The organism is Mycoplana azooxidifex (assembly GCF_014196765.1).
GTDB lineage: Bacteria > Pseudomonadota > Alphaproteobacteria > Rhizobiales > Rhizobiaceae > Mycoplana > Mycoplana azooxidifex.
The window spans coordinates 1-55823 of the sequence record NZ_JACIEE010000009.1 but is presented as its reverse complement, the minus strand read 5'-3'; the positions used below and the strand labels follow the sequence as shown (position 1 = coordinate 55823).

The 55823-nt window shown below is 65.3% G+C and carries 55 protein-coding genes and 1 pseudogene; 28 read left to right on the top strand and 28 right to left on the bottom strand.

All coding sequences use genetic code 11. From position 1 onward, the window contains the following. Positions 1–69: 69 nt before the first annotated feature. From GGQ64_RS20585 to GGQ64_RS28215, 6 genes and pseudogenes are all read left to right on the top strand, one after another. Positions 70–969 carry an extensin-like domain-containing protein gene (locus GGQ64_RS20585; RefSeq protein WP_343059528.1) on the top strand — a complete coding sequence of 300 codons (900 nt, stop codon included), beginning with the start codon at positions 70–72 and terminating at the stop codon, positions 967–969. Between the two features lie 136 nt (positions 970–1105). Continuing rightward, on the top strand, positions 1106–1615 hold the full coding sequence (locus GGQ64_RS20580) for a DUF1993 domain-containing protein (protein ID WP_183807216.1): 510 nt from the start codon (positions 1106–1108) through the stop codon (positions 1613–1615). Between the two features lie 250 nt (positions 1616–1865). After that, positions 1866–4133 (top strand): TonB-dependent hemoglobin/transferrin/lactoferrin family receptor, encoded by a 2268-nt coding sequence (locus GGQ64_RS20575; protein ID WP_183807215.1) that lies wholly within the window; start codon positions 1866–1868, stop codon positions 4131–4133. Positions 4134–4285: 152 nt separating this feature from the next. Beyond that, positions 4286–4486 (top strand): hypothetical protein, encoded by a 201-nt coding sequence (locus GGQ64_RS20570; RefSeq protein WP_183807214.1) that lies wholly within the window; start codon positions 4286–4288, stop codon positions 4484–4486. Positions 4487–4597: 111 nt separating this feature from the next. Beyond that, a pseudogene (locus GGQ64_RS28220) lies at positions 4598–4852 on the top strand (Fic family protein); the annotation flags it as partial. A 64-nt stretch (positions 4853–4916) separates the two neighbouring features. Next, positions 4917–5078, top strand: coding sequence for a hypothetical protein (locus GGQ64_RS28215; RefSeq protein WP_343059537.1), 162 nt, complete (start codon positions 4917–4919; stop codon positions 5076–5078). A gap of 60 nt (positions 5079–5138) precedes the next feature. Here the strand turns inward: GGQ64_RS28215 and GGQ64_RS20560 are convergent, their stop codons facing one another. Further along, positions 5139–6818 (bottom strand): formate--tetrahydrofolate ligase, encoded by a 1680-nt coding sequence (locus tag GGQ64_RS20560; protein WP_183807213.1) that lies wholly within the window; start codon positions 6816–6818, stop codon positions 5139–5141. A 242-nt stretch (positions 6819–7060) separates the two neighbouring features. Between GGQ64_RS20560 and GGQ64_RS20555 the strand changes: the two genes are divergently transcribed. After that, positions 7061–7522, top strand: a complete 462-nt coding sequence (locus tag GGQ64_RS20555) for an Lrp/AsnC ligand binding domain-containing protein (protein ID WP_183807212.1) — start codon at positions 7061–7063, stop codon at positions 7520–7522. Between the two features lie 78 nt (positions 7523–7600). Here GGQ64_RS20555 and GGQ64_RS20550 read toward each other — a convergent pair whose 3' ends face one another. The 9 genes from GGQ64_RS20550 to GGQ64_RS20510 form a co-directional block, all read right to left on the bottom strand. Continuing rightward, positions 7601–8758: a DUF2333 family protein gene (locus GGQ64_RS20550; protein WP_183807211.1), complete on the bottom strand. Its 1158-nt coding sequence runs from the start codon at positions 8756–8758 to the stop codon at positions 7601–7603. Continuing rightward, positions 8751–10052 carry a DUF6638 family protein gene (locus GGQ64_RS20545; protein ID WP_183807210.1) on the bottom strand — a complete coding sequence of 434 codons (1302 nt, stop codon included), beginning with the start codon at positions 10050–10052 and terminating at the stop codon, positions 8751–8753. The genes GGQ64_RS20550 and GGQ64_RS20545 overlap by 8 nt, the downstream gene beginning before the upstream one ends. 15 nt (positions 10053–10067) lie before the next feature. Further along, complete coding sequence (locus tag GGQ64_RS20540) at positions 10068–10490, bottom strand: helix-turn-helix domain-containing protein (RefSeq protein WP_183807209.1); 423 nt, start codon at positions 10488–10490, stop codon at positions 10068–10070. 2 nt (positions 10491–10492) lie between these two features. Then, on the bottom strand, positions 10493–10750 hold the full coding sequence (locus GGQ64_RS20535; protein WP_343059527.1) for a type II toxin-antitoxin system RelE family toxin: 258 nt from the start codon (positions 10748–10750) through the stop codon (positions 10493–10495). Between the two features lie 64 nt (positions 10751–10814). Beyond that, positions 10815–12725: an AAA family ATPase gene (locus GGQ64_RS20530; protein WP_183807207.1), complete on the bottom strand. Its 1911-nt coding sequence runs from the start codon at positions 12723–12725 to the stop codon at positions 10815–10817. A gap of 4 nt (positions 12726–12729) precedes the next feature. Further along, positions 12730–13875 carry a hypothetical protein gene (locus tag GGQ64_RS20525; RefSeq protein WP_183807206.1) on the bottom strand — a complete coding sequence of 382 codons (1146 nt, stop codon included), beginning with the start codon at positions 13873–13875 and terminating at the stop codon, positions 12730–12732. A gap of 163 nt (positions 13876–14038) precedes the next feature. Beyond that, positions 14039–15127, bottom strand: a complete 1089-nt coding sequence (locus tag GGQ64_RS20520; protein ID WP_183807205.1) for a coiled-coil domain-containing protein — start codon at positions 15125–15127, stop codon at positions 14039–14041. A 204-nt stretch (positions 15128–15331) separates the two neighbouring features. Next, positions 15332–15709, bottom strand: coding sequence for a c-type cytochrome (locus GGQ64_RS20515; protein WP_183807204.1), 378 nt, complete (start codon positions 15707–15709; stop codon positions 15332–15334). Positions 15710–15789: 80 nt separating this feature from the next. Further along, complete coding sequence (locus tag GGQ64_RS20510; RefSeq protein WP_183807203.1) at positions 15790–16377, bottom strand: thymidine kinase; 588 nt, start codon at positions 16375–16377, stop codon at positions 15790–15792. A gap of 227 nt (positions 16378–16604) precedes the next feature. On the opposite strand from GGQ64_RS20510, the gene GGQ64_RS20505 reads away from it, so the two are divergent. The 6 genes from GGQ64_RS20505 to aptA all read left to right on the top strand — a co-directional run bounded on the left by GGQ64_RS20505 (position 16605) and on the right by aptA (position 22537). Beyond that, positions 16605–17561: a choline ABC transporter substrate-binding protein gene (locus GGQ64_RS20505; protein WP_183807202.1), complete on the top strand. Its 957-nt coding sequence runs from the start codon at positions 16605–16607 to the stop codon at positions 17559–17561. Between the two features lie 197 nt (positions 17562–17758). Next, entirely contained in the window at positions 17759–18631 is an 873-nt protein-coding gene (choW, locus tag GGQ64_RS20500; protein ID WP_183807201.1) for a choline ABC transporter permease subunit, read from the top strand. Further along, the gene (gene choV, locus GGQ64_RS20495; protein WP_183807200.1) at positions 18628–19671 is read left to right on the top strand and encodes a choline ABC transporter ATP-binding protein; all 1044 of its coding nucleotides are present in this window, start codon (positions 18628–18630) and stop codon (positions 19669–19671) included. The genes choW and choV overlap by 4 nt, the downstream gene beginning before the upstream one ends. A gap of 135 nt (positions 19672–19806) precedes the next feature. Next, complete coding sequence (locus GGQ64_RS20490) at positions 19807–20580, top strand: HugZ family pyridoxamine 5'-phosphate oxidase (protein ID WP_183807199.1); 774 nt, start codon at positions 19807–19809, stop codon at positions 20578–20580. A gap of 130 nt (positions 20581–20710) precedes the next feature. Beyond that, positions 20711–21046 carry an ArsR/SmtB family transcription factor gene (locus GGQ64_RS20485; protein WP_183807198.1) on the top strand — a complete coding sequence of 112 codons (336 nt, stop codon included), beginning with the start codon at positions 20711–20713 and terminating at the stop codon, positions 21044–21046. 165 nt (positions 21047–21211) lie between these two features. Continuing rightward, complete coding sequence (gene aptA / locus GGQ64_RS20480) at positions 21212–22537, top strand: omega-aminotransferase AptA (RefSeq protein WP_183807197.1); 1326 nt, start codon at positions 21212–21214, stop codon at positions 22535–22537. Between the two features lie 66 nt (positions 22538–22603). On the opposite strand, the gene GGQ64_RS20475 is transcribed toward aptA, so the two are convergent. The 3 genes from GGQ64_RS20475 to GGQ64_RS20465 all read right to left on the bottom strand — a co-directional run bounded on the left by GGQ64_RS20475 (position 22604) and on the right by GGQ64_RS20465 (position 23704). Continuing rightward, positions 22604–22816 carry a hypothetical protein gene (locus tag GGQ64_RS20475; RefSeq protein ID WP_183807196.1) on the bottom strand — a complete coding sequence of 71 codons (213 nt, stop codon included), beginning with the start codon at positions 22814–22816 and terminating at the stop codon, positions 22604–22606. 157 nt (positions 22817–22973) lie between these two features. Next, on the bottom strand, positions 22974–23384 hold the full coding sequence (locus GGQ64_RS20470) for an SRPBCC family protein (RefSeq protein WP_183807195.1): 411 nt from the start codon (positions 23382–23384) through the stop codon (positions 22974–22976). Continuing rightward, positions 23381–23704: an ArsR/SmtB family transcription factor gene (locus GGQ64_RS20465; RefSeq protein WP_183807194.1), complete on the bottom strand. Its 324-nt coding sequence runs from the start codon at positions 23702–23704 to the stop codon at positions 23381–23383. The genes GGQ64_RS20470 and GGQ64_RS20465 overlap by 4 nt, the downstream gene beginning before the upstream one ends. Before the next feature lie 195 nt (positions 23705–23899). Between GGQ64_RS20465 and GGQ64_RS20460 the strand changes: the two genes are divergently transcribed. The 5 genes from GGQ64_RS20460 (at position 23900) to GGQ64_RS20440 (ending at position 27203) form a co-directional block, all read left to right on the top strand. Continuing rightward, a complete protein-coding gene (locus GGQ64_RS20460; protein WP_183807193.1) occupies positions 23900–24769 on the top strand; it encodes an aldose 1-epimerase family protein in 870 nt (289 codons plus the stop codon). Positions 24770–24855: 86 nt separating this feature from the next. Beyond that, positions 24856–26565: an adenine deaminase gene (ade, locus tag GGQ64_RS20455; protein WP_183807192.1), complete on the top strand. Its 1710-nt coding sequence runs from the start codon at positions 24856–24858 to the stop codon at positions 26563–26565. A 5-nt stretch (positions 26566–26570) separates the two neighbouring features. After that, positions 26571–26816: a DUF4160 domain-containing protein gene (locus tag GGQ64_RS20450; RefSeq protein ID WP_183807191.1), complete on the top strand. Its 246-nt coding sequence runs from the start codon at positions 26571–26573 to the stop codon at positions 26814–26816. Then, the gene (locus GGQ64_RS20445; RefSeq protein ID WP_183807190.1) at positions 26797–27042 is read left to right on the top strand and encodes a DUF2442 domain-containing protein; all 246 of its coding nucleotides are present in this window, start codon (positions 26797–26799) and stop codon (positions 27040–27042) included. Before GGQ64_RS20450 ends, GGQ64_RS20445 begins: the two co-directional genes overlap by 20 nt. A gap of 5 nt (positions 27043–27047) precedes the next feature. Continuing rightward, complete coding sequence (locus tag GGQ64_RS20440) at positions 27048–27203, top strand: hypothetical protein (RefSeq protein WP_183807189.1); 156 nt, start codon at positions 27048–27050, stop codon at positions 27201–27203. Between the two features lie 49 nt (positions 27204–27252). On the opposite strand, the gene bglA is transcribed toward GGQ64_RS20440, so the two are convergent. Continuing rightward, positions 27253–28896 (bottom strand): beta-galactosidase BglA, encoded by a 1644-nt coding sequence (gene bglA, locus GGQ64_RS20435; protein ID WP_183807188.1) that lies wholly within the window; start codon positions 28894–28896, stop codon positions 27253–27255. Positions 28897–29232: 336 nt separating this feature from the next. Between bglA and GGQ64_RS20430 the strand changes: the two genes are divergently transcribed. Next, on the top strand, positions 29233–30240 hold the full coding sequence (locus GGQ64_RS20430; RefSeq protein ID WP_183807187.1) for an Ldh family oxidoreductase: 1008 nt from the start codon (positions 29233–29235) through the stop codon (positions 30238–30240). A gap of 13 nt (positions 30241–30253) precedes the next feature. Next, positions 30254–31165, top strand: a complete 912-nt coding sequence (locus tag GGQ64_RS20425) for a sugar kinase (protein ID WP_183807186.1) — start codon at positions 30254–30256, stop codon at positions 31163–31165. A gap of 38 nt (positions 31166–31203) precedes the next feature. On the opposite strand, the gene GGQ64_RS20420 is transcribed toward GGQ64_RS20425, so the two are convergent. From GGQ64_RS20420 to GGQ64_RS20405, 4 genes are all read right to left on the bottom strand, one after another. Beyond that, positions 31204–31983 (bottom strand): nucleoside/nucleotide kinase family protein, encoded by a 780-nt coding sequence (locus GGQ64_RS20420; protein ID WP_183807185.1) that lies wholly within the window; start codon positions 31981–31983, stop codon positions 31204–31206. Between the two features lie 248 nt (positions 31984–32231). Continuing rightward, positions 32232–33662, bottom strand: coding sequence for a ribosome biogenesis GTPase Der (der, locus tag GGQ64_RS20415; RefSeq protein WP_183807184.1), 1431 nt, complete (start codon positions 33660–33662; stop codon positions 32232–32234). A gap of 41 nt (positions 33663–33703) precedes the next feature. Next, positions 33704–34375 (bottom strand): tetratricopeptide repeat protein, encoded by a 672-nt coding sequence (locus tag GGQ64_RS20410; RefSeq protein ID WP_183807183.1) that lies wholly within the window; start codon positions 34373–34375, stop codon positions 33704–33706. 119 nt (positions 34376–34494) lie between these two features. Further along, the gene (locus GGQ64_RS20405; protein ID WP_183807182.1) at positions 34495–35079 is read right to left on the bottom strand and encodes an NnrU family protein; all 585 of its coding nucleotides are present in this window, start codon (positions 35077–35079) and stop codon (positions 34495–34497) included. A 140-nt stretch (positions 35080–35219) separates the two neighbouring features. On the opposite strand from GGQ64_RS20405, the gene GGQ64_RS20400 reads away from it, so the two are divergent. Continuing rightward, on the top strand, positions 35220–36233 hold the full coding sequence (locus GGQ64_RS20400; protein WP_183807181.1) for a polysaccharide deacetylase family protein: 1014 nt from the start codon (positions 35220–35222) through the stop codon (positions 36231–36233). 16 nt (positions 36234–36249) lie between these two features. On the opposite strand, the gene sbmA is transcribed toward GGQ64_RS20400, so the two are convergent. From sbmA to GGQ64_RS20380, 4 genes are all read right to left on the bottom strand, one after another. Then, complete coding sequence (gene sbmA / locus GGQ64_RS20395) at positions 36250–37515, bottom strand: peptide antibiotic transporter SbmA (RefSeq protein WP_183807180.1); 1266 nt, start codon at positions 37513–37515, stop codon at positions 36250–36252. Positions 37516–37610: 95 nt separating this feature from the next. Beyond that, positions 37611–38804, bottom strand: coding sequence for a YbfB/YjiJ family MFS transporter (locus GGQ64_RS20390; protein WP_183807179.1), 1194 nt, complete (start codon positions 38802–38804; stop codon positions 37611–37613). Between the two features lie 94 nt (positions 38805–38898). Beyond that, positions 38899–39648 carry a type I methionyl aminopeptidase gene (gene map / locus GGQ64_RS20385; protein ID WP_183807178.1) on the bottom strand — a complete coding sequence of 250 codons (750 nt, stop codon included), beginning with the start codon at positions 39646–39648 and terminating at the stop codon, positions 38899–38901. A 54-nt stretch (positions 39649–39702) separates the two neighbouring features. After that, positions 39703–40749 carry an LLM class flavin-dependent oxidoreductase gene (locus GGQ64_RS20380; protein WP_183807177.1) on the bottom strand — a complete coding sequence of 349 codons (1047 nt, stop codon included), beginning with the start codon at positions 40747–40749 and terminating at the stop codon, positions 39703–39705. A 280-nt stretch (positions 40750–41029) separates the two neighbouring features. Here GGQ64_RS20380 and GGQ64_RS20375 point away from each other — a divergent pair, with 280 nt between their 5' ends. Beyond that, complete coding sequence (locus GGQ64_RS20375) at positions 41030–41854, top strand: glycosyltransferase family 2 protein (RefSeq protein WP_183807176.1); 825 nt, start codon at positions 41030–41032, stop codon at positions 41852–41854. A gap of 27 nt (positions 41855–41881) precedes the next feature. On the opposite strand, the gene GGQ64_RS20370 is transcribed toward GGQ64_RS20375, so the two are convergent. The 5 genes from GGQ64_RS20370 to glpK all read right to left on the bottom strand — a co-directional run bounded on the left by GGQ64_RS20370 (position 41882) and on the right by glpK (position 45990). Then, on the bottom strand, positions 41882–42301 hold the full coding sequence (locus GGQ64_RS20370) for a PIN domain-containing protein (RefSeq protein WP_183807175.1): 420 nt from the start codon (positions 42299–42301) through the stop codon (positions 41882–41884). Then, positions 42301–42552 (bottom strand): type II toxin-antitoxin system Phd/YefM family antitoxin, encoded by a 252-nt coding sequence (locus tag GGQ64_RS20365; RefSeq protein WP_183807174.1) that lies wholly within the window; start codon positions 42550–42552, stop codon positions 42301–42303. The genes GGQ64_RS20370 and GGQ64_RS20365 overlap by 1 nt, the downstream gene beginning before the upstream one ends. A gap of 61 nt (positions 42553–42613) precedes the next feature. Continuing rightward, positions 42614–43873, bottom strand: coding sequence for a sigma-70 family RNA polymerase sigma factor (locus GGQ64_RS20360; protein ID WP_183807173.1), 1260 nt, complete (start codon positions 43871–43873; stop codon positions 42614–42616). Beyond that, complete coding sequence (locus GGQ64_RS20355) at positions 43870–44250, bottom strand: YciI family protein (protein WP_183807172.1); 381 nt, start codon at positions 44248–44250, stop codon at positions 43870–43872. The genes GGQ64_RS20360 and GGQ64_RS20355 overlap by 4 nt, the downstream gene beginning before the upstream one ends. Positions 44251–44496: 246 nt before the next feature. Then, complete coding sequence (gene glpK, locus GGQ64_RS20350) at positions 44497–45990, bottom strand: glycerol kinase GlpK (protein ID WP_183807171.1); 1494 nt, start codon at positions 45988–45990, stop codon at positions 44497–44499. Between the two features lie 222 nt (positions 45991–46212). Here glpK and GGQ64_RS20345 point away from each other — a divergent pair, with 222 nt between their 5' ends. From GGQ64_RS20345 to xdhB, 3 genes are all read left to right on the top strand, one after another. After that, entirely contained in the window at positions 46213–46986 is a 774-nt protein-coding gene (locus tag GGQ64_RS20345) for a 3-hydroxybutyrate dehydrogenase (protein ID WP_183807170.1), read from the top strand. A 23-nt stretch (positions 46987–47009) separates the two neighbouring features. Beyond that, positions 47010–48482, top strand: coding sequence for a xanthine dehydrogenase small subunit (gene xdhA, locus GGQ64_RS20340; RefSeq protein WP_183807169.1), 1473 nt, complete (start codon positions 47010–47012; stop codon positions 48480–48482). 637 nt (positions 48483–49119) lie between these two features. Further along, positions 49120–51456: a xanthine dehydrogenase molybdopterin binding subunit gene (xdhB, locus tag GGQ64_RS20335; protein WP_183807168.1), complete on the top strand. Its 2337-nt coding sequence runs from the start codon at positions 49120–49122 to the stop codon at positions 51454–51456. 209 nt (positions 51457–51665) lie between these two features. Here the strand turns inward: xdhB and GGQ64_RS20330 are convergent, their stop codons facing one another. Beyond that, positions 51666–51878, bottom strand: a complete 213-nt coding sequence (locus tag GGQ64_RS20330; RefSeq protein ID WP_183807167.1) for a hypothetical protein — start codon at positions 51876–51878, stop codon at positions 51666–51668. Between the two features lie 102 nt (positions 51879–51980). Between GGQ64_RS20330 and GGQ64_RS20325 the strand changes: the two genes are divergently transcribed. The 3 genes from GGQ64_RS20325 (at position 51981) to guaD (ending at position 55513) form a co-directional block, all read left to right on the top strand. Then, positions 51981–52877, top strand: a complete 897-nt coding sequence (locus tag GGQ64_RS20325) for a LysR substrate-binding domain-containing protein (RefSeq protein ID WP_183807166.1) — start codon at positions 51981–51983, stop codon at positions 52875–52877. Positions 52878–52967: 90 nt separating this feature from the next. Beyond that, positions 52968–54209: a urate hydroxylase PuuD gene (gene puuD / locus GGQ64_RS20320; protein ID WP_183807165.1), complete on the top strand. Its 1242-nt coding sequence runs from the start codon at positions 52968–52970 to the stop codon at positions 54207–54209. Next, entirely contained in the window at positions 54206–55513 is a 1308-nt protein-coding gene (gene guaD, locus GGQ64_RS20315; protein ID WP_183807164.1) for a guanine deaminase, read from the top strand. Before puuD ends, guaD begins: the two co-directional genes overlap by 4 nt. Positions 55514–55823 lie beyond the last annotated feature (310 nt).

Below are 55823 nucleotides of genomic sequence, written 5' to 3'. Positions count from 1 at the left end.
TGGTGACCCGGGCCTTCCGAGCTGGCACGGAGACACGGTTCTTCCCCTTGCGAAACCGAACGGGCTTCCGTGCGTTACCTTCCGACCGTGTCCACGGAAAAGGAGTACGCCGCCATCCGCCCGCGATCCTTCGCCATTCTGGCCGTAAGCCTCCTGGCCCTCACCGGGGCCTCCCTTCCCGCCAAGGGGCCGATGCCCGTTGCCCGGCCCTCCGCCGATGGCGAAACACGAACGGAAAAGCACGGTCCCCCGGCCCCGACCGCCGCGGAGCGCAAGGACGCGCCGGCATCGAAGGAGACCGAAGACACGAGGGAGGACGCCCGGACGAAAGAAAAGGACGGTGATGGCAAGGCGCCTGAAGCCGGAAAGCCCGAGGCAACGAAGAAGCCGCCGCCGCCACTGGTCCGCGAGGACGATGCGACCCTTGCGGCCTGCATCGGCGCGCTGAAGGCGGGCGGCGCCATAGTCGAGGAAATCCCGGCGATCGGGCCGGAGAACGGCTGCGGCATTGCCCGCCCCATCGTGCTCAAGCGGCTCTCGGGCGACATCGGCATCACGCCTGAGGCGACGCTTCGCTGCGAGACCGCGCTGCAACTGCAGCGCTGGACCAGCGGCGCGCTCATCCCCGCGATAACGGCGGGTATGCCCGACAAGAAACTCACCGGCCTCGAGCAGGCCTCCGGCTATGTCTGCCGCAACCGCAACGGCGCTGCGAACGGCAAGGTCTCCGAGCATGCCTACGGCAATGCCGTCGACATCGCCGCCTTCATCTTCTCCGACGGCAGCCGCATGGACATCGCCCCGCGCGAGAAGGACTCGACGATCGAAGGCGCGCTCCAGCGCGCCGCGGTCGCCACGGCCTGCCTCTATTTCACGACCGTTCTCGATCCGGGCAGCGACGCCGCGCACGAGACGCACCTGCATCTCGACGTCATCAAGCGCAAGGGCGGCTATCGCTATTGCTGGTAGAGTAGAGGCGGCGGCAGATTCTTTTCGGCCGACGCGGGCCGCGGGCTCAAAACCGGCCGACGCCTGCCCTATCTTAGCGGCATCATTCCCGGCCAGATCGCCGGCCAACTGACAAGCAACTGACAAGGATGCCCGCATGCCCGTCTCCATCTACCGCCTCTCCGTTCCCGTCTTCGTCCGGGGCCTCAAGGTGCTTTCCACGCTGCTCGAAGAGGCCGAAGCCCATGCCGCGGCCAACGGGATCGCCCTCGAGGTGCTGGTCAATGCGCGGCTGGCCCCGGACATGCTGCCGCTGTCGGGACAGATCCAGCGCGTGAGCGATACCGCCAAGAACGCGCTCGGACGCCTGAGCGGCAAGGGTGCGCCGAGCTTTCCCGACACGGAGACGACCATGGCCGAACTGAAGGCGCGGCTGGAAAAGACGATCGCCTATCTGCAATCCGTGCCGGAAGCCGAGCTGAAGGGCAGCGAGACCCGCGAAGTGAAGCTCAATGTCGGCAAGCTCGGCGTGACGTTTTCCGGCGAGGACTATCTCCTGGAATTCGCCCTGCCGAACTTCTTCTTCCACGTCACCACCGCCTACGACATCCTGCGCCATAACGGCGTGGAAATCGGCAAGACCGACTATCTCGGCCCCTACGGCTGAAACACCCCCTTCCAGCGCCAGAAAGTCCGGGCAACGGTGGCCGTCAACAGCGGTGGCCCGACGCCTGCGGTGTGCGCTGACGTACACAAAAACTTGATTAACATATTCATTTTCAAACTTGACTCATTTAATCCAGATTAAATAGGCATTCCCCCAGGGCACCCTTCCAAGGGATTCCGCAAGAGAGAAAACCGACGCAGCCGCCCCGTGGCCTGCGATGGATTTCTGCATGCATTTTCAGGGGGATATAATGAAATCACTGACACCGCTCGCAACGCGACTTCTGGCGACGACCGCCATCGCGATGGCACTTGGCACGGCCGTTCCATCGCAGGCCCAGGAGGCGACATCCGTCCAGGCCGAACAACCGACGACGCTCGGGACCATCACCGTCGAGGGCGTCGGCGAGACGGCGACCACCTCCCCCCTGACCCGAACGACGGACCGTGCGACGCTCGAGGACCGCATGGTCACCGATTTCCAGGATTTCGCCCGCCGCATCGATGCCGGCGTCAACTTCAACACCCAGAACAACAGCATCAACATCCGCGGCCTGCAAAACGACCGCGTGCTGACCACGCTCGACGGCATCCGCGTGCCGTGGCTGACCGACCCGCGCGATTCGGCGCAGGGCGGGCTGAACGGCTTCGACTTCGACAGCCTGTCGGCGATCGACATCACCAAGGGCACCGATTCCTCCCGCTTCGGATCCGGCGCGCTCGGCGGCGTGGTGCAGTTGCGCACCCTCGATCCCGAGGACCTGATCAAGGAAGGCAGGAACTTCGGCGCGATCGCCAAGTCGACCTACGACAGCGCCGACGACAGCGTCGGCGGCAATGCCGCGGTCGCGACCCGCTTCGACAACACCTGGCTGCTCCTGCAGGGCGGCTACAAGCGCGGCCACGAGACCGACACCCGCGGCGACGTCGGCGGCTACGGCACCACCCGCACCGAAGCCAACCCGATGGACTTCGACCAGAAAAACGCGCTCGCCAAGATCCACCAGTATATCGACGGCGGCCACCGCTTCGGCCTGACCGGCGAGATCTTCAACCGCGACGAAGACAGCGACAACATGCGCGGCTCGACCTCGAGCTACGAACCCGGCACGCTGAAGTCCGGCGAGGAGATCGAACGCAAGCGCGTTTCCGCCTCCTACGACTTCATCTCGCCGGACGGCAGCGACTGGCTCGATCAGGCCAGCGTCGTCACCTACTGGCAGCGGCAGCGGCTGAACAACACGACGAACGGCTTCCGCCTGCGCGACACCCGCGCCGACATCTTCGATGGCGATCCCTTCTATTATGGCTATCCGACCGGCGACTACTACCGCGACAACATCCTGGAGCAGACCACCTACGGCATCAACGGCGATGCGGCAAAGGCCGTGCAACTCGGCGGCATCGAGCACGGCTTCCGCTTCGGCGCCGAACTCTATGGCCAGAAGACACACCAGTATTCCTCGGGCGTCGACAATTGCCCGGACGTCGACTGGAGCACGATCCCGCAGCCCTTCGGCCCACAGTCGTGCCGGATGCTGCACTCCAACGCCTCGGACATGCCCGACGTCGACAGCGTCTTCTTCGGCGCCTATCTCGAGGACGACATCAAGCTGATCGACAACCGCCTGACCATCACCCCCGGCCTGCGCTTCGACTGGTATCGCCATTCGCCCAAGTCGACCGCCGAATTCGAGCGCAGCCCGAACTTCGACACGGACTACCTGAACGGCACCAGCGATGCCCGCTTCTCGCCGAAGCTGCGCGCCGCCTGGCAGGCCAATCCCGAGCTGGAACTCTTCGCTCAGTGGTCGCAGGGTTTTCGCGCACCGAGCGCCACCGAACTCTACCAGAACTACGGCGCGCCCGGCTCGTACGCCCGCATCGGCAATCCGGACCTGGAGGCGGAGACGAGCAACGGCTTCGAGATCGGCGCCAACTATGCCTCCGAGGCCTACACGGTCTCGGCGACCGTCTTCAACAACTACTACCGCAACTTCATCGACGAGGTGCAGATCGCCCCGCCCGGCGGCGAATATCCTGTCGGCGGCATCACCGGCTATGAGAACCGCGACCGCGTCCGCATCTATGGTGTCGAATTCGCCGGCGAATGGCGCTTCACCGACAATTGGCGGACCTGGGGATCGCTCGCCTGGACGCACGGCAAGGACACCGACACCGACGAATACATCAACTCGGTCGCCCCGCTGCGCGCCATCGTCGGGCTCGGCTATGCAACGGAGAGCTGGGGATCGGACGTGTCGCTGACGGCTGCTGCCGCCCGCGACAAGGTCAGCGGTTCCGGCTTCGAGGCGCCGGGATACGGCGTCGTCGACGCCACCGCGTGGTGGCAGCCGAAACAGCTCGACGGCTTCCGCGTCCAGGCCGGCGTCTTCAACATCTTCGACAGGAAGTACTGGAACGCCATCGACGTCCCGGACGGCACGACGACAGACACCCGCGGCTTCTACAGCGAGGCCGGCCGCTCCTTCCGCGTCTCCCTGACCAAGACCTTCTGAACCTCCAGCCGGCCCTCTCCCGCCGACGCAAAGCGCGCCGCAGTTCCCTCGGGAACTGCGGCGCTCGCATGCCGTACATCAGTCCGTGTCGGCAGATCTGCAGTGAGGAATTCCTTTGCCGGTCTCCATGAGCTCGTGATAGCCTTTATTTCATGAGCACGATCAAAACGCCCAAGCGAACCCGCAGCGCCACAACTGGCCGCCTGACACAGGCGCGGGCCGAAAAGATCAGTGCGGTCGAAGGCCTGGTGCTCAGCCCGCGCATGCGCAAGCTTCTTGCCCAGACCAAGGATCAACCCGCGGAGGAACGCCGCAAGGCGATCCGTGCTCAGTTCGCCCGTAAGTCCGTCTAGGCGTTGGTCTATACTGCCGAAACCGATCCCCTCTGCTATCCAGGCACGACCGTGCTCCGGAACAAGTTGGCCCTCACGGACCAGGACGAGCTCGACGAGTACGAGACCGCCATGTTTATCGTGCGCTCCGAGGAACACTGGCCGGAGGGCGATCTGGACGTCGCCCACTACCTTTCGCTCCACCATCACCTGTTCCAGGACGTCTACGACTGGGCCGGAGAGCTCCGCAGTATCCGGATCGGCAAAGGCGGTAACTGGTTCTGCTACCCGGAGCACATTCAGGCGCAGTTGAAGCACGTCTTTCAGCTGTTGGCCAACGCCGACGCCTTCAAAGGCCTTGCGCTGGGCGACTTCGCGGCCCACGCCGCGCACCTGCTGGCCGAGATCAACGCGATCCACCCCTTCCGCGAAGGCAACGGGCGGACCCCAGTTGACCTTCCTTGCCCTCCTGGCCGAGCATGTCGGCCTCCCGTTCAATGCCGAGGTGCTCGACCGCGAGCGAGTCACAGGCGCCATGATCGAGAGCTTTGCGGGCTCGGAGATGCCGCTCACAAACCTGATCCTCGACATCATCATCGAACCCTCATCCTGACCTTGGCGTGCCAAGAATTGCGCGCGCGGCGCTCCTGACCCGGTCGGCCCCCAGCGCCTCCTAGAACAGTCCCTCGATGTAGCCCGCCTCGTTGAGGAAGATCCGCTCCGAGGAGGGAACGCTCGGCAGGCCGGGCATGGTCATGATCTCGCCGGTGACGACGACGACGAAGCCGGCGCCGGCCGACAGCCGCACCTCGCGCACCGGCACCGTGTGCCCTTCCGGCGCGCCGCGCAGGTTGGGGTCGGTGGAGAAGGAGTACTGCGTCTTGGCCATGCACACCGGCAGGTGCCCGTAACCCTGCGCCTCCCAGGCATGCAACTGGTCGCGCACCGACTTGTCGGCGATCACCTCGCCCGCGTGATAGATGTCCTTCGCGACCGTCTCGATCTTGTGGAACAGCGACATGTCGTCGGGATAGAGCGGTGCGAACTGTGAATGGCCGGATTCGGCAAGCTCGGCCACCTTGTGCGCCAGCTCCTCGATCCCCGCGGATCCTTTGGCCCAGTGCTCGCACAGCACGGCCTCAGCGCCGAGGGTGGCCACATAGTCCTTGATCGCCTGGATCTCGCCTTCGGTGTCGGAGGCGAAATGATTGATCGCCACGATCACCGGCACGCCGAACTTCTTCACGTTCTGCACGTGGCGGCCGAGATTGGCGCAGCCCTTGTGGACGGCCGCGATATTCTCGGAGCCGAGGTCTTCCTTCTTCACCCCGCCGTTCATCTTCATCGCCCGCGCCGTCGCCACGACCACCGCCGCATCCGGCTTCAGCCCGGCCTTGCGGCATTTGATGTCGAAGAACTTCTCCGCTCCGAGGTCGGCGCCGAAGCCTGCCTCGGTCACCACGTAGTCGGCGAGCTTCAACGCCGTCTTCGTCGCCACGACCGAGTTGCAGCCATGGGCGATGTTGGCGAAGGGGCCGCCATGCACGAAGGCCGGATTATTCTCCAGCGTCTGCACGAGGTTCGGCTGCATCGCGTCCTTCAGCAGCACCGTCATCGCCCCGTCCGCCTTGATGTCGCGGGCGAACACCGGACTCTTGTCGCGGCGATAGCCAATGATGATGCTGCCGAGCCGCTTTTCGAGGTCTTTCAGGTCGGTCGCAAGGCAGAGGATCGCCATCACCTCCGAGGCCACCGTGATGTCGAAGCCGGCCTGGCGGGGATAGCCGTTGCGCACCCCGCCGAGCGAACAGACGATCTCGCGCAGCGCCCGGTCGTTCATGTCCATCACCCGGCGCCAGGTGATGCGGCGGGTATCCATGTCCTGCTCGTTGCCCCAGTAGATGTGGTTGTCGATCAGCGCGGCGAGAAGATTGTGGGCGGTGGTGATCGCGTGGAAATCGCCGGTGAAGTGGAGGTTTATGTCCTCCATCGGCACGACCTGCGCATAACCGCCGCCGGCCGCCCCGCCCTTGACGCCGAAACAGGGACCGAGCGACGCCTCGCGGATGCAGACGATCGCCTGCTTGCCGATCCGGTTCAGCCCGTCGACAAGCCCGACCGTTGTCGTCGTCTTGCCCTCGCCCGCCGGTGTCGGATTGATCGCCGTCACCAGGATCAGTTTTCCGTCCTTCCTGTCCTTCTGCCTGGCGATGAAGGCAGCACTGATCTTGGCCTTGTCGTGCCCGTAGGGAATGAGGTCCTCGACGGGAATGCCAAGGCGTGCGCCGATCTCCTGGATCGGCTTCTTGTCGGCAGCCCTTGCGATCTCGATATCGGATTTCACCGCGCTCATGCTTACCCCCTTGTCGTGCGTCTTTGTCGTGCGTCTTTTTGCCCCGCCTCGGAAGGCGGACCCGCCTGTTCCCATGGTCATAGCGCCAATCGGCGCGGTGGCAAACGGCCGAACGGTGCATCTTCCCCGATTGGCGTAGCCTTGGCCCTTGCGATTTCCGGCAAAATGTGGCGAGAGGATCACCAGAATTCTGGCAGTCTTCGCCGCGATCACGAACAGATCGGCGAGAAAGGTAGAGAAAGATGAAGGAACTCGACCGCCTGGACCGAAAGATTCTCCGCGCGCTGCAGCAGGAGGGCCGCCTGTCGAACATCGAGCTTGCGGAAAAGGTCAACCTCTCGCCCACCGCAACCGCCGAGCGCGTCAAGCGCCTGACGCGGGACGGCTTTATCATGGGCTACATGGCGATCCTTTCGCCCGAGCGCCTGGGGCGCAACCTGCTGGTCTTCGTGCAGGTCAAGCTCGACCGCACCACGCCGGACGTCTTCGACACCTTCGCCGAAGCCGTCCGCCAGAGCGACAACGTGATGGAATGCCACATGGTCGCCGGAGGCTTCGATTATCTCGTCAAGGCCCGCGTCGCCGGCATGGAAGCCTACCGCGCCTTCCTCTCCGACGTCTTCCTGTCGCTCCCCGGCGTGCGCGAGACGCACACTTACGCAGTGATGGAGGAGGTCAAGAGCACGGGGTGGCTTCCGGTTTGAGGCAGTAGCAGTGGAGCGAACTGGCAGCTTGCCAATGCCGCAAGGTCTCTGCCTACTGCCTACTGCCTCGCGGCGCCCTTAGCGCGCCAGAATATCCCGCATCTCCACCAGATTCGACCGCACCCGCAAGATGTAGAAGCCCATCGTCGCCAGGTGCGTCGGCATGATCCAGCCGTCCTCGCGGCCGTTGGAGATGATCACCGGCTGGATGTTCAGCGCCGAACGCAACTGCCGCAGCGTCTCGGTCCAGATCTGCGTCAGGCCTCGCTGGGCGATCACGCTGTCGAAGTCGGCGCCGGCGGCGGAAAGCACCCCGTAATATCCGTAGAGCTGTCCGAAGGCGAACCAGAAGCGGTCGTCGGCGCGCACGTCGAACCAGCCGCCATTGTGGAACTCGGAGCGTTCGCGGATGATGGCGGATGTGTTGCCGATGTCGTTGGCGACGCGGTCGAGGAACTCGACGAGATTGTCCGAGCGGGCATCGAAGGTCGCCTCGCAAGATGCCAGGGAGGTGTTGAACTTCTGCAGGTCGCGCATGGCCGCGCGGTAGAAGCTCGGCGTCGGCGTCTTGGGACCGAACGGGCTCCAGCCGAAATACCAGGTCTCCTCGTCGAACTGGATGTTGCCGCGCGCAGCCTGCAGGTCGTTGTTCACGCCCGAGGTGCCGCGCACGCGGCCGAGCGAATCCACCAGTTCGACGGTCGTGCGGCGGATCGCCTGATTGATGCCGCGCTGGAACGAGGCCTTGTTGTCGAGCCAGGGCGTGTCGTCCCAGTCCATGCCGAACAGACCCAGCTTGTAGAGCAGCATCGACGAGATCCAGGCGTTCTGGTTGACGTTGAAGTCGATCAGGTCGGCCGAAACCTCGACGATCGCGGAGCGCTCACAGGCGTTCGGCGTTGCCGCCTGGCCCGTCGCTCCCTGCCCCGTCGTGGTCTGACCGGTCGCGGCCTTGACCGGCAGGCCGGCGTCGTTCTTGCGCGCCGGAAGGTTGTAGGCGTTGACGTAGTCGATGTCGAAGTTGGTCCAGACCTGCGTCTGCCAGATGAAGTAGCCGTAGAGTGCTACGAGCCCGATGAGGACGATGCCGATCGGTCCCTTGATCAGCCAGCCGCGCTGCCGGTACCAGTTGGCCGCGGCGACGAAGGGCCAGAGCAGCCATGAAATGGCAAGCCCAATTCCCCTGCCGATGGCAGAAAAGACGCGCTGGAAGAACGCGACGATCGGGTCAAGCATTGCGTTTGTCCTCTCCAATTCCGTAAAGCCGCAACCGGAAGGCGGCCTTGTCCTGCAAATAGGTACGTTCCAGCGTTTCGACCACGAATTCCCTGAATTTTTCAGAGAGTTTCTCGTAGGATGCATAAAATCCCTGCTTGTCGAAGACGAAGCGCGAGACGAAATCGAAGGGCGTCAGTTGGGTGATCAGCTGGTTCACCAGCCAGCGGTCGGGATTCTCGGGCGCTGCCCGCACCAGCAGGAACCGCGCCCAGGGCGTGATCTCTTTCATCCGGATCTCGCCCGTCGTCGAAATCGTCCGCAGCGCCTCCTGCAGGAAGGGATAGACGCCGTCCTCGGCGATCAGCGCGGCATTACGGTGCATCCAGGTTTGCATCCAGACGCGGTCCGCCTTGGCGAGGTCTGCGCGGGGATCGACGCGGTTGACCAGGTTCAGGATCGCCATGTCCGCACGGTGCTGCAGCAGGCCCGACGCCTCGACCCAGGAGGCCCGCGGCAGCTCGAGCCGCTTCGTCGAGGCCAGGAACTCGAAGATGCGCTGATGGTCGTCGAGCGCAATGTAGCTGACCTGCCAGGGACGCGAGCGCCGGAAGCCCGGAACCGACGGATCGCAGATCACCGTCGTCTGCTTGCCGTCGAGGAAGACGAAGACGCCGCCGAAATGATTGGCCCAGAAGGCCTCGTGGCGGAACACCAACTGGTCGGGCACGAGCGCGTTCTGGCGGATGTCGCCGGTCTGATTGGACAGCTCGACCATGCGGTTCAGCATCGCATCGTCCGCCCAGGCGTTCGGCACCGTCTTCAGCCGGTCGACGAGCGCCCTGAGTTCCGCCGCCTTGCCGAGCACGTCCTCCGCCGACAGCACGCGGAACCGCACCTCGTTGATCGACAGCAGGTCGTCGATGTCGCCCACCACAGAAACGCTGTCCTCGATCTCGCCATAGAGCGCGTCGCGGATCGTCACCGCGTTGATGGCCCGCGCATTGGCGGCGAAGAACTCGTGCATCAGGGCGGCGGTATTGGAAAAGCTCGTATGCACCACCGGCAGTTCCACCTGGTCAGGGGTCAGGATGATGAAGCGGCGGTTGACCCGGTTCGGGTCGAGATAATCGCGGTCGCCGAGTTCGTCGGCGATCTCCGGTGAGAACCCGGTCATGTCGATGCCGAACCGCGCCAGGTTCGTCCGCGGCAGCCCGAAGGCGGCCAGCGCCTTGTTGTAGCGCTCGACCAGATGCGGCTCGGACACATCGAGCAGCCGCCCGTAGATCAGCTCGGCTTCGAGGAGACGTTTCATGGGGTCAGGCTCTCGTCACGTACCGGCTCTGGCATCGGCATCGTCGTCGCCCCACGCCACCAAATCGTCGAGATCGACCTTCAACGCTCTCGCGATCTTCTTCAGCGACGAAATGCTACCCTCCTTCTTCCGCGATTCGATCTCCGACAGATAGGTGGCGCTGATGCCGGCCGCCGCGGCGAGATCCTTGGCCGAAAGCCCGCGAACGTCGCGCCAAACCCGGATCGGGCTCTCGCCGTCGATCATGCGGTTGACGAACTCGGCTGAGATGAATTCTTCCTCGCCTCTCGCCAGACGCTCCTCGAACGCCTTGATGGCGAGACCGTCCTCGAAATCCTCAAGCCGCTCCGCAAGCTTCAAGAGGGTCTCGTACTCGCTGAGGGTGATGACCACCATTTCATCGCCATTGGGCGTCTTGAACGAAACTGTCCCGTTCATCTTCATATCCCTTCATAGGCTTCGCCGCGCGCTGCGATCCTGACGACATCGACGATCAATCCGTCCTCCCGGAAGATCACCCTCCAGTCTCCGACGCGCAACCGGTAGTAGTTCAGCCCTTGCAGCTTCTTCACGTTGTTCGTCAGCGACGTCGGATCCGTGGCATACTGTTCGATCTTGGTACGTATACGACGGGCATCATTCTTGGAAATGCGTGCCAGCTTCCATCGCGCCTGCGCGCTATAGACGACCTGCCTCACTATAAGCCTCTCCTGGCGCCGCAGCAACGACATTCGCTATCAGCGAATTTTACCCGATTTCCTCCTACCAACGCCCCTCCGCCTTCATCGCCTCGATCTCGCCAACCGCCTGTTCACGCAGGCGTTCGCGGCGAATGATGTCGGCGACGGCGGCGGCGTCGGATTTGTCGGCGTAGCGGAATTCGCTGTCGGCGTAGCGGTTGATCTCCTGCAGTACCATCTCCATCGTGATCGGGCCGCGCAGTTCCTCGATCATGCTCTTCTTCTCGTCGTAGGACCTGTGCATGAAGGCTTCCGGCGTCGCGAACCAGTCGTCCGGCAGGTCGACGTCCATTGCCCGCATCTTGATCGCGTCGGTGACGTTCTTGATCGCCCGGCCGGTGAAGCGCGGCTCGGCTTCCTTGATCATGTGCAGGTAGGTGCCGACATCCGCGAGCGTCGCCATCTGGCCGTGCGCCTTCTCGTAGCGCTCCCACACCGCCAAAAGCCCGTCCTCCTGCGGCAGCGCGTGCTGGCCGTAGGATGCGGTCACCGCCTTCTTGATCTCCTGCCCCGAAAGCAGCGCATGCTCGCCGAGCGGGATCGCATGGTTCTTGCCGACCAGCAGCGCGAAGATGTCGACATAGTCGGCGCGCGACTGCGGCCCGTCGACCAGCCAGCGGGCACCGGCCCGCTGGCGCAGCGCGTCGTCGACGTTCTCCGGATAGTTGGAGAACATGCCGAAGGTACAGTTGCCGCGCACCACCGTCGAGGCGCCGGCGAAGCTCTCCATCAGCACCGCCGTCACCTCGTGCTGGCCGGCGGACGCCCGGTCGTCGGAGCGCTTGGCGGCCACCTGGTCGACGTCGTCGATCGTGCCGAAGCCGATCGCCCGCGGATTCACCACGTTGTCGACGAATTCCTTGCAGTTCTGGCCCGACTTGCCCTGATAGGAGGAGATCTGGTCGACGCCGAAGTTCTCGTAGTGGAAGGGATAGCCCGCCACCCGGCAATAGTCGTCGAGCAGGCCCGCCAGCATCTGGATCAGCATGGTCTTGCCGGTGCCGGGCATGCCGTCGCCGATGAAGGTGAACAGGAACCCGCCGAGCTCGACGAACGGATTCATCTGCCGCTCGAAGTCATAGGCCATCAGCATCCTGGCGAGCCGCAGCGCCTGGTACTTGGCGATGTGGTTTCCGACAATGTCGGAAGGCTTCTTGAAGCTCATCGACAAGGGCTTGCGCTTCTGCCCAGGCGCCACGTCGAAGCCGTTGATGGTGAAATCGTCCTGTTCGATGCGGATATGCGCGGTCTCGAAGCTGGAAAGCCCGGTAAAGCGGGCCTTTCGCCCGATCAGCCCCTCCAGCGCGACGCGGGCGAACGCCCGTGCGCGGGCGACGAGCGCCGTGTCGTCGGCGGCCCCGGCAACCGCCCGGTCGAGCCCGGCTATGAGGCTCTTGGCCGCATCCTGCGCTGTGTCGAACAGGTAGTCCGGCTCGTCGGTATCCTCCGCCGGCTCCCCCTCCCCGGCAAGCATGGCCCCCAGATAGGCAGCAAGGGTGAAGGCAGCGACATAGGCCGAGGCCGACAGCAGCGCCTTGAAGCGCGTCGCCTCCTCGCCTGAAAGCGGCGCCGTCGCATTGCGCGCCTGCAACTGCTCCAGTTCCGTCTGCCTTGCGAAGACGTCGGCCACCGCAAGAGCGATCTCGATGCCCCGGCGGGTCCGATAGAGCAGCTGGTGCTGTGCCGGCGACAGCAGCGGATCGCCCGGGCGAACGGCGGCGATGGTCTTTGCGAGCTCGACCTCGCGCGTCCGCCGCATCCCGCCGGTCGAGACGGTGGAAACGAAACGCCGCCCGCTCCCGGCGATCGGCGCGCCGGTCGGGCCGCCTTCCGCCTCCAGGATCACGAGCCGCGTGACCATGCCCTGCGCCACCGCCCGGTGCTTCTCGATATCGCTTTCGGGGATCATCGTCAGTCCGGCGTTCAGGCTCATGGCGTCATACCTCGCTGATCACGTTCCCGGAAATCACATGCACCTTGTAATCGCCGAAGATCGCCGCCGCCTCGCCGGCGGCATAGAGCGCCTGGTAGGCGTCGTGCGGCACCAGCGCGTGCTTTTCGAAGGCGCTGACGCCCATGCGCGTGGCCTCGAGATTGCCGGTGTCGATATGGAACTCCTCCTGCGCCGGCGTTGAGCTCCAGAACCCCTTGCTTGCCGGGCGCTCCGCCTGCGAGAACACCTCCTGGATCGTCCAGGTCAAAAGCCAGGCGTTCTCCACCTTGCGCACCTTCGACAGGATGTCGCGGACCTTCTCGTTGTTCTCGGTGATGTCGGCGGAATAGAACGGCCCGAGCACGATGCGGCGCAACTGCTTGGGATGCAGCATCTCGAAATCTTGGTCGAGATTGGTGGCAATCGTCACCGGCGACAGCGAATAGGCGCTGTTCTTCAGCGCGAAGTCGTCGAAGCGGCTGGCAAGCTCCGGATTGAGCAGCCCGCCCACCGGCAGGTCGATCTCGACGTCCGGATTGAGCTTGCCGTCCTTCGTCACCAGGAGATTGACGATCTCCTCCGACGAATCCTCGATCGTCGCCATGTAGACCATCGGCAGCGTGCTGTTGCCGTCGAAGGCGCCCCAACTGACGACGTAGTAGGGTCGCATCGTCTTCGGGTTGACGGCGACGCGGATCGTCTCGGGCAGGATGAAGGGCGAGAAGATCTCGCCCTTGCCGATCTGCTGCAGGTACATCCGCTCGGCCATGCGGATCTGCAGCTCGGTCGGAAACACCTTGTTGCGCAGGATGAAGTCGGCCATCTCGCCGCGCAGCGCATCCGCGCTCGGGATCTCCGAAAGCCGCTTCTCCGCACCCTTGCGGTCGTTTTCGAGTTCGAGCACGTTCTGGTAGACGGGAAATCCGCTCTCGGCCCGCGAGATGCGGAACTGGTCGACGAAGCCGATCCGGTTCTCCCAGCAGGCGAACGACGCCTTCAGCCGCGACAGGTACGGCACGATCGCCTCGCCGATCACGCCATGCTGGTAGAGCGGCGAATTGCGGTCGCCGAGAAAGATCTCGAGCCCGCCGAGCGCGGAGCGGATAGCGTTGAAATACTGCGCCACGGCGCTGTCGGCTGCGACTTTCATGGGTGTCTCCCCCTCTTCTCCCCAGCGGGGAGAAGGTGGCGCGAAACGCCGGATGAAGGGGCGCCACACCCGCGACGCCGGCAGGAAGCCCCCCTCATCGCCTCGCTTCGCTCGGCACTTCTCCCCGCTGGGGAGAAGAGGAGGAGAGCGCGGGCCATCGCTATCACGCCTTCACGTAGTTCGAGGCGTTGTGCTTGTCCATGACCTCCTGGAAGCGTCGGGCGAAAGCGTCGTCGGCGAGCTTCTTGCGGCGCTGGATGTCCTGGGTGGAGAGCATGTTCTTCTCGTGCATCTCGAGCAGGTCGCCGATGTGCTTCTGCGCGGCAGCACCAATGCCGGCCATCGTCTCCTCGGCTGCGGTATCAACCTTGCTGCCGAGCGTATTGATGCGGTGGGCCACGTCCTGCTGGGCTGCCGTCTTCAGCGAATCCTCCAGCGCCTTGTAAAGCACGATGCGCTGCTCGGTATCGATGGTCAGCTTGTTGATCAGCGTGTTCTGCGCGGCGATCTGGTTGTTGAGCGAATCCACGAAGGTCTGGAACATCGAGGTGTAGCGCTCCAGCGTCTGGCTCTCGGCCAGAAGCTCCTGCTCCTTGGCCTGCTTCTCGTTGTACTCGGTCGCGAGCGCCGAACGCTCGCCTTCCAGCTGCGTGCGCGTCTTCTGGTCGGTGGAGGCTGAGATCCTGTTTTCGATGTCGAGCAGTTGCGGGTTCAGCTCCTCGATCCGCTTCTGCGTGGTCTCCAAGTTCGCCATCGTCTGCTTGCGCCGTTCGATCACCTGGATCAGGCTCGCCTCGGACGTCTTGTAGCGGCCGTCGAGGACCGCCTTCTGGTCCTTCAGAATGCCGACGATCGTGTCGGACTTGGCAAGCAACTCCTGCAGGTTTCCGGAAAGCGACATGTTGCGCACGCGATCGGTGCGCATGCGCTGCATCTTCTGCTTGGAGAAGATGCCGATGAATTTCTCGTAGCCCGTGTAGCTCTTCATGCTCTCGAATTCGGTGCCGAAGACGTTGGTGGCGTCCTCCAGCCCGATGATCAGGTCGGCGATGTTGGCTTCCATCACCTTCTGCTGGGAAAGCACGTCCTGCAGCCGCGCGTTCTCGATGTCGAAATTGGTGTCGCCGAGCTTGGTGTCCGCCTTGGCGAACTCCTCCAGCACGATGCCGGTCTGATCCAGCTTGCTGCGCATCTGTTCGACCGTCTCGCGGGTTCGCGCGATCTCGGTGTCGAAATTCTGAAGTGTGGCCATGCCTGCTCCCCTCTGTCCAAGGCGAATGCCCCGTCCCCGGCACGACTGCCGGCCGATCTGCCCGGCCGCAAACGGCAAAGGCCGCCGGTTGCGGCACCCGACATGATGTGGGAAGCCAGCCCCGGGCTGCAAGCCCTGAAAGATAAGTATTTTTTCTCAGATACCGGCCGGACGTTGCACTATCCGGCCAGCCGCGCGGCAGGATTATTCCGCCGCAGGTGGCGCCTTCAGGTAGGCGATCACGTTGGCCACGTCCTCCGGCTTCTTCAGCCCGGCAAACGCCATCGAGGTTCCCTTCACCACCGCGCGCGGAGCGGCCAGGTATTCGGTCAGCAGGGCCTCGTCCCAGGTCTTCCCCTCCCCGAAGGCGATCATCGCCTTGGAGTAACGGAAGCCCTCGATGCTCGCGACCGGGCGGCCGACGACATCCTTGAGCGACGGGCCGACCTTGTTGGTCGGATCGACGCTGTGACAGGCCGCGCACTTCTTGAATACGGTCGCTCCGGCGGCCGCGTCACCGTCGGCATGTGCCGCGGTTGCAGCCGCGATGAGACAGCTCGTCGCGATGATTGCCAGCTTCATGTGGTTCCTTTCTCTGGATGGGTCGACTGCGATGGGAGACAGCAGCGACAGGGACTGAAACGCACGACGGCCGGCTGCAATCAGTCGGCCATCATGATGTCCTCCCAATGCCGCCGGCAATAGGAGATGTATTTGTCATTTCCGCCCACTTCAACCTGCGCGCCCTCCTTGGCAACCTTGCCGTCCGCATCGAGGCGGGCCACCATCGTCGCCTTGCGACCGCAATGGCAGATGGTGCGCACCTCGCGCAGCTCGTCTGCGATCGCAAGCAGGGCGTAGGATCCGGGAAAGAGCCTGCCCTGGAAATCGGTCCGCAGGCCATAGGCCATGACCGGAATGTGGAGGCGATCGGCGATCCGCGCAAGCTGCCACACCTGGCTCTCGCTCAGGAACTGCGCCTCGTCGACGAAGACGCAGGCGATCTGCCCGGTGCCGTCCGCCTGCAGGGCGGCCACCTTCGCCTCCAGATCGTCGGAGGCGTCGAAGGCGATCGCGTCCGACTGCAGCCCGATGCGCGAGGAGATCCGCCCGCGGCCGGCACGGTCGTCATGCGAGGCGATGAAGATCGCCGTGCGCATGCCGCGCTCCCGGTAGTTGTAGGAGGCCTGCAGCAGCATCGTCGACTTGCCGGCGTTCATCGTCGCGTAGTGGAAATAGAGTTTTGCCATGATTTCACATCTTCTGGCCCGGGAGGCCGGGAATTTCCAGCAGGGAGAGGGCTGAAATCACAGAATTCCGCGCGCTCCGTCCTGAGCGACATTCTCTCGCCGGATTGCGAAACGGCATGAAATAATCTAGGCGGCCGATATGCCTGCCGCTGCGGTAAAGTGCTTGAATTATGACGTTTTTGATGCTTGGCTTAAAGCATCAGAACAAGAACGGGGAGCATGACATCATGAAAATCGCATCGACACTGAAGACCACGGCGCTGGCCGCGGTCTCCCTCATCGCGCTGGGCGCTGCCGGCGCGCTCGCCGCCGAGGCGGAAAGCTGCGGCAAGGTTCGCTTCTCCGACGTCGGCTGGACCGACATCACGGCGACCACGGCAACGGCCTCGACCATCCTCAAGGGCCTCGGCTACGAGACGGAAACGACCGTGCTGTCGGTTCCGGTCACCTACCAGTCGCTGAAGAACAAGGACATCGACGTCTTCCTCGGCAACTGGATGCCGACGATGGAAGCCGACATCAAGCCATTCCGCGAGGACGGCTCGGTCGAAACCGTGCGTGAAAACCTCGAGGGCGCGAAGTACACGCTTGCCACCAATGCCAAGGGTGCCGAGCTCGGCATCAAGGACTTCAAGGACATCGCAACGCAGAAGGAAGCCCTCGACGGCAAGATCTACGGCATCGAGCCCGGCAACGACGGCAACCGCCTGATCATCGACATGGTCGACAAGGGCACCTTCGAGCTGAAGGGTTTCGAGGTGGTGGAGAGCTCCGAGCAGGGCATGCTCGCCGAAGTGGCCCGCGCCGAGCAGGACGGCGCGCCGATCGTCTTCCTCGGCTGGGAACCCCATCCGATGAACGCCAACTTCAAGCTGACCTACCTTTCCGGCGGCGACGACGTCTTCGGGCCCGACTTCGGCGGCGCCACCGTCTACACCAACGTTCGCCAGGGCTACGTGACCGAATGCCCGAACGTCGGCAAGCTCCTGCAGAACCTGAAGTTCTCGCTGGAGATGGAAAACCAGGTGATGGGCAAGATCCTCAACGACGGGGCCGTTCCCGAAGCCGCCGCGAGCGAATGGCTGAAGGCCAACCCCGCGGCCATCGAGCCCTGGCTTTCAGGCGTCACCACCAAGGACGGCGCGGACGGGCTGGCCGCCGTCAAGGCCTCGCTCGGCCTCTGACAAGGACGAAAGGGCGGGAGGCAACTTCCGCCTTTCTTGAAAGCGACAGTGCGATATGCTTCTGCGGCAAGTGCGCCGCAGGTTAACCAGTCACTGTTCCGGATGCCTCCGCGCCCCCTTGCGACCGCCGTCTCGGCAAGCGCATGGCGGGCGCGGCATGGCGTTTCCTCAACCCCTCGGAAGGCAGGTGCGAACCCGTGGATTGGCTGACGACCTTCAAACTGCCCATCGGGCCCTGGGCCAAGGCGGCCGTCAACGGGCTGACCTCGTCCGGCAAGGACTTCTTCGACCTCCTCAAGGTCGTGCTGCAGGCGGGCATCGATGCCATCCTGTTTCTCCTGCAGGGACCGTTCTCGAGCGACGAGGGCAAATTCGCCTATGCCTTGGTCATGATCGCCCTCATCACTCTGCTCTCCTGGTATCTGCGCCGGTCAGTGGGCGTGGCGGTCTTCACGCTGCTGGGCCTTCTCCTGATCGTCAACCAGGGCTACTGGCGGGAGACGACGGAGACGCTGGCACTGGTGCTCGCAGCCACCTCCGTCAGCATGGCCGTCGGCATCCCGCTCGGCATCGCCGCCGCGCGTCGCCCATGGTTCTACGCCTTCCTGCGTCCGGTGCTCGACCTGATGCAGACGATCCCGACCTTCGTCTACCTGATCCCGGCACTGATCCTCTTCGGCCTCGGCATGGTTCCGGGCCTCATCGCCACCGTCATCTTCGCCATTCCCGCGCCCATCCGGCTGACGCGGCTCGGCATCATCTCGACTCCAGACTCGCTCGTGGAAGCCGCGCAGGCCTTCGGGGCGACGCCGGCGCAGGTGCTGCGCAAGGTGGAGCTCCCCTTCGCCACGCCGCAGATCATGGCCGGCCTGACGCAGACGATCATGCTGTCGCTGTCGATGGTCGTCATCGCCGCCCTCGTCGGCGCCAAGGGCCTCGGCGTTCCCGTCGTGCGCGCGCTCAACACCGTCAACGTTTCCATGGGCTTCGAGGCCGGGCTCTGCATCGTGGTTCTCGCCATCATTCTCGACCGCCTGTTCCGCTCGTCCGATGAAGGAGAAGGCGCATGACCGAGGCCGTCGTCTTTCACAACGTCGACATCATCTTCGGCGAGAAGCCGGAACGCGCCATCGCCATGGTCGACGCCGGCAGGACCCGCGACGAGATCGGCAAGGAGACCGGGCTGGTGATGGGCGTGGCCGGCGCTTCGCTGGCCATCCACGAGGGCGAGATCCTGGTGTTGATGGGGCTTTCGGGCTCCGGCAAGTCGACGCTGCTGCGCGCCGTCAACGGACTGGCGCCGGTCGTGCGCGGCGAGGTGCAGGTCCAGACCGCCGGCGACCGGCTCAATCCCTACGCCTGCTCGCCCAAGGCCCTGCGCGAATTCCGCATGCACACCGTCTCCATGGTGTTCCAGCAGTTCGCGCTCCTGCCCTGGCGCACCGTTGCCGACAATGTCGGCTTCGGGCTGGAACTGGCCGGCATGCCGGAGGCCGAGCGGAAGGCGCGCGTCGAGGAACAGCTCGAACTCGTCAACCTGACGCAGTGGTCTGGCCGCAAGGTCAACGAACTCTCCGGCGGCATGCAGCAGCGCGTCGGCCTCGCCCGCGCCTTTGCCACCGGCGCCCCGATCCTCCTGATGGACGAGCCCTTCTCCGCCCTCGACCCGCTGATCCGCACGCGCTTGCAGGACGAACTGCTGGAGTTCCAGCGGCGCCTGAAGAAGACCATCATCTTCGTCAGCCACGACCTCGACGAGGCGTTCCGCATCGGCAATCGCATCGCCATCATGGAAGGCGGCCGCATCATCCAGTGCGGCACCCCGCAGGACATCGTCAAGAACCCGGCCAACCAGTACGTCGCCGACTTCGTGCAGAACATGAACCCGATCAACATGCTGATGGCGCGCGACGTCATGCAGCCGGGACTCGGCGGACCGGCGGTAGGCGTGACGGCGACGGCCAAGCCCGAAACCCCGCTGGTCGACATCCTCGACGCCATGTCCCGGCAGCCGGGCAATATCGGCGTGGTGGAGAATGGCGCGATCGTCGGCATGATCAACGCCCAGAACGTGGTGGAGAGCCTGACGCGCCATCGCCGCCGCGAATGACGGCAAGGCTGCCCCTGCGGGCTGCCCCGTTCGCCGCCCCCTGCCACGGCCATGGTGACGCAGGGGCCCGCCCGGCTTGACTTTGTCCCGCCCCTCGGCTGCAAAGTCGATGACACATCAAGGCGAGGACAGGCCATGACCGGCACGAACGACGACCGACCGAAGGTCCTGCGCGAAACCGACGACGAAGCCCGCAGGCTCGCTCGCGTGCTGTTGCGCTCGGCCCGCAGCGCCTCTCTCGCGGTGCTGGAGCCGGAAACCGGCCACCCCCTGGCGAGCCGCGTGTTGACCGGCCTCGACATCGACGGCGCGCCGGTGATCCTCGTCTCAGCCCTTTCCGTCCACACAAGGGCGTTGCGCGCCGATACCCGTTCCTCCCTGCTTGCCGGCGAGCCCGGCAAGGGCGATCCCCTCGCCCATCCGCGGCTGACGGTGATCACGATGGCGCAGGAGCTCCAGCGCGACACGAAGGAGCATGCCCGCCTGCGCGACCGGTTCGTTCGCCGCCACCCCAAGGCGAAGCTCTATGTCGATTTTCCCGATTTCACCTTCTTCCGGCTGGTGCCGCAACGGGCAAACCTGAACGGCGGGTTCGGCAGGGCCTATGTGCTGTCTGCCGGGGATCTCATGATTCGATCCGCTGTGCGCGAGGCCCTGGCCGACCGCGAAAATGCCGCAATCGAGCACATGAACACCGACCATGCGGAGGCGGCTTCGGTCTACGCAAACCACTATTGCGGCGCGAAGGGGAACAAATGGACCATTTCCGGAATTGATGCTGCAGGGATCGACCTGTCCGCCGGAGATGAATTGAAACGTGTTGAATTCGCAGAAGAACTCACAGACCCCGCGCAACTGCGCACGGTCCTCGCCGATCTCCTGCACAAGGCGCGCGCCGGCAAGGCGTGACACTCCCCCTCCCTGATGCCCCAGACCCCCAATATCTGGCCACTTGATGTGTTCGATTTTGTTTATATGCTAACAGTCATACAGTACGGGACCGCACATATTGAAGTTATACGCATTGAAGGAGTTTCCGATGGACGCCTTTTCTGACAACGAGCAGGCACAGGCCGAAGTTGCAACGAACTTTCTCTCAGCAGTGGCGAATCCCAAGCGCCTGCTGATCCTGAAGGTACTCGTTAGCGGAGAAATCGCCGTAGGCGCGCTCGCACAGAAAGTGGGATTGAGCCAGTCCGCCCTGTCCCAGCACCTGTCCAAGCTGCGCGCGCAGAATCTTGTCACGACGCGTCGGGATGCCCAGACGATCTATTATTCCAGCAAGTCGGACGCCGTCCTGACGATCCTGGGTGCGATCGACAGCATCTACAGCGAGCCGCGACCGAGCGAGAGCAGGCAGTTGCGCTACGCGTGACCGGCTGCACGGCCCTTTTCAACGCCCGGCGGAACACCACCGCCGGGCGTTTTCTTTTGTGGCGGCGCGAAACGGCCGAGGCTTGACGGTGCCGGACGCTTCGATAATTTGACCAACAGGTAAAGAACCCGCCCCGGGGGGACGACCACGCCCATGGAGATCGACATGTCCAACCGCCTGAACACCCCCAACGACATGCGCGCTTTCTGGATGCCGTTCACGGCGAACCGGCAGTTCAAGAAGGAGCCGCGCCTCTTCGTCAGCGCGAAGGACATGTACTACCAGACCCATGACGGGCGGCAGGTGCTGGACGGAACGGCGGGGCTGTGGTGCGTCAACGCCGGCCACTGCCGGCCGAAGATCACCGAGGCGATCCGCGAACAGGCCGGCGAGCTCGATTATGCGCCCGCCTTCCAGCTCGGCCACCCCAAGGCCTTCGAACTGGCCAACCGGCTGGTCGACATCGCGCCCGAGGGCATGAACCACGTACTCTACACCAATTCCGGCTCCGAATCCGTCGACACCGCCCTGAAGGTGGCGCTTGCCTACCATCGTGCGAAGGGCGAAGGCTCCCGCTTCCGCCTGATCGGCCGCGAACGCGGCTACCACGGCGTCAACTTCGGCGGCATCTCTGTCGGCGGCATCGTCTCCAACCGCAAGATGTTCGGCACGCTGCTGACCGGCGTCGACCACATGCCGCACACCCACCTGCCGGACAAGAACGCGTTCACCCGCGGCGAGCCCGAGCATGGCGGCGACCTCGCGACCGAGCTCGAGCGCATCGTCACCCTGCACGACGCCTCCACCATCGCCGCCGTCATCGTCGAGCCGGTCGCGGGCTCCACCGGCGTGCTGATCCCGCCGAAGGGCTACCTGCAGAAACTGCGCGAGATCTGCACCAAGCACGGCATCCTTTTGATCTTCGACGAGGTCATCACCGGTTTCGGCCGCCTCGGCGCACCGTTCGCCGCCCAGTATTTCGACGTCAAGCCCGACATCATCACGACGGCCAAGGGCCTGACCAACGGCGTCATCCCGATGGGCGCCGTCTTCGTCACCTCAGAGATCCACGACGCCTTCATGAACGGTCCAGAGCACCTGATCGAGTTCTTCCACGGCTATACCTATTCCGGCAATCCGATCGCGTCAGCCGCGGCACTCGGCACGCTCGACACCTACAAGGAAGAGGGCCTGCTCACCCGCGCGGCCGAGCTCGCCTCCTACTGGGAGGATGGGCTGCATTCGCTGAAGGACTGCCCGAACGTGATCGACATCCGCAACATCGGCCTGATCGGTGCGATCGAGCTGTCGCCGATCGCCGGCGAGTCCACCAAGCGCGCCTTCTCCGCCTTCCTCAAGGCCTACGAGAAGGGCCTCCTGATCCGCACCACCGGCGACATCATCGCGCTCTCCCCGCCGCTGATCATCGAGAAGCACCATATCGACGAACTGTTCGGCAAGCTGCGGGACGTGCTGATGGACAATATCTGAGCGCGGAATGACGGAATTGGAAGCGGCCGCAGCCGGCCGCTTCTGCTCATCGACGTGGCCGGCGCCCTAACGGGCGATGTCGCGCCGTTTCGCGGCATAGGGCAGGACGAAGAGATAGAGCCCCGTTACGAGCAGAAGGATGAGCGGCACAAGCGCCAGCAGGCCGATCCAGAGCACGGGCTCCTCCATGCCCATGGCGGCGATGTTGGCGATCACGGCAAGCGTGAAGGCGATCGAAATCCAGCGGTGAAACTGTCTTATCCACTTGTTCCAGTTCAAATCGGTCTCCTTTGACTGCAGGGCCGAGCGACCCCGCTTCTTGATGTCCGCCCGACGGCACGACGGCGCCATCCGCGGCCGTCCTCGGACAGGCCGCGTCTGCAAGGGCTGTGGTGCAACGGGAGGGTTTTGCGCCGATGGCGGAGGTCGAACGCCCTCAGTCCAGACGGGTGAGCACGTCTTCGAGTTTGTCGAGGAATTTCGGCCAGCCCATCTTCGCGCCGCCATAGAACATCGGCTGGTCCTGCCGGAAACCGGTTTGCTCCATGCGCAGCATCGTGCCGGTCTCGGTCGGCGTCAGCGTCCAGGTGACGACGCTCTCCAGCGGCGTGGCGTCCCATGTGTAGGACAGGGTCCTGTTCGGCTCGACGGTGCGTACCCGGCATTCCACGGTGCCCCAGTCGGCGCGCAGGCTGAAGGCGTGGCCGACGGCAGGCTTGAATTCGTTCTTCATCAGCCACTCCTCGATGAGTTGCGGTTGCGTGAGCGCGCGCCAGATCTTCTCCGGCGGATGCGGCAGTTCCCGTTCGACGACGACGGAAAGGGTCTTTTCGGCATGTACGTTCATTGGTCCATCCTCTTGAGCAGGTCTTCGAGATCGTCGAACCGGCTTTCCCAGAAGCCGGACATCTGCTGGGTCCAGTCCACCAGGGGGGAGAGCGCTTCGAGCCGGGCACTGTAATGGGTCTGGCGGCCCTGAGGACGGTCGGACACCAGGCCCGCCCGCTTCAGCACGCCGAGATGCTTGGACACCGCCGGCTGCGACACGCCCGCTTCCGCGGTCAACGCCCCCACGGTCTGCTCACTCCGGCGGCACAGCCGCTCGAAGATCGCCCGACGCGTCGGGTCCGCCAGTGCGGTGAAGAGAAGGTCCTGCGCTTCGCTCATCGAAATCCATAACCCGTTGGCTATTGATTAATTCAATAACTCTTCGGTTATGAATATGTCAAGCGGTACGGCGCAGCTTCGATGCCATCGCGACACGGCATCAGAAAATCATCCAGAGGCCTGCTATCGGCAGACGAAGAATCCGGCGGAAGCGTCTATGCTGCGCCGAACGTGTTGCCGCATCAGGAGCTCTCCATGACCACCCTTACCCGTATCGAGAACGCGTTCCTGACGGTCGACGTCTCCCCGCTCGGCGCGGAAATGCAGGCGGTCGCGACGCCGGACGGCAGAAGCTGGCTCTGGAACGGCGACGCCGCCTTCTGGTCCGGGCGGTCGCCGGTGCTGTTTCCGATCGTCGGCAAGGCGCCGGACGATACGCTCGCAATCGACGGCGAGCCCTATCCCATGGGGCAGCACGGATTTGCCCGGCGTCGGGAATTTGCGCTGGCCGCGGCGACGGACACGATGTGCCGCCACGAACTGGCAGCCTCGGAGGCGACGCGCGCCGTCTATCCCTTCGAATTCCTGCTCGCCGTCGAACACAGGCTGGAAGGGCCAACCTTGACCGTCTCCGCCACCGTCTCCAACCGCGGCGACCGGCCGATGCCCTTCGGCCTCGGCTTCCACCCCGCCTTCGTCTGGCCCCTGCCGGGTGCTGCCGGCCGACCGCACACCATCCGCCTCGACAATGGCGGCGAGCCGGTCCTCCGGCGGCTCAGGGACGGCCTGCTCGCACCCGGGGACCTGCCGTCGCCCTTCGCCAAGGGCGCGCTCGTCCTCGATCCCGCCCAGTTCGAGGCCGACGCCATGATCTTTCCCGAAGGCGCCGGCGATGGGCTCACCTATGCCGCCGATGGCGGCCCTGCCCTGAAGTTCCATTTCGACAACCTGCCGAACCTCGCGCTCTGGACCAAGCCCGGCGCGCCCTACATCTGCATCGAGCCGTGGCACGGCATCGCGGCGGAGAACGGCGGTTCGCGCGAGCTGTCGCAGCGCCCCTATGGCACCGTGCTCCAAGCCGACGAAAGCCGGCGCTTCGCCTTCACCGTCACCTTCCCTGCCTGAACGGCAACGGGACCGTCGCACGGGAAATTCGGCAAGCCGGCCCCTTCCCTGCTAGAATTTTCCAAGAGGGATTCGGAGAGACCGTCATGACCGCCACCGGCACCACCCGCCTGGAACGCCTGATCGACCAGGGCACCGGCCGCTCGCCCGCCGACATCGTGCTGAAGGGCGGGCGCTTTTTCGATCTCGTCACCGGCGAACTGGTCGCCTCCGACGTCGCCATCTGCGGCGATCGCATCGTCGGCACCGGCGAGGCCTATGAGGGCCGCGAGGAAATCGATGTTTCCGGCCGCATCGTCGTGCCCGGCTTCATCGACACCCACCTGCATATCGAGAGCTCGCTCGTCACCCCGCACGAGTTCGACCGCTGCGTCCTGCCCTATGGCGTGACCACCGCGATCTGCGATCCGCACGAGATCGCCAACGTGCTCGGCGAAGAGGGCATCCGCTTCTTCCTCGATTCGGCCGAACAGACGATCATGGACATCCGCGTGCAGTTGTCGAGCTGCGTGCCGGCGACGCATCTGGAGACTTCCGGCGCCGACCTGCCGGTCGAAAAGCTGCTGCCGTTTCGCGATCACCCGAAGGTAATCGGCCTTGCCGAGTTCATGAACTTCCCCGGCGTGATCCACAAGGACCCCGGCTGCATGGCGAAGCTCGAGGCCTTCCAGGGTGGCCATATTGACGGTCATGCGCCGCTGCTCTCCGGCCGCGGCCTCAATGGCTATCTGTCGGCCGGCATCCGCACCGACCACGAGTGCACGAGCGCGGAGGAGGCGCTGGAGAAGATCAGGAAAGGCATGCACATCCTCATCCGCGAGGGCTCGGTCTCGAAGGACCTGCTGGCGCTGATGCCGCTCTTCACCGAGCGGCTGTCGCCCTTCATCGCGCTGTGCACCGACGACCGCAACCCCCTCGACATCGCCGAGCAGGGCCATCTCGACCACATGATCCGCACCGCGATCTCCCATGGTCGGGCGCCGCTCGCCGTCTATCGCGCCGCCTCGATCTCGGCGGCGAAGGCCTTCGGGCTGCAGGATCGCGGCCTCGTCGCCCCCGGCTGGCGCGCCGATCTCGTCGTGATCGACACGCTGGAGGACTGCCGGGCCGAAATGGTCTTTGCCGCCGGCCGCCGCGTGACCGACGCGCTCTTTGCGGGTCGCAAGCCCGTTGCCCCGATCGGCCTCGACAGCGTCAGGGCACGGCCGGTCAAGGCCTCGCACTTTGCCGTGCCGGTGACGGAAGGGGAGACGCCGGTGATCGGCGTCATGCCTGGCAAGATCATCACCGAGCATCGTCGCTACCGGCTGCCGGCAAGCGGCAACCAGACGACCGTCGACCTTTCCCGCGACATCATCCGGGTGGCCGTCATCGAACGGCACGGCAAGAACGGCAACCATGCCAACGGCTTCGTCCAGGGCTTCGGCCTGAAGAAGGGCGCGATCGCCTCCACCGTCGGCCACGACAGCCACAACATCTGCGTCGTCGGCGTCAACGAGGACGACATGGCGCTGGCCGCCAACCGGCTGGGCGAAATCCGTGGGGGCTTCGTCGTGGTCGAGGACGGCAGAGTCACAGGCGAGATTGCCCTCCCCGTCGCCGGCCTGATGAGCCTGGAGCCCTACGAGACCGTCCGCGACACGCTGCACCACCTGCGCAAGGCGGCCTTCGCCCTCGGCTCGACGCTGGAGGAACCCTTCCTCCAACTCGCCTTCCTGCCCTTGCCGGTGATCCCGCACCTGAAGATCTCCGACCGCGGAATGGTGGACGTCGACCGGTTCGCACTGATCGGGTGACCGCGATGCCGGTCGTCTTCCGCTTCGAGAAGTTTACGTTCTTCTTCTATTCGAACGAAGGCGACCCGCGCGAACCGGTGCATATCCACGTCCGCGCTGCGGGCGGCGAAGCCAAGGTCTGGCTGGAGCCGACAATCGGGATAGCCGAGAGCCGCGGCTTCAACGCGAGGGAACTCTCTGCTATCATTCGCAAAGTGATCGACAATCGCACCATCATCCAGAGGAAATGGGATGAGCATTTCGGCAACTGAAGTACGCTTCGACGATGATACGATGTGGGTCACACTCGACGATGGCCGCACGCTCGGCGTCCCCCTTGCCTGGTTCCCCCGCCTTCTGGCAGCAACGATGCAACAGCGCCGCGATTTCGAGATCAGTCCCGCCGGTCTTCATTGGGACCATCTGGACGAGGACATCTCGATCGCCGGCCTTCTGGCCGGGCGCGGCGACATGACCCGCAAGCGTCCCGCCGCCTGACGATCATGCCGCAAATTGCGTTCTCGCTATGGTTCGGCAGGCTACAGGCCGAACGCTGGGACAAGCAGATCGAAGGCGACGCCAGGAGCGGCGGCAAGCTGGACCAACTCGCCGACGACGCCATGCGAGATCACCGCGCAGGCCGGACCTTTCGCCTTTGAGGCACTTTGCGAACGCCTCTTTCTGGTGTTCCTACAATGCACTGGGCATTCAGAGCCGCACGCAGGCCATGTCCAGCGGCGCCAGTTCCACCGTGCCATCGGCAACCCTGCCGCCGAAGCCGGGGACGGCGACGGTCTCTCCGAGCGTCATCGATGACGGCGGCGCGAACTCCACCTTTTCCCGCGTCAGGTTGAACACGAACAGGAGCGTCTCGGCGCCTTTTTGCCGCGTAAAGGCCAGCACGTCCTGGTTGGACTTCACGAACGCCATCTCGCCGTCGAGGAGTGCCGGATGCGCCTTCCGGAAGGCCAGTGTGTCACGGTAGTGGTTGAGCACCGAGCCGGGCACCTTTTCCTGCGTGTCGGCGGCAAGCCGCGCGTGCTCGACCGGCACCGGCAGCCAGGGACGCCCGGCGCTGAAGCCCGCATGTGGCGCGTCCACCTGCCAGGGCATCGGCGTGCGGCACCCGTCGCGGCCCTTGAAGGCGGGCCAGAAGCGGATGCCGTAGGGATCGCGCAGGTCCTCGAAGGCGAGTTCGGCTTCCGGCAGGCCGAGCTCCTCGCCTTGGTAGAGGCAGATCGTGCCGCGCAACGTCGAAAGCAGCGTCGCGGCCAGCCGCGCCACCCGCTCGCGTTCCTCCGGCGCGTCGATGAAGCGGCTGACATGGCGCTCGACGTCGTGGTTGGAGAACGCCCAGCAGACCCAACCGTCCGTCACCGCCTTCTGGAACCCCTCCACGCATTTGCGGATGTAGGACGCGGAGAAATCCGGCCCCAGCAGGTCGAAGGTGTAGCACATGTGCAGCTTGTCGCCGCCGCTGGTATACTCCGCCACCGTCTTCAGCGAGCGCGCGCCGTCGCCGACCTCGCCGACCGCGGTGCGGCCTTCGTAGCTGTCGAGAAGCGCGCGCACGCGCTTGAGGAAGCCGACGTTCTCCGGCTGCGTCTTGTCGTAGCGGTGCGCCTGCATGCCGTAGGGATTGACGTCGGGTGCGTCGAGCCCCGCCTCGTCCGAGTCCGGCTCGTGCGGCGGGTTGTCCCTGATCTTCGCATCGTGGAAATAGTAGTTCGCCGTATCCAGCCGGAAACCGTCGACGCCGCGGTCGAGCCAGAAGCGCATCGTCTCCAGCAACGCCTCCTGGACGTCCGGATTGTGGAAGTTGAGGTCCGGCTGCGAGGTGAGGAAGTTGTGCATGTAGTACTGCCGGCGCACGCCGTCCCATTCCCAGGCGGGACCGCCGAAGACCGACAGCCAGTTGTTCGGCGCCGTGCCGTCCTTCTTCGGCTCGGCCCAGACATACCAGTCCGCCTTGTCGTTGTCCCGGCTCGAGCGGCTCTCCTTGAACCATGGGTGCTGGTCGGACGTATGCGAGATCACCTGGTCGATGATGACCTTGAGCCCGAGGCCGTGGGCCTCCGCCAGCATGTCGTCGAAATCGGCGAGCGAGCCGAACATCGGATCGACGTCGCAATAGTCGGAGACGTCGTAGCCCATGTCCGCCATCGGCGACTTGAAGAACGGCGACAGCCAGATCGCGTCGACGCCGAGGGAAGCGATGTGCGAGAGCCGCTGCGTCACCCCTTTCAGGTCGCCGATGCCATCGCCGGTCGTATCCTGGAACGAGCGCGGATAGACCTGGTAGATCACCGCGCCGCGCCACCAGTCGGCTGCGGAGGTCTTTGAGATGGCCATGGAAAACTCCCCGGAAATGATGCGCGCCCTGACTGTATCCTGACTGTGTAGCGGGGACGGTGGGACGCGTAAACAGCCAAACGGACGCGCCTGATCGATGCCGTTGCGGCCTGCCGACGTCCGCGCCTTTATGCCTCCTGCGGTTGACGCCGGCGGCGCAGGGCTTGATGATGGCGCGCAACTGGGCCTGGAGCAGACCGACGGAGCCGCCTTTGCGCCGCCACCATGGCCACCATCCGGCAAGACTTGTGCCGAACGACACCTGCCGCCAGGTTCCGCGTCCCGCCGGCCGCCGCCCGGGCGCGAAACGCCTGTCCCATTCCCGGAGGCGACCGCATGGCTGATCGCACCATCTCCCTGACGCTTGCCGAGATCTCGACGCTTGCCGCCGCTGCGCTGGTGCGGGCTGGCGCCAGCGAAGCACTCGCGCGCTCGTTGGCAAGGGCGATCGTCGCCGCCGAAGCGGCCGGCAAGCCCGCACTCGGACTGGCGCACCTGCCCGACTATCTCGATGCGCTCGACTGCGGCCGCATCGACGGCCGCGCCGAACCCTTGCTCACCTCGCCGGTTCCTGCGCTGACGCGATGCGACTGCCGTGGCGGGATCGCCCAGCTCGGCTTCGACACCGCCTTCGAGGAGCTGGTGTCGAAGACCCGCATCTTCGGCCTGACGGTCTACGCCTCGCACAACAGCTTCACCACCGGCGAGCTCGGCTGGTATGTCGCCCGCCTCGCAGCGGAAGGCCTCGTCGCGTTCGCCGCCACCAACGGCCCGGCCCTGATCGCAGGCGCCGGCGGCACGAAGCCGGTCTACTGCACCAACCCGCTCGCCTTTGCCGCACCGCGCGCAAACGGCCCGCCTCTCGTCATCGACCAGGCATCGAGTGCCACGGCCTTCGTCAAGGTCCGGGAAGCGGCCGAACGCGGTGGGACCATTCCGGAGGGCTGGGCGCTCGACGCCGAGGGCCGGCCGACCACCGACCCGAACGCGGCGATCAAGGGCGCGCTTCTCGCCTTCGGCGGCGCGCGCGGCGCCAATATCGCGCTGATGGTCGAGGTGCTGGCGGCGGGGCTGACGGGCGCCAACTGGTCGCTCGACGCACCCGACTTCCAGTCGGGCGACGAGACGCCGGGCGCCGGTCTCTTCATCCTCGCGATCGCGCCCCAGTTCCTGGCCCGCGATTTCGAAACCCGGCTCGCCCGGCAGCTGGAGCGGCTTTCGGCGGACTATGGCGTCCACATCCCCGGCGAGGCGCGCGCCCGCGCCCGCCGGCGGACCGGCGGCAGCGGCGTCACCTTGCCCCTTGCCCTGTTTGACAGTATCTCCTCCTTCCGACGCAGATAGGGAGGCGAATTTCATGGCAGGCAAGCTGCTCGCGATAGGCGAATGCATGGTGGAACTGATGCAGGCGGATGGCGGCCTGATGCGCAAGAGCTTCGCCGGCGACACCTTCAACACCGCCTACTATGCCCGCCTGTACCTGCCCGCCGACTGGTCGGTCGATTATTTCACCGCCGTCGGCCGTGACAAGATCTCAGACGAGATGCTGGCCTTCATCGAGAGCAAGGGCGTCGGCATCGGCCGCATCGCGCGCATCGAGGGCCGTTCGCCGGGCCTCTACATGATCCACCTGAACGACGGCGAACGCAGCTTCTCCTACTGGCGTTCGGCCTCCGCGGCAAAGCTGCTCGCGCGCGACGCCGATCGGCTGCGCGAGGCGATCGAGGCATCGGACATCGTCGTCTTCTCGGGGATCACGCTGGCGATCCTCTCGCCCGAGGATGTCGATACGCTCCTGGCGGAACTCCGCCGCGCCAGGGCCGCCGGCAAGCTCGTGGCCCTCGACCCCAATATCCGCGCCCGCCTTTGGGACAGCCCCGAGCGCATGCGCGAGACGATCAGCGAAGGTGCGCGGGCCGCCTCGCTGGTGATGCCGAGCTTCGACGACGAGGCCACCCATTTCGGCGACGCCTCGGTCGCAGCGACGATCGCCCGCTACCGCGCGCTCGGCGTCGCCGATATCGTCGTCAAGGACGGCGCGGACGGCGCCACCCTCGCCTTTGGCGGCGCGACCACGCACGTCCCCTCAGCGCGCGTAGATGCCATCGTAGATACCACGAGTGCCGGCGACAGCTTCAACGGCAGTTTCCTCGCCCGCTACATCGTCACCGGCGACGCTCCCGAAGCCGCCCGCTTCGCCGCCGACATCGCCGCTGCCGTCATCCAGCATCATGGAGCGCTGGTGGCGCGGGAGAAGCTGCCTAGCTGACCTTGAATGCGACTCATTGAAATGTCTTAGTAACTAAATCAGTCTTCTCCAAAGACAACCCGTCTTTGTACATCGGCTGCCTGGCTCGCAAAATCGACACTATAGAAAATTGAACTCGATATCAGAAGTGCGTCAACAAGAGAGACGATATTGTCTTTGGCATAGGCGCAACCAGTTGAAACTACTAAATCAGCCAACTTGTTCACCTCATCAATCGTCTTTTCGTCCAATCTGTGGAATGACGGATAGATCTGGTCGCATATTTTCCCGCCTTCCTTTATCAATTCATGGTCTAGATCAAAAAAATACGTTGCTCTCGCTCGTGTCTCCGATCGCGCTCCACCATGCTTCTCTCCCCACCTGGAAAACAAGCCTGCAGCCCAAGTATTGACTGGAACCAAACCGCGCACGCCGTCGAGTGCTTCAACTTTGTATACGATTGAGTAGACACGGTTTCCGCTGAGAGGTGACGTCAATGCAAAGGAATAGCTTTGGCGGATACCCTGCGCACTACTCTCATGCGATATGGAAAGCGTTTGCAAATATGGAGTTTTCGCTTTCGCGGACAGAGAAGGATCATTTCGATTATTTGTGGCGCGTTTGCGCTCCGAACGAGCCCACGTAGGATAGCGCGATTGGATCACCTTCTCGAGCTCGCCAACGGACATACCAAAGGCAAAAAGCGAACTAGGCATTAAATCAGCCAAGCCAAGCTCTTGCGAGCCTGCCTCCGTGAAATTGGGGGTTCGCGAACTGGAAAACGCCTGAAGGAATGATGCGAGGAAAACCAGTACGGCAAGAACTGCAGCCCTAGGCACCGTAACTCTCCCGGTCAATACGGACGCGGCAGCGATAGTAGAAACATCTCAAGAGAGCAACCTTAACGATCTCCCATTTCCTGCAAAAGCGCCGGCAAAGGAAGCCGATTACAAGTCAGGTCAGACCGTTCCACTTGAGCGAAGCCATACGGAGTAACAATCCACGACCACCGATGGTGCAGCGAGCACGCTAGCACCATCTCCCCGCGTTGGGTCGCTCTAGTCCGTGTGCTGCACGCCCAGCAGCCTCAGCGCCGCTTCTTCTTCGGCTCGAACGGGTTTTCCGACGCCTTGAAGTGGATGCGGATCGGTACGCCCGGCAGGTCGAAGTCGTTGCGCAGGCCGTTCGTCAGGTAGCGGACGTAGGACTCCGGCAGCGCCTCCGGGCGCGTGCACGAGATCATGAAGCCCGGCGGACGGGCCTTCACCTGGGTCATGTACTTCAGCTTCAGCCTTCGACCGGAGACGGCCGGAGGCGGATGCTGGATCTGCTGTGCCTCCAGCCAGCGGTTCAGCTTGGCGGTCGAGACGCGGCGGTTCCAGACGCGGTCGGTATCGATGATCGACTGCATCAGCTTGTCGAGTCCGCGGCCGGTCTGGCCGGAGATCGGCACGGCGCGGATGCCGCGCGCCTGCGGCAGCAGCCGCTCGGTCTTCTCGCGCAGTTCGGCCAGCACCGCCTGCTGATCCTCGATCAGGTCCCATTTGTTGAAGGCGAGCACCGCCGCCCTGCCTTCGCGCAGGACGAGGTCGACGAGTTGCAGGTCCTGCTTCTCGAACGGGATGGTCGCGTCGAAGACGATGACGACCGTCTCGGCGAAGCGGATCGCGCGCAGGCCGTCGGCGACCGAAAGCTTCTCCAGCTTCTCCTGCACCCTCGCCTTGCGGCGCATGCCGGCGGTGTCGAACATCTTGATGGTGCGGCCGCGCCATTCCCAATCCACCGAGATGCTGTCGCGCGTGATACCGGCCTCCGGGCCGGTCAGGAGCCGGTCCTCGCCGAGGAAGCGGTTGATCAGCGTCGACTTGCCGGCGTTGGGTCGGCCGATGATCGCCACCCGCAGCGGCTTGGTCTCGTCATAGGCCGGCTCTTCCTCTTCCGCCTCGCCCTCGGCGTCGGGTGCGGCCTGCGGCACGTCCACGTTGGTAACGGCTTCGTCCTCCTTCGGCGGGAAGGCGCGCTCCTCGCCGAGCGCGGCGACAATGGCGTCGCGCAGGTCGATCATGCCCTGGCCGTGCTCGGCCGAAATCGGCGTCGGATCGCCGAGACCGAGCGTGAAGGCATCGTAGAAGCCGGCGTCGGAATCGCGTGCCTCGGACTTGTTGGCGACGAGAACCACCGGCTTGCCGTGGCGGCGCAGCATCTCGGCCAGCGCCTGGTCCACCGGCGTCAGGCCAAACTTGGCGTCGACGACGAAGAGCGACAGGTCAGCCTCGTCGATTGCCGCTTCGGTCTGCGCGCGCATGCGGCCCTGCAGCGTCTCGGGGGCGGCCTCCTCGAGACCGGCGGTATCGACGACGCGGAAGCGCAGGTCCACCAGCTTCGCCTCGCCCGGTCGGCGGTCGCGGGTCACGCCCGGCGTGTCGTCGACGAGCGCGAGCTTCTTGCCCACCAGCCGGTTGAACAGCGTGGACTTGCCGACATTGGGGCGCCCGACGATGGCGACGGTGAAGCTCATGGGACGTTCCGTTCCGGTTTGAGCCGCGCGAAGGCGCGGCGTCAGGAGGCCTTGCCGCTGGCGGCGATCAGGTCGAGCAGCATCTGGGCACGGTTGGAGAGGTTGCGCGGCGCCTCGGCATCGTTGACGACCTGCTCGAGCCATTCCTTGGCGCGGGCGAAGTCGCCGGCCTTGTAGGCCGAAAGACCCAGCACCTCGCGCGCCGAATGGCGCATCGGGCTCGACGCGTTCGTCAATTGCTCGGCCTCGGCTGCGACCTGCTCGTAGGTGCCCGTGTCGACCAGCAGATAGGCAGCGCGCAGGCGGGCGGCATCGCGGATGGCCTGCGGCACCGAACCGTCATTGGCGATCGCGGAGAACGCCGTGACCGCGCCGGCGGCATCGCCGCCCTCCGCCAGGAGCGAGGCGGAGCGCATGCGAGCCAATACCGGATAGGCGCCGAAGCCTTCCTGCTCGAGCGCAGCCAGTTGCTTCTGGCCCTCGTCCTTGTCGCCCTCGCGGATCTGCGTCAGCGCGGAGAGGAACTTGTCGCCGGCAGCCGATGCCTCGCGCTCGCGCCAGTATTCGTAGCCGACCTTGCCGATCGTGCCGAGGACGAAGAGAACCGCGACAGCGATGAGAACCCGGCCGAAGCGCCGCCAGAAGGCGCGCACCTGGTCGGAGCGAAGCTCCTCGTTGACTTCGCGGATAAAGCTGTCGTCCTGGTTTGCCATTATCGGTTCCGGCTTTCACTCGTGAATTTGTTTTTCGCGCTTCTACCCGATTTTTGGCGCGTTGTAAGGGGGCAGCGCGATTTCGCGCCGCCCTCGCCGATCCAAAGCGAAAAAACCGGTCAGGCCAACGGCGCGACGCCGATCAGGAGTTCGTGCAGTTTCAGCACGATTGCCGCGTAGAGCGCCACGCCGACAACGATGGCGATCACGTCATAGCGAGCGGAAACGAAGACCGGCAGCTTCGTCTGCCCGGATGCGATCCGCTTCTTCAGCGAGATGCGAAGGACGACCGCCCAGGCGAGGATCGCCAGGAACAGCACCACCGAATAGCTCTCGCCGTTGGCGAGCAGGTGCGCGAGCGCCCAGATCTTGATGGCCACCAGCAGCGGGAATTTCAGCTTCGTGCGGATGTATCCCGCCGGCAGGAAGCCTGCGACCAGACAGATCGAGGCGATCAGCATCAGCGTCAGCGCGATGTGCGCCGTGAATGCCGGCGGATGGTAGAGCATGGTCCCGGCGTTCTGGCGCGCGTCGGCGAAGCCATAGACCATCATCGCCGCGCTCAGGAGCGAAACGATGCCATGGATCGCCATGAAGGCCGGCTTGCCGAGGCGGTCGATTGCGGCGGCACGAAGGCCCGGCGCAAACGGGCGAACGAGATGCGTGGCGATGAAGAGTACGATGCCCGCAACGAGTAAAGTCATGGAATTCCGCCTTTCGTCATGGAAATGCGATCTGAGACCGTCACGCTGGGATAACGCCGCCTTCGGCCAAATTCCAGTGCGATCATGGCTTCGCCGCATTCACAACCGATGAAGGCCCGTTGCAAATTGTCGCGGTGCCCATGTTTCGATCAAGTCTTTCGACCGTCCTTGCCCTTTCCTTTGCCAGTTTTCCGGCCCTCGCGCAGTCGCCGCGGGACCTGGCGGAAAACGCGCCCGAGCAGCTGGTCGTCGTCTCCTTCGACGGTGCCCACGACAACCGGCTGTGGACACAGAGCCGCGAAATGGCGAAACGCACCGGCGCGCATTTTACCTATTTCCTCTCCTGCACCTTCCTGATGACGAAGGAGAACCGCAAGAGCTACCAGGCCCCGCACCACCAGCGCGGCAGGTCGAACGTCGGCTTCGCACCGGACAACAAGGACGTCATCACCCGGCTCGAGCACATCTGGCAGGCCCGCGCCGAGGGGCACGACATCGGCAGCCATGCCTGCGGCCATTTCGATGGTTCGAAGTGGAGCACCGACGAGTGGAAGCAGGAGTTCGACTTCTTCCGCAACACGCTGCGCGACGCCTGGCAGAACGCCGGCGTGCCCGAGCGCGAGCCGGTGGAATGGCGAAATTTCGCCGAAAAGGACATCATAGGTTTCCGCGCGCCCTATCTCGCCGCCGGATCCCCCCTGAACGCGGCGCTGCGCGATTTCGGCTTCCGCTACGACGCGAGCCAGGTTTCCAAGGGACCGGCACTGCCGACCGAGAGCGACGGCCTCGTGCACTTTTCCCTGCCGCTGATCCCCGAGGGTCCCTCCGCCAAGCCGGTGATCGGCATGGACTACAATCTGTTCGTCCGCCACTCGCTCGGGATCGAGGACAAGAAGCGCAGTGCGGCCTTCGAGGAACGGGCGCTCTCCGCCTTCCGCGCCGCGTTCGAAAAACAATACTCCGGCGACCGGATCCCGCTCCAGCTCGGCTTTCATTTCGTCGAGATGAACGGTGGCGCCTACTGGCGCGCGCTCGATCGCTTCCTCACGGAAGTCTGCCCCAGGCCCGGCGTCGCCTGCGTCAGCCAGCGCGAGGCGATGGACCTCCTGGCCAAACGGACGAAGGCGGCCAAGGCCGCCTCCGAAACGCTCTGACGCTGCCAGTACCGTCTTACTGCGCCATCTCCTCGACCCCGCCGGCGGCGATGAACTCTTCGTCGATCGACGGCAGCGGCCTGTCGTCCATCGCCGCCTCGAAGGCCCGCAGGCGCTTGTAGATCGAGATCAGCTCGATGACGGTCGGCCAGGAGTTGACGAGGTACTGGAACGAATTGGTCACCTGCGAGAACGCGCCCTGGATCTGCTGCATCAGGCCGAAGGTGATCGTGGCGCCGACGACCGACGGCAACAGCAGGAACAGCGAGAATATGACGTCGGTCTGCAGGTAGAAATAGCGGGCGACGTTGAAATACATGTAGTGGAAATAGAGCCGGAAATAGTTCTTCCGGACATTGTCGAACAGCTCGACGACCGTCGGCGGCTGGGCGCGGTCGGCATGGTCCTCGCCATAGACGAGTTCCTTGCGGTAGGCCGCCTCGACGCGCTGGTTGCGGAACTCCAGCCCCGGCAGCTTGACGCCGACGACGGCGAGCAGCACCGTTCCGAAGATCGACCAGAAGATCGCCGCCGTCACCAGCGGATAGGGAATGGCGCCGACGATCGGCAGTTCCGTGATGGTGGCCGAAAGCGCGTGCAATACCGGCAGGAAGGCGATCAGCGTCATGAAGCTATCGACCAGCCGGATGCCGAGACCTTCCACGGTGCTGGCAAAGCGCATCGTATCTTCCTGGATACGCTGCGAGGCACCCTCGATATGGCGCACCTTCGGCCAGACCGAGGTATAGAAGTTGTTCATCGCGTTGCGCCAGCGGAAGACGTAGTGGCTGGTGAAGAAGGCGATCAGGACGCCGGTGACGATCGAAATCGTGGCGAGCTGGAAGAAGATCAGGACGTAGCCGTACAGTTCGTCATAGCTGACCGTATTCGGCGCCTTCAGCGCCTCGATGATCCGGTCATAGGTCGGGCGGCGCCAGTTGTTGACCGCTACGCTGATGTCGACGGAAAAATAGACCGTGAACAGCAGGAAGGCCGAACCCCAGACGGACCAGAGCCGCCACGGCTGGTCGGTCGCACGCACCTGCCAGAAGCCGCAGAAGATCACGATCGAGGCGATGAAATACAGATAGAACCAGATCGAGGCGGTGGTGAAGAAGTGGCCGATGCCGATCGGCACCTCCTGCCCAGGCGCCAACGGCGGCAGGCCCAGCGAAGCGCCGAGGCTCTCGCCGAAACTGTACCAGAACGCAACGACCACGAACGTCCAGATCAGGGCGGACAGGAAGAACTTTTTCGGTTCGGGAAAGAAGGAATGAAACAAGGCGATCGTCTCTCGTTGCGGGAACGGTTGCTCCGCTCCGGTTCGCGCGGAAACTAAAGCAGTTTCCGCACAGCAACAATCGCCGGGGCCGTGGATTACCGAGATTTAATCAAGTCGTGATCGCGGGCGGCAAGTGTTGCAAGCGCTGCGATCGCCAGCACGGCGGCCGCAAGCAGGCTCGGCAGGCCGTAGCCGCCCGACAGGCCGGCGAGCCAGCCGGCGGCGAGCGGCCCGATGATCTGGCCGACGCCGAAGGCCGCCGTCATCATGGCAAGCGACCGGCGCGGGCTCTCCGGCGCCATGGTGCGACCGAGCTGGAGGCCATAGGCGGTGACCACCATGAAGGTCGCCCCCAGCAGGAAGCCACCGACGAGAACGGATGCCGGCGCCGGCAGCACGACCGTCGCCGCAACACCGAGCGCCTCGAGCACGAGCGCCGCACGATAGACCCCGAGGGTGCCGAGACGTCGGTCGAGCGCCTTCCAGACAAAGAGCGACAGCGCCGCCGTCAGGCCGGTGAGGAACCAGGTGAGGCCCTCGAGCAGGTGGCCACCGCCGCCCTCGCGGGCCATCGCGACGATGAAGGTGGCGGTGACGACGTAGCCGATGCCGAACAGCCCGTAGCTCAGCGTGAGCGCCACGAGCGGCCGTCTCCAGACAAGCTGCGGCTCGGGCCGGACCGGGCCGCCCCTGCCGCCGCGCGGCAGGAAGGGTCCGATCGCAGCAAAGGCGAGCGCGGCAAAGGCGGCCGCGACGAACCAGTCCAGCCGCCAGCCCGGCACTCCGGCAGGATGGAGCGAGGCAAGCCCCAGCACGAGCAGGGACGACAACGCGATCCCCGCGCCGACGCCGGAAAAATAGATGACGGGGACGCGCCGATCGCCCGCCGCAAGCCCGTGCGAAAGGACGATGGCGGAGGTGAAGACCATGCCGAGCGCACTGGCGAGCCCGGCGAGGAAACGGATGACGATGAAGGCGGGGATGGTGCCGGCAAAGCCCATGGCCGCAAGCAGCACCGCATTCGCCGCCAGCGCAGCCAATGCCAGCGAGCGCTCGCGTCCGGCCGCCCAGCCATAGGCCGCCAGGACGGCGCCTGCGAGATAGCCGGCGAAATTGGCAGCGGCGATCAGGCCGCTCTGCGCCGGATCAAGGTGCAGGTCCGCCATCATCGCCGGCAGGACGGGCGTATAGAAGAACCGGCCGAACCCCATCAGGGACGCGAGCGCCAGCCCGCCCGCGATCGCCACGAGGACCGGATGGGGATGGAACGGTTTGGAGACATGCAGCATGCCGCCGTCCTATTGCAGCGCAGCATGTGGCGTCAAACGACTAAAACTGATCGATCGACGATAATTTCTGAAGGCCGACGATGCGCCCCTGGCCTCAGCCCGGCAGCGTCAGGATCAGCGGCCCGTTTCTCGTCGCCACCACGGTATGCTCGAACTGGACGGTCGGTGCACGCGGGTCGCTGTAGAGCGTCCAGTCGTCGTCGCCGTTCTCCGCCCAGTTGGCACCGAGCGACAGGAACGGTTCGACGGTGAAGACGAGGCCCTCGCTCATCAGCCGCTTCTCGCGCGGATCCGGCCAGGTGGCAATCTCCGACGGTTCCTCGTGCAGCGAGCGCCCGACCCCGTGGCTGGCGAGGTTGGTGATCAATGTATAGCGGTTCTTGCGCGCAAACGTGCCGATGGCGTTGCCGATCGCCGACAGCGGCCTGCCGGCCTTGACCTCCTTCAGCCCCACCCACATCGCCCGCTTGCCGTCGCGGCAGAGCCGGTCCACGTTCGCAGCGACGCGGCCGACCGTGAACGAAGCGCCGGTATCGGCGAAATAGCCGCCGAGTTCGGCGGAGACGTCGATGTTGACGAGGTCGCCCTCGGCGATGACGCGATCGCCGGGGATGCCGTGCGCGACTTCCTCGTTGACGCTGATGCAGGTGGCACCGGGAAACTCGTAGCAGCTTTCGGGTGCCGAGCGGGCACCGGCCTCCTCCAGCATCCGCCGGCCGATCAGGTCCAGTTCCACAGTCGTCATGCCCGGGCGGATGGCCGCGCCCATGTGCTGCAGGACGTTGCCGCAGAGGCGGCCGATCGCCTGCATGCCGCGCAGGTCTTCGTCGTTGTTGAGGGTCATCGTATCTCGCTTTCGGCGCGCTCCATACCACGGAGGAGCCGCGGGGGCCATGCCTCAGGCGCGCGGCGTCTCCGCCGCAAGCGCCTCGCGCACCAGCGGCGCGACCTTCGTGCCGTAGAGTTCGATGCCGCGCATGATCTGCTCGTGCGGCATCAGGCCGATCGCCATCTGCAGCACGAAACGGTCGTTGCGGAAGAGCCGGTGATGGGCGACGATCTTGGCTGCGACCGTTTCCGGATCGCCGAGGAACAGGTGTCCTTCCGGCCCGGTCGCGAGGTCGAACTGCGCCCGGCTCGTCGGCCCCCAGCCGCGCTCGGCGCCGATCCGGTTCATCACTGCGGTCTGCGGCCCGAAGAACCGGTCCGCCGCCGCCTCGAACGTGTCGGCGATGAAGCCGTGCACGTTGATGCTGGTCTTCAGCTTTGCGAGGTCCTGCCCGGCGCGGCCTGCGGCCTCGCGATAGAGATCGAACAGCGGCGCATAGCGCGCAGGCGTGCCGCCGATGATCGCCAGCGCCAGCGGCAGGCCATGGGCCGCAGCCCGCACCACCGATTGCGGCGTGCCGCCGACGGCGATCCAGATCGGCAGCCGGCCATGGACCGGTCGCGGATAGATGCCGAGCCCCGGGATCGGCGACCGCGTCTCTCCGCTCCAGGAAACCTTCTCGCTTTCGTTGATCGCCAGCAGCAGGTCGAGCTTCTCCTCGAACAGCTTGTCGTAGTCCTCCAGGTCGTAGCCGAACAGCGGGAAGGATTCGATGAAGGAGCCGCGGCCGGCCATGATCTCCGCGCGCCCGTTCGAGATCAGGTCGAGCGTCGCATACTGCTGGAAGACGCGCACAGGGTCGTCGGAGGAAAGCACGGTCACCGAACTGGAAAGCCGGATGGTCTTCGTCCTCGCCGCCGCCGCCGCGAGGATGACCGCCGGGGCGGAGGCTGCGTAGTCCGGACGGTGGTGCTCGCCGATCCCGAACACGTCGAGACCGACCCGGTCGGCAAGCTCGATCTCCTCGAGAAGCTCGCGCACGCGCCGCTCCCCTTCCATGCCGCGGTCGGCAGCATTGGGATCGACATCGGCAAAGGTGTGAAGGCCAAGTTCCATGAGCGTGTTTTTCCGGATGTTCGGTCGTTGCGGACGATAGGGGGACGCAGCGCGCCTGCAAAGGCCGGAAATGGAAACAGAGCGTTCCGCAGGCCCTGCACCGACGTAATTCGGTCAACACCGACCCTCCCGCCCTGGGTTCCTCCCCGAGCGCGCGCCCGCCGGGACCGATGTCCGCCGCTACCGGCAGTCCCTTGACCATCCGTGATCGGTCATGGCAAGGGTCTGGCCGACGTCGCCGCGCCTTTGTCGGCCCTCTCTTTCGTTCCGGGACAATTCGTTGCGCATCATCTCGCTATCCACGATTCCGCCGCGCTTTGCTACCCTCGGCCCGACGCTGGAAAGCCTCGTCGCCCAGAAGGCCGAGATCGATGAAGTGCGCCTCCATATCCCCCTGCGCTACCGCCGCTTTCCCGACTATGACGGCGCGCTGCCGCAGGTCCCGGATGGCGTGAGGATCGTGCGTCCGGACACAGACCTCGGCCCGGCCTCGAAGGTCCTGTTCACGGCGAGGGAGCTTCGCGGCAAGCCGGCGCAGATCCTCTTTTGCGACGACGACAAGGTGTTCGCCCCCACCTGGGCCGGCGATCTCCTCGCCGTCCAGGCGACCCGACCCAGCGAATGCGTGGCCCTGAACGGCAAGGCCGTCCCGTCCCATCGCGGCAAGCCGGGCCCCTTCCAGCCGAAGGCGGTGCGAACCGGCAAGCTCGACCTGCCGCTGCGCGCGCGGCGGCTGGCCCACAGGGTCCGCACGGCCGTGCTGCGCCAGGACGCGCCGCGCCCGATGCGCCGCCCGATCGCCCGGTCCGGCTATGTCGACATCCTCCAGGGGCTCGGCGGCGTCGTCGTGCGCCCCGATTTCTTCGACGACACCGCCTACGACATCCCCGATGCCGTATGGACGGTCGACGACGTCTGGCTCTCCGGCCTGCTGGCGTGGAAGGGTATCCCGATCTGGCTGCCCGCCGGCATCGAGGAACCGGTGACGACCGGCGCCCACGACATCGATTCCCTTTACCGCTCGACGATCGAGGGCATCACCCGCAAGGACGCGAACCGCGCCTCGGTCGCCTACATGCAGGAGCGCTTCGGCATCTGGAAGTAGGCCATCCGGGCTTGGCTGGGCACGGGTTCAGAACGCCCAAGGATCGAGCAGTTCGAGGTCCATGCCGGCAAAGTCGCGCAGGTTCCGTGTCACCAGAACGAAATTGCTTGCCGCCGCGGTCGCTCCGATCAATCCGTCGCGAAAAGGCCGTGGGTCGGGCACGGAAAACCGCGCGCAGTGGAGTGCGACCAGATGGTCCACCGCAAGGATACGGCCGTCGAAGGCAGGCAGGACGGCCTCGTTCAGCCATCGGCGCAGGGCCGCGCCCTGCCGGGCGTCCCGCCGTTCCTTCTGCAGCACGCCGAGTTCCAGTTCGAGGATCGAAATGGCAGAGAGATAGAGCTGTGCCGGCGCCACCGTCTCCGACCAGCGCAGGACGGCCGGATCGGCGCGTCCCGCCGCCTTCTTGCGCAGTTCGGATACGACATTGGTATCGAGCAGATACATCAGTCGAATTCCGCCGGGCGCAGAGCCGCATCGCCGAGTTTCGGCGCCTCGAACTCGACATCCTCGCCGCCGGGCATGGCCAGCAGATCGGCGATGGTTCCGCTGCGACGCGCCAATCGGTTATAGTCCTCGATCGACAGCAGCACGTGCGCCGCCCGCCCCCGATCGGTGATGAAGACGGGGCCGCGTTCCGCCGCCTTCTTTGCCCGGCCTGTATCCTGGTTGAATTCCCGGCTCGTCATGCGCGCCATGCAGCACCTCCATTTGTAGGAACATTACTACAAAGGCAGGCGCAGTGCAATTCCGGCGGGCTCAGAGCGTCGTGCCGGCGGTGACGTCGCGCGCCAGCCCGTCGAGGTGCTGGCGGATATGGGCGGCTTCCGCCGGCGTCGTCGCAAGGGCGATCGCGCGCTCGAAGGCGGCATGCGCCTCGCGATTGCGGCCGAGCTGCTTCAGGAGCCCGCCCCTCAGCCCGTGGAAATAGAAATATCCCGAAAGCCGGTCTTCGAGCGGTTCGATCAGGTCGAGCGCCGCCTGTGCGCCCTGCCGCCTGGACACGGCAACGGCCCGGTTCAGCGTCACGACCGGCGACGGCTGCAGCCGTTCGAGCGACTGGTAGAGCAGGTCGATCTCCTCCCAGTCGGTCTCCTCGGAGCGTTTCGCGCGCGCATGCAGTGCGGCGATCGCCGCCTGGATCTGGTAGGGCCCCGGCGCGCGGTGGCGAAGGGCCTTGTCGATCAGCGCCAGCGCCTCGCGGATCATCCGCTGATCCCAGAGGCTGCGATCCTGATCCTCCAGGAGCACGATCCCGCCCCCGGCGTCGAACCGCGCCTTCAGTCGTGAATGCTGCAGGAGAAGCAAGGCCGTCAGCCCCATGATCTCCGGCTCGGATGGAAACAGCCGCAGAAGCAGCCGGCAAAGCCGGATCGCCTCCTCGCAGAAGGGGGTGCCGGCGCGCTGGTTCCCGCCGGCGGAATAGCCTTCGTTGAAGACGAGGTAGATCATCGCCGCGACGGCGCCGAGCCGGGCCGCGCGGGCCGAAGCATCCGGCGCCTCGAACGGCAGGCCGGCAGCCGCGATCCTCGCCTTGGCACGGGTGATGCGCTGTTCCATCGCCGCCTCCGAGACGAGGAAGGCGCGAGCGATCTGGTGGACCGAAAGCCCGGAGACGATGCGCAGCGCCAGCGCGATCTGCTGCGTCGCCGGCAGTTCGGGATGGCAGCAGACGAACAGAAGCCGCAGGATGTCGTCGCGGTAATGCGATCCGTCCAGCCGCTCGGCGAGGTCGCCCTCGACGTCCTCCAGGTCGGACAGCGTCTCCTCCGGCGGCAGCGGCTCCTGCCGCGCCCGCTTGCGCAGGCTGTCGATGCCGCTGTTGCGGCCGACGAAGATCAGCCAGGCGACCGGGTCGCGCGGCGGCCCCTTGTCCGGCCAGGTGCGCACGGCCCTGAGGCACGCTTCCTGAAAGGCTTCCTCCGCGAGGTCGAGGTCGCGGAAGTAGCGCAACAGCGCCCCCATCGCCTGCGGGCGGGCGGAGGAAAGCGCGAGGTCGATCCAGGAGAGTTCGCTCACAACGGGTCCAGTGCTCCACCGGGTTTGAAGACGCGCAGCGGCCGGATCTCGTAGGCGCCGACACCGGGGTTGGCGACCGCCAGTTCCTTGGCGAAGGCGATTGCCTCGTCGAGCGTCTCCATGTCGATGACGAAGAAGCCGAGGAACTGTTCCTTGGTTTCGGCGAAGGGACCGTCGACGACGAAGCTTTCGCCCGGCGCCTTCCTCAGCGTGGTCGCCGCCGTCGTCGGCATCAGCCGCGCCACCGGCCCGAGCCGACCGGCGGCCGCATGTTTGCGCTCCACCGCGGCAAGGTCGGACATCACCTTGTCCTCCTCCTCCTTGCTCCAGGCAGCGACCGCATCCTCGGAATTGTAGCAGAGAACGGCATACAGCATCGGTTCCTCCCATCGTTGCAATGACGTAGGAGTAGCGCCGATCCCGACACGGCGCATGAAAAATTCGTAAATTGTTTCAATTTGGCCGACTGCGGCCCGCCCGCCGCGCCTTGCCAAGCTGTCGCTCGGCCAGACAGGTGCCGCGGGTCTTCTCCCCCCTTGTGGGGGAGATGGCCGGCAGGCCAGAGGGGTTTCGCACAGGGCGATTGCCCTGACGTCACGTTCCGCCGCAGGTCGCGCCGCCCCCTACCCCGCGCTCAGCGTCCGCCGCACCGCGTCCTTCCAGCCTGCGACCTTTTCGGCGCGGGTCTCCTCGTCCATCTGCGGCTCGAAGCGGCGGTCGCGCGCCCAGGAGCTGGCGATGCCGTCGCGGTCGGGCCAGACGCCGGCGCGATGGCCGGCGAGCCAGGCAGCACCCAGCGCCGTGGTCTCCAGGATCGTCGGCCGGTCGACCGGCGCGTCGAGGATGTCGGCGAGCCGCTGCATGGTCCAGTCCGAGACGACCATGCCGCCGTCGACGCGCAGCACCGTGTCGCGCGCGCCGTTGGCCCAGTCCCCGCGCATGGCGTCGAGAAGGTCGCGGGTCTGGAAGCAGACCGCCTCCAGCGCGGCGCGCGCAAACTCCGCCGGACCCGTGCCCCGCGTCATGCCGTAGATCGCCGCGCGCGCATCCGGATCCCAGTGCGGCGCGCCGAGCCCGGTGAAGGCGGGCACCAGGTAGACGTGCTGCGTCGGGTCCGCCTTTTGCGCCAGCGCGCTCGCTTCCGATGCCGCCCCGATGATCTTCAGACCGTCGCGCAGCCACTGCACGGCCGCACCGGCGATGAAGATCGAGCCCTCCAGCGCATAGGTCGTCTCGCCGTCCAGGCGGTAGGCGATCGTGGTCAGCAGCCGGCTCTTCGAGCGCACCATGTCCGAACCGGTGTTCAGGAGCGCAAAGCAGCCGGTGCCGTAGGTCGATTTCATCATCCCCGGCTCGAAACAAGCCTGGCCGATGGTCGCCGCCTGCTGGTCGCCGGCAACGCCGAGGATCGGCACCTCGGCGCCGAGGTGCTCGCGCATGGTGACGCCGAAATCGGCCGCACAATCGAAGACCTCGGGCAGCATTGCCCTCGGAACGTTCAGGATCGAAAGCAGTTCGTCGTCCCAGCCGTTGGCGGCGATGTCGTACATCAGCGTCCGGCTCGCATTGGTCGCATCGGTGGCGAACGAACGTCCGCCGGTCAGCCGCCAGATCAGGAACGTGTCGATCGTGCCGAAGCAGAGCTCGCCGCGTTCGGCGCGCGCGCGGGCGCCGTCGACATTGTCGAGCAGCCAGGCGAGCTTGGTGCCGGAGAAATAGGGATCGAGCAACAGGCCGGTCTTGCCGGTGAAGAGCTCCTCCAGTCCCTGCCGCTTCAGTTCCTCGCAGCGGTCCGCCGTCCGCCGGTCCTGCCAGACGATGGCGTTGTGGATCGGCCGGCCGCTCTCGCGGTCCCAGACGACGACGGTCTCGCGCTGGTTGGTGATGCCGATGCCCGAAAGTTCCGATGCGTCGATGCCCGCCTGCTCGAGCGCGACGCGGGCCGACCAGATCACGCTTTCCCAGATCTCCTCCGGGTTATGCTCGACCCAGCCCGAACGGGGAAAGACCTGCGGGAACTCGCGCTGGCCGACGCCCGCCACCCGCTGGCCATCATCGAAGACGATCGCCCGGCTCGAGGTCGTGCCCTGGTCGATTGCGAGTATGAAGCCTCCCATGAAACCCTCCGTCCTGTTCGACCGCTCCCAACGGCCTTCGGAATCTTCAATACGACATGAAAACGAATGTCAAAAGAAAATAAACCGCAACCTGCAGCGCACAAAGTCTGCGCTGCACCGCTCCAAAAGCCGATTGCAACGGCCGGTCTCTTGCGCGTAGGCTGGCTGCAAAGCGGCGCGCCGGAGGCTCTGCTCGCCGCGAGAATATGGGAGAAGTGCGAGATGAAGACAGCCGTCGTCACCGGCTCCACCAGCGGTATCGGCCTTGCGATCGCCACGGCCTTCGCCGGGACCGGCGCCAATGTCGTGATTAACGGACTCGGCGGCGCGGCCGAGGTGGAGGAGATCACGCACCGGCTTTCCGGCCTCGGCGGCGGCAAGGTGGTCTATCATCCCGCCGACATGACGAGGCCCGCCGAGATCGCCGACCTGATCGCGACCGCAGCCGCCGAATTCGGCAGCGTCGACATCCTCGTCAACAATGCCGGCATCCAGCATGTCGAGAAGATCGAGGACTTCCCGGTCGAGAAGTGGGACCAGATCATCGCCATCAACCTGTCGAGCTCATTCCACACGATCCGCGCCGCGATCCCCGCGATGAAGGCGAAGGGCTGGGGCCGCATCATCAACGTCGCCTCCGCCCACGGCCTCGTCGCCTCGCCCTTCAAGTCGGCCTATGTGGCGGCGAAACATGGTATCATGGGCCTGACCAAGGCTGTGGCGCTGGAAGTCGCCGACCAGGGCATCACCGTCAACGCCATCTGCCCGGGCTACGTGCTGACGCCGCTGGTGGAGAAGCAGATCCCCGACACGGCGCGCGCCCGCGGCATCACCGAGGCGCAGGTGAAGTCGGACGTCATGCTGAAATTCCAGCCGACCAAGGAATTCGTCAGCGTCGAGGAAGTGGCCGAGACGGCGATCTTCCTCGCCGGCGATGCCGCCCGCTCCATCACCGGCACGCACATCTCCATCGACGGCGGCTGGACCGCGCAATAGCAGGCCGAGGCAAGAGAAGGCGCATGCAGCAGACCGACCGCATCCGTTTCATCCTGAACGACGAGGACATCGCCCTCGACGACGTCCCGGCAACCGGCACGCTGCTCGATTGGCTGCGCCTGCGCCGGCGGCTGACCGGCACCAAGGAGGGCTGCGCCGAGGGCGACTGCGGCGCCTGCACGGTGCTCGTCGGCCGGCTCCTGGGCGGCGACCTCGTCTACGAGAGCGTGAACGCCTGCATCCGCCTGCTCGGCTCCATGAACGCCACCCACGTCGTCACCGTCGAGCACCTGGCCGGCGTCGATGGTGCACTGCATCCGGTGCAGCAGGCGCTGGTCGACCATCACGGCTCGCAATGCGGCTTCTGCACGCCGGGCTTCGTCATGTCGCTCTACGGATTGTGGCTGTCCAGCGACCGGCCGGGCCGGCCCGAGATCGAAAAGGCGCTGCAGGGCAATCTCTGTCGCTGCACGGGCTACGAGCCGATCGTGGCCGCAGCCGAAGCCCTGACCGCAAGCCGGCCGAGCACGGTGTTCGACCCGATAGAGCGCACGCGCACCGCGGTGAAGGAGAAGTTGGCCACACTGTCGCCGCGCGAGACGATCCGTCTCGGCGCGACTGGAAACCGTGTGGTCGTTCCGGCCTCCGTCGAAGCGCTGGCCGACGTGCTGGCGGCCGAGCCGAAGGCGACCGTCGTCGCGGGCTCCACCGATGTCGGGCTCTGGGTGACCAAGCAGATGCGCGAACTCGACCCCGTCGTCTTCATCAATCACCTGGGCGAACTGCAGGCGATCACGCGCACCGCGGAGGGCCTGACGATCGGCGCCGGCGTCACCTACACGCAGGCCTGCGAAGCCCTTTGCGGCCTCGTGCCCGGCCTGCGCCTGCTGATCGAGCGCATCGGCGGCGCACAGGTGCGCAACATGGGCACGATCGGCGGCAACATCGCCAACGGCTCGCCGATTGGCGACACCCCGCCGCCGCTGATCGCACTCGGCGCACGCCTGACCTTGCGCTCGACCGCCGGCCGCCGTGAACTGCCGCTTGAAGAGTACTTCATCGCCTATGGCAAGCAGGATCGGGAGCCCGGCGAGTTCGTCGAAAGCCTGTTCGTGCCCGCCCCGGCGGCGGACGACCGCTTCGCCGTCTACAAGATTTCCAAGCGCCGCGACGAGGACATCTCGGCGCTGTGCGGCGCCTTCCGCCTGTCGCTGGATGCCGCAGGCCTCGTCACCGACGCCCGCATCTGCTTCGGCGGCATGGCCGCCACGCCCAAACGCGCAAGCCATGCCGAGGCGGCACTCATGGGCCGGCCGTGGACGGAAGCGACCGCCCAGGCGGCGGCTGCGGAACTGGAAAAGGACTACGCCCCCCTCACCGATTGGCGCGCCACCGCCGCCTACCGGATGCTGGCGGCGAAGAACCTGCTGACGCGGTTCTACCTGGAAACGACGGGCGAGACGGCGCAACTGCGGCGGTTCGGGGAGGTGGCGTGATGGGTGAGCAAACCACTCCAACGACCGCAATCGCCCCCCGGCACGGCAAGCAACCGTCACGGCCGGCCGGTCGCTTGCGCCTCGCTTCGGTGGTGCGGACCTCGCTCCCCGCCACACGCCACGCGCCGCCCCTCTCCCCGCAAGCGGGGAGAGGGGGACGGAAACCTTGCGGCACGCTCCCTTCTCCCCGCTTGCGGGGAGAAGGTGCCGGCAGACGGATGAGGAGCGAACCTGTCGCCTGCTCTACGCACGCCGCACCGTCGCCCCCCCTCATCGCCTCGCTGCGCTCAGCACTTCTCCCCGCTGGGGAGAAGAGGGTGGTTGCGGGAACCTTCACCTCCCGGATGGACCGTGAATCCTGCCTTGCATCCGCAGCACCGGTGAAGCGGAGGCCCCGCATCGCCCCGATCTCCCTCTTCTCCCCACCGGGGAGAAGGTGGCGCGCAGCGCCGGATGAGGGGGCCACATGGAACAACGATCCCGTACAGCACTTCACCTCCCCCTTGAGGGGGGAGGTCGCGCGGTACGCGCGGGTGGGGGTGAACCAACGTTACCGACTGCGTATCACCCCACCCCGGAGCTTCGCTCCGACCCTCCCCCTCAAGGGGAGGGTGTTGGCGTGCCTGGAGGCCTGAGCATGGACAAGTCCGCCTTCGAGGAACGCAAGACGATTTCGGCGCCGATGCACGCGCCGCTGCGGCATGACAGCGCCCACAAGCATGTCGCCGGCAGTGCCGACTACATCGACGACATGCCTGAGCCCGAGGGCACATTGCACGCCGCACTCGGCATGAGCGACCGCGCGCATGCCGAGATAATCTCGATCGACCTTTCCGCCGTCCGCACGGCCCCCGGCGTCGTCTGGGTGATGACCGGCGCCGACGTGCCGGGCTCAAACGACATCAGCCCGACCGGCCGGAACGACGAGCCTGTGCTCGCCGAAGGCCGTGTCGAGTTCCACGGCCAGCCGGTCTTCGCCGTGATCGCGACCACCCGCGAGGCGGCACGAAAGGCGGCGCGTCTGGCCAAGATCGAATACCGCGACCTGCCACACTTCACCGACGTGACCGACACGCTGGCAAACGGTGCGGCACTCGTCACCGACCCGCTGACGCTGTCGCGCGGCGATGCCGGTGCGGCGCTTGCCGCCTCGCCTCGCCGCATCAGCGGCGAGATGCGCGTCGGCGGGCAGGACCATTTCTATCTGGAAGGCCACATCGCGCTCGCCATCCCCGGCGAGGACGACGATGTCACCGTCTGGTCCTCCACCCAGCATCCGAGCGAGGTGCAGCACATGGTCAGCCATGCGCTCGGCATTCCCTCCAATGCGGTCACCGTGCAGGTGCGTCGCATGGGCGGCGGCTTCGGCGGCAAGGAGACGCAGTCCAACCAGTTCGCCGCGATCGCCGCGATCGCCGCCAAGAGGCTGAAGCGCGCTGTCAAGTTCCGCCCCGACCGCGACGAGGACATGACTGCGACCGGCAAGCGCCACGATTTCCTCGTCTCCTACGATGCCGGCTTCGACGACGATGGCCGCATCCAGGCAGTCAGCGCCAACTACGCCGCCCGTTGCGGTTTCTCCTCCGACCTCTCCGGCCCGGTGACCGACCGCGCCCTGTTCCACGCCGACAACGCCTATTTCTATCCGCATGTGCGGCTGACCTCCCAGCCGCTGAAGACGCACACCGTCTCCAACACCGCCTTCCGCGGCTTCGGCGGCCCGCAGGGCATGGTCGGCGGCGAGCGGATCATCGAGGAGATCGCCTATGCGCTCGGCAAGGATCCGCTGGAGATCCGTAAAACGAATTTCTATGGCGAGCCCGGTTCGGACCGGGTGCTGACGCCCTATCACCAGCCGGTCGAAGACAACATCGTCGCCCGCATCGTCGACGAACTGGAACGCTCGTCCGATTATCAGGCGCGGCGCAAGGCGATCCTCGACTTCAATGCGAATAGCCGGGTGATCCGCAAGGGCATCGCGTTGACGCCGGTGAAGTTCGGCATCTCGTTCACCGCCACCTGGTACAATCAGGCCGGCGCCTTGGTGCATGTCTACCAGGACGGCTCGATCCACCTGAACCATGGCGGCACCGAGATGGGCCAGGGCCTGTTCACCAAGGTGGCGCAGGTGCTGGCGGACGCCTTCCAGGTCGACATCGCGAGCGTGAAGATCACGGCGACGACGACGGCGAAGGTGCCCAACACGTCCGCCACCGCCGCCTCCTCCGGCTCCGACCTGAACGGCATGGCGGCCTATGACGCGGCCAGGCAGATCAAGGAACGGCTGGTCGCCTTCGCGGCGGAAAAGTGGGCCGTCGCGCCGGAAGACATCGCCTTCGTGCCGCATCACGTCCGCATCGGGCAGACACTGGTCCCGTTTGCCGATTTCATCAGGCAGGCCTACATGGCCCGCGTCCAGCTTTCGGCGGCCGGCTTCTACAAGACGCCGAAGATCCACTGGGACCGGGCGAAGGGCATGGGCTCGCCATTCTACTATTTCGCCTATGGCGCCGCCGTCTCCGAGGTGTCGATCGACACGCTGACCGGCGAATACCAGGTCGACCGCGTCGACATCCTCCACGACGTCGGCCGCTCGCTGAACCCGGCGATCGACAAGGGCCAGGTCGAGGGCGCCTTCGTCCAGGGCATGGGCTGGCTGACGACGGAGGAACTGTGGTGGGACGATAAGGGGCGGCTGCGCACGCACGCGCCCTCCACCTACAAGATCCCGCTCGCCTCCGACCGCCCGAAGATCTTCAACGTCCGCCTTGCCGAATGGTCGGAAAACGCCGAGCCCACCATCGGCCGCTCCAAGGCCGTCGGCGAGCCGCCGTTCATGCTGGCGATCTCGGTGCTGGAGGCGCTCTCGATGGCGGCGGCCAGCGTCGCCGGATACAAACATTGCCCGCGGCTGGATGCCCCGGCGACGCCGGAGCGGGTGCTGATGGCGGTGGAGCGGTTGCGGGGGATGTGAGGGGCAGGCGGCTGCGCTCGGGACGGATGATCCGCGCAAGACATCACCGCGACCTCCCTCTTCTCCCCACCGGGGAGAAGTGCCGAGCGAAAGCGAGGCGATGAGGGGGTCCTTACCGCAAACGCTGCGCGCGCCGCCTCCCCCTCATCCGGCCCTTCGGGCCACCTTCTCCCCGCTGGGGAGAAGAGGGAGGGTGGCGCCACCAACCTTCACCGCCCTTCGTCGCAATAGCGGTCGCGGCCGTCGAGGAACCCGAGATCGCGCTTCAGATGGTCCGGCAGGTCGTCGATGTCGAGCCGCGGCACGCGGGTGCTGAGCGATGGCAGGAGCGCCTCGACGATCGTGCGTACCCACCAGTCGAACGGGGCGGGAAGCGGTTGGCGAATGGTGTATTCGTCTCGGGCGAGTTCGGGGCAGGCCATAATGACACCTCATGGCGATTGTTGAACTTGCTTGCATCCTGCGCCCCGAAGTGCTGCAATTCCAATCGAACATCCGTCTGTACGCATCAAGAGAGCTTATCCGTGAAGATGGCCCGCCAGTTCCCCCTGAATGCGATGCGCGTGTTCGACGCGGTCGCTCGCCAGGGCAGCTTCACCCGCGCGGGCGAGGAACTGGGGATGACCCAGACCGCGGTCAGCTACCAGATCAAGCTGCTCGAGGACCTGCTCGGCGAGCCGCTGTTTTTGCGTCGCCCGCGCCAGATCGTGCTGACCGAGATCGGCCAGCGGCTCGCGCCGAAGGTGGCCGAAGCGTTTGCGATCCTCTCCGACGCCTTCGCCTCGGTCCTCGAGGACGCCGAGGGCACGCTGGTGATCTCCTCGACCTACTCGATGGCGTCCAGATGGCTGGCGCCGCGCCTCGGCTCTTTTCACCTGCAGAACCCGACGGTCGCCGTGCGTCTCTTGACGGAGCAGCGTCTGGTCGACTTTTCCCGCGAGGCCGTCGACGTCGCGATCCGCTATGGCGACGGCCTATGGCCAGGGCTCGCCTGCCACCGGATGATGGGACTGACGGTCACGCCGATGCTGAGCCCCAGCCTCGCCGAAAGCGTCGGCGGCATCGAGAAACCGGAGGACCTGCTCAAGCTGCCGATCTTCGACCCGACCGATCCCTGGTGGGCGCTGTGGTTCGCCGAGGCCGGCATGCCCGGCATCGATCTCGGCGACCGGCCGCACACCTATCTCGGCACACAGACGCTGGAGGCGGACACGGTGATGGGCGGCCATGGCGTCGCGATGCTCAGCCCGGAATTCTACGCCGACGAGATCGCGCGCGGCCGGCTCTACCGGCCCTTCGATCTTGCCTGCAGCGATGGCAAGGCCCACTGGCTGGTCTACCCGGAAAGCCGGCGCAACGTCCCCAAGATCAGACTGTTCCGTGCCTGGCTGCACACGCAGCTGCCGGACCTCCCCGACTGACGCGTGATCGGTGGGAAGCGGTGTGGCTCCCCTTCCCTCGCCCGGATTTTTTTCGCAATGTGCAGTGCGGACGAACAAGAGGGGCATCGCATGTATGAATACGCCGTCGCGTGGGAATGGATCGCCTTGGCGGTGCGCTGGCTGCATGTCGTCACGGCGATCGCCTGGATCGGCTCGTCCTTCTATTTCATCGCCCTCGATCTCGGCCTGGTGAACCGGCCGCATTTGCCGCCCGGCGCTTATGGCGAGGAGTGGCAGGTCCATGGTGGCGGCTTCTACCACATCCAGAAATACCTGGTCGCACCGGCGACCATGCCGGAACACCTGACCTGGTTCAAATGGGAGAGCTACGCCACCTGGCTCTCCGGTTTCGCCATGCTCTGTCTGGTCTATTACGGCGGCGCCGAACTGTTCCTGATCGACCGGCAGGTGCTCGACGTGTCTGCTTTGACGGCGATCGCCATTTCGCTCGCCTCGCTGGCGCTCGGCTGGATCCTCTACGACCTGCTCTGCAAGTCGCCGCTGGGAAGGAATACCTGGGGCCTGATGATCCTGCTCTATATCCTGCTGGTCGCCATGGCTTGGGGCTACACACAGGTCTTCACCGGCCGCGCCGCCTTCCTGCATCTCGGCGCGTTCACCGCCACCATCATGTCGGCCAACGTCTTTTTCATCATCATTCCCAACCAGAAGATCGTCGTCGCCGACCTGATCGCCGGGCGCACGCCGGATCCCAGATACGGCGTCATCGCCAAACAGCGCTCGCTGCACAACAACTACCTGACGCTGCCCGTCATCTTCTTCATGCTGTCGAACCACTACCCGCTGGCCTTCGCCACCGCGTTCAACTGGATCATCGCCGCCCTCGTCTTCCTGATGGGCGTCACCATCCGCCACTGGTTCAACACCACCCACGCCAGGAAGGGTCGCCCGACCTGGACCTGGCTCGCCACCACGATCCTGTTCATCCTGATCATCTGGCTCTCGACCGTGCCGAAGGTGCTGACCGGCGAGACGGCCGGAGCCGCGCCCGCGCCGGTGTTTCAGAAATTCGCTTCCGACGCGCATTTCCCCGCCGTCCGCGACGTCGTCTCCAGCCGCTGCTCGATGTGCCACGCCGCCGAGCCCGTCTGGGAAGGGCTGCACGCAGCGCCCAGGGACGTGGTGCTCGATAGCGACGCGGCGATCGCAAGGCACGCGCGCGAAATCTATTTGCAGGCCGCTCGCAGCCATGCCATGCCTCCCGGAAATCTCACCGGCGTGACACCGGACGAGCGGCAACTGCTGACCGCCTGGTATGAAAGCGCGGTTTCGCAAGGAGACGCACGATGACGGCAACGCTCTTGCGCGGACGCCTGCTCGGCTTCGTCCGCCGCCCGGAAGGCATCGACGACAGGGACGCCTATCGCTACGAGGACGACGGCGGCCTGCTGATCGAAAACGGCCGCATCGTTGCCGTCGGAACCTATGCGGAGGTGCGCGCCGCAACCCCGGCGGATGCGGACGAGATTGACCACCGGCCGTGCCTGATCATGCCGGGCTTCATCGACACCCACGTGCATTTCCCGCAGATGCAGGTGATCGGCGCCTATGCCGCAAACCTGCTGGAATGGCTGAACACCCACACCTTTCCCGAGGAATGCCGCTTCGTCGAGCCGGAGCATTCGGCGCGCATCGCCCGCCATTTCTACGACGAGATGCTCCGCCACGGCACGACGACCGCGGTCGCCTATTGCTCGGTGCACAAGGCCTCGGCCGACGCCTATTTCGCCGAGGCGCTGAAGCGCGGCATGTGCATGATCGGCGGCAAGGTGATGATGGATCGCAACGCGCCGCAAGGGCTGCTCGACACGCCGCAGATGGGATACGACGAGACCCGCGCGGTGATCGAGGAATGGCACGGCAAGGGGCGCAACCACGTCGCCATCACGCCCCGCTTCGCCATCACCTCGACGCCGGCGCAGATGGAGATGACGGCAGCACTCGCCCGCGAGTTCCCCGACCTGCACGTCCAGACGCACTTGTCGGAGAACGACGAGGAGATCCGCTTCACCGCCGAGCTCTACCCCGACGCGATCGACTACACCGACGTCTACGCCCGCTACGGGCTGCTGGGGCCAAAGAGCCTGTTCGGCCACTGCATCCATCTTTCCGAGCGCGAGGCGGATGCGATGAGCGAAGCGGGTGCTGTCGCCGTCCACTGCCCGACCTCCAACCTCTTCCTCGGCTCCGGCCTGTTTCCGCTGAAAGCCCTGTCGCGCCGGGAAAAGCCGGTGCGGATCGGCCTTGCCACCGACGTCGGCGGCGGCACCAGCTATTCCATGCTGAAGACGCTGGACGAGACCTACAAGATCCAGCAGTTGCTGGGCGAACGGCTGAACCCGTTCGAGAGCTTCTACCACATGACGCTCGGCAACGCTGAGGCCGTCTCGCTCGAAGGCCGGATCGGAACGCTGGATGCCGGCACCGACGCCGACCTCGTCGTCCTCGACGCCTCCGCCACGCCCGCGATGGCGCTCCGGATGGAGGTCGTCCGCTCGCTCGCCGACGAACTCTTCCTGCTGCAGACCCTCGGCGACGACCGCGCGGTGCGGGAAGCCTACGTGGCAGGCAAGGCGATGAAGACCGGGCTTTGAACAGTCCAGGTCGAAAGACAGTCTCTCCACCGGGGCCGGATATTTAGCCTATCCTTCTGCCGGAACGCCCGCCAATGGACATTTCTCCCTGCCGCGATGTGCCACCATCGCAGCCTGATTGAAGGAGCATGGACGTCCCTCTGGTCTCTCTGTGGGGGGATCACGGAGCGGCTGGCCGCGCAAGGAAGGCATCGAGATGAACATGATTCCCAGGATGTTGGTTTCCGCGCAGAACTGAGCCGGTTAGGCGCATAATTTCCATTGAGAATTGAGCCATGTGAACCTTCCCCCAACGCGGTGAGCGACGGGG

Bases quoted from the DNA above. Each gene is read 5' to 3' on its own strand.
- GGQ64_RS20580 (WP_183807216.1), top strand. From the start codon at position 1,106: ATGCCCGTCTCCATCTACCGCCTCTCCGTTCCCGTCTTCGTCCGGGGC.
- GGQ64_RS20575 (WP_183807215.1), top strand. From the start codon at position 1,866: ATGAAATCACTGACACCGCTCGCAACGCGACTTCTGGCGACGACCGCC.
- GGQ64_RS20570 (WP_183807214.1), top strand. From the start codon at position 4,286: ATGAGCACGATCAAAACGCCCAAGCGAACCCGCAGCGCCACAACTGGC.
- GGQ64_RS20560 (WP_183807213.1), bottom strand. From the start codon at position 6,818: ATGAGCGCGGTGAAATCCGATATCGAGATCGCAAGGGCTGCCGACAAG.
- GGQ64_RS20555 (WP_183807212.1), top strand. From the start codon at position 7,061: ATGAAGGAACTCGACCGCCTGGACCGAAAGATTCTCCGCGCGCTGCAG.
- GGQ64_RS20550 (WP_183807211.1), bottom strand. From the start codon at position 8,758: ATGCTTGACCCGATCGTCGCGTTCTTCCAGCGCGTCTTTTCTGCCATC.
- GGQ64_RS20545 (WP_183807210.1), bottom strand. From the start codon at position 10,052: ATGAAACGTCTCCTCGAAGCCGAGCTGATCTACGGGCGGCTGCTCGAT.
- GGQ64_RS20540 (WP_183807209.1), bottom strand. From the start codon at position 10,490: ATGAACGGGACAGTTTCGTTCAAGACGCCCAATGGCGATGAAATGGTG.
- GGQ64_RS20530 (WP_183807207.1), bottom strand. From the start codon at position 12,725: ATGAGCCTGAACGCCGGACTGACGATGATCCCCGAAAGCGATATCGAG.
- GGQ64_RS20525 (WP_183807206.1), bottom strand. From the start codon at position 13,875: ATGAAAGTCGCAGCCGACAGCGCCGTGGCGCAGTATTTCAACGCTATC.
- GGQ64_RS20520 (WP_183807205.1), bottom strand. From the start codon at position 15,127: ATGGCCACACTTCAGAATTTCGACACCGAGATCGCGCGAACCCGCGAG.
- GGQ64_RS20515 (WP_183807204.1), bottom strand. From the start codon at position 15,709: ATGAAGCTGGCAATCATCGCGACGAGCTGTCTCATCGCGGCTGCAACC.
- GGQ64_RS20510 (WP_183807203.1), bottom strand. From the start codon at position 16,377: ATGGCAAAACTCTATTTCCACTACGCGACGATGAACGCCGGCAAGTCG.
- GGQ64_RS20505 (WP_183807202.1), top strand. From the start codon at position 16,605: ATGAAAATCGCATCGACACTGAAGACCACGGCGCTGGCCGCGGTCTCC.
- choV (WP_183807200.1), top strand. From the start codon at position 18,628: ATGACCGAGGCCGTCGTCTTTCACAACGTCGACATCATCTTCGGCGAG.
- GGQ64_RS20490 (WP_183807199.1), top strand. From the start codon at position 19,807: ATGACCGGCACGAACGACGACCGACCGAAGGTCCTGCGCGAAACCGAC.
- GGQ64_RS20485 (WP_183807198.1), top strand. From the start codon at position 20,711: ATGGACGCCTTTTCTGACAACGAGCAGGCACAGGCCGAAGTTGCAACG.
- aptA (WP_183807197.1), top strand. From the start codon at position 21,212: ATGTCCAACCGCCTGAACACCCCCAACGACATGCGCGCTTTCTGGATG.
- GGQ64_RS20470 (WP_183807195.1), bottom strand. From the start codon at position 23,384: ATGAACGTACATGCCGAAAAGACCCTTTCCGTCGTCGTCGAACGGGAA.
- GGQ64_RS20465 (WP_183807194.1), bottom strand. From the start codon at position 23,704: ATGAGCGAAGCGCAGGACCTTCTCTTCACCGCACTGGCGGACCCGACG.
- GGQ64_RS20460 (WP_183807193.1), top strand. From the start codon at position 23,900: ATGACCACCCTTACCCGTATCGAGAACGCGTTCCTGACGGTCGACGTC.
- ade (WP_183807192.1), top strand. From the start codon at position 24,856: ATGACCGCCACCGGCACCACCCGCCTGGAACGCCTGATCGACCAGGGC.
- GGQ64_RS20450 (WP_183807191.1), top strand. From the start codon at position 26,571: ATGCCGGTCGTCTTCCGCTTCGAGAAGTTTACGTTCTTCTTCTATTCG.
- GGQ64_RS20445 (WP_183807190.1), top strand. From the start codon at position 26,797: ATGAGCATTTCGGCAACTGAAGTACGCTTCGACGATGATACGATGTGG.
- GGQ64_RS20440 (WP_183807189.1), top strand. From the start codon at position 27,048: ATGCCGCAAATTGCGTTCTCGCTATGGTTCGGCAGGCTACAGGCCGAA.
- bglA (WP_183807188.1), bottom strand. From the start codon at position 28,896: ATGGCCATCTCAAAGACCTCCGCAGCCGACTGGTGGCGCGGCGCGGTG.
- GGQ64_RS20430 (WP_183807187.1), top strand. From the start codon at position 29,233: ATGGCTGATCGCACCATCTCCCTGACGCTTGCCGAGATCTCGACGCTT.
- GGQ64_RS20425 (WP_183807186.1), top strand. From the start codon at position 30,254: ATGGCAGGCAAGCTGCTCGCGATAGGCGAATGCATGGTGGAACTGATG.
- der (WP_183807184.1), bottom strand. From the start codon at position 33,662: ATGAGCTTCACCGTCGCCATCGTCGGGCGCCCCAATGTCGGCAAGTCC.
- GGQ64_RS20410 (WP_183807183.1), bottom strand. From the start codon at position 34,375: ATGGCAAACCAGGACGACAGCTTTATCCGCGAAGTCAACGAGGAGCTT.
- GGQ64_RS20405 (WP_183807182.1), bottom strand. From the start codon at position 35,079: ATGACTTTACTCGTTGCGGGCATCGTACTCTTCATCGCCACGCATCTC.
- GGQ64_RS20400 (WP_183807181.1), top strand. From the start codon at position 35,220: ATGTTTCGATCAAGTCTTTCGACCGTCCTTGCCCTTTCCTTTGCCAGT.
- GGQ64_RS20390 (WP_183807179.1), bottom strand. From the start codon at position 38,804: ATGCTGCATGTCTCCAAACCGTTCCATCCCCATCCGGTCCTCGTGGCG.
- map (WP_183807178.1), bottom strand. From the start codon at position 39,648: ATGACCCTCAACAACGACGAAGACCTGCGCGGCATGCAGGCGATCGGC.
- GGQ64_RS20380 (WP_183807177.1), bottom strand. From the start codon at position 40,749: ATGGAACTTGGCCTTCACACCTTTGCCGATGTCGATCCCAATGCTGCC.
- GGQ64_RS20370 (WP_183807175.1), bottom strand. From the start codon at position 42,301: ATGTATCTGCTCGATACCAATGTCGTATCCGAACTGCGCAAGAAGGCG.
- GGQ64_RS20365 (WP_183807174.1), bottom strand. From the start codon at position 42,552: ATGGCGCGCATGACGAGCCGGGAATTCAACCAGGATACAGGCCGGGCA.
- GGQ64_RS20355 (WP_183807172.1), bottom strand. From the start codon at position 44,250: ATGCTGTATGCCGTTCTCTGCTACAATTCCGAGGATGCGGTCGCTGCC.
- glpK (WP_183807171.1), bottom strand. From the start codon at position 45,990: ATGGGAGGCTTCATACTCGCAATCGACCAGGGCACGACCTCGAGCCGG.
- GGQ64_RS20345 (WP_183807170.1), top strand. From the start codon at position 46,213: ATGAAGACAGCCGTCGTCACCGGCTCCACCAGCGGTATCGGCCTTGCG.
- xdhA (WP_183807169.1), top strand. From the start codon at position 47,010: ATGCAGCAGACCGACCGCATCCGTTTCATCCTGAACGACGAGGACATC.
- xdhB (WP_183807168.1), top strand. From the start codon at position 49,120: ATGGACAAGTCCGCCTTCGAGGAACGCAAGACGATTTCGGCGCCGATG.
- GGQ64_RS20330 (WP_183807167.1), bottom strand. From the start codon at position 51,878: ATGGCCTGCCCCGAACTCGCCCGAGACGAATACACCATTCGCCAACCG.
- puuD (WP_183807165.1), top strand. From the start codon at position 52,968: ATGTATGAATACGCCGTCGCGTGGGAATGGATCGCCTTGGCGGTGCGC.
- guaD (WP_183807164.1), top strand. From the start codon at position 54,206: ATGACGGCAACGCTCTTGCGCGGACGCCTGCTCGGCTTCGTCCGCCGC.